General features: G+C 38.0%; 55 protein-coding genes. 16 read left to right on the forward strand and 39 right to left on the reverse strand.

Going from position 1 to position 55,627, the window contains the following annotated elements; all coding sequences use genetic code 11:
• Window positions 1–36 precede the first annotated feature (36 nt).
• The 5 genes from ACH8JV_RS14340 to ACH8JV_RS14360 form a co-directional block, all read right to left on the reverse strand.
• Entirely contained in the window at window positions 37–738 is a 702-nt protein-coding gene (locus ACH8JV_RS14340; RefSeq protein ID WP_033852380.1) for a hypothetical protein, read from the reverse strand.
• Entirely contained in the window at window positions 735–1,211 is a 477-nt protein-coding gene (locus ACH8JV_RS14345) for a hypothetical protein (RefSeq protein WP_396522004.1), read from the reverse strand. The genes ACH8JV_RS14340 and ACH8JV_RS14345 overlap by 4 nt, the downstream gene beginning before the upstream one ends.
• Before the next feature lie 180 nt (window positions 1,212–1,391).
• Window positions 1,392–1,982, reverse strand: a complete 591-nt coding sequence (locus tag ACH8JV_RS14350; protein WP_396522006.1) for a hypothetical protein — start codon at window positions 1,980–1,982, stop codon at window positions 1,392–1,394.
• A 60-nt stretch (window positions 1,983–2,042) separates the two neighbouring features.
• On the reverse strand, window positions 2,043–2,237 hold the full coding sequence (locus tag ACH8JV_RS14355; protein ID WP_396522008.1) for a hypothetical protein: 195 nt from the start codon (window positions 2,235–2,237) through the stop codon (window positions 2,043–2,045).
• A gap of 37 nt (window positions 2,238–2,274) precedes the next feature.
• Entirely contained in the window at window positions 2,275–2,697 is a 423-nt protein-coding gene (locus tag ACH8JV_RS14360) for a hypothetical protein (protein WP_033852369.1), read from the reverse strand.
• Between the two features lie 152 nt (window positions 2,698–2,849).
• Between ACH8JV_RS14360 and ACH8JV_RS14365 the strand changes: the two genes are divergently transcribed.
• The 6 genes from ACH8JV_RS14365 to ACH8JV_RS14390 all read left to right on the forward strand — a co-directional run bounded on the left by ACH8JV_RS14365 (window position 2,850) and on the right by ACH8JV_RS14390 (window position 8,616).
• Window positions 2,850–3,236 (forward strand): hypothetical protein, encoded by a 387-nt coding sequence (locus ACH8JV_RS14365; protein WP_396522010.1) that lies wholly within the window; start codon window positions 2,850–2,852, stop codon window positions 3,234–3,236.
• Window positions 3,237–3,380: 144 nt separating this feature from the next.
• The gene (locus tag ACH8JV_RS14370) at window positions 3,381–4,262 is read left to right on the forward strand and encodes a LysR family transcriptional regulator (RefSeq protein ID WP_019459102.1); all 882 of its coding nucleotides are present in this window, start codon (window positions 3,381–3,383) and stop codon (window positions 4,260–4,262) included.
• A gap of 243 nt (window positions 4,263–4,505) precedes the next feature.
• Complete coding sequence (locus ACH8JV_RS14375) at window positions 4,506–5,210, forward strand: CoA transferase subunit A (RefSeq protein WP_396522012.1); 705 nt, start codon at window positions 4,506–4,508, stop codon at window positions 5,208–5,210.
• Between the two features lies 1 nt (window position 5,211).
• Window positions 5,212–5,853, forward strand: a complete 642-nt coding sequence (locus ACH8JV_RS14380; RefSeq protein ID WP_396522014.1) for a 3-oxoacid CoA-transferase subunit B — start codon at window positions 5,212–5,214, stop codon at window positions 5,851–5,853.
• A gap of 115 nt (window positions 5,854–5,968) precedes the next feature.
• Entirely contained in the window at window positions 5,969–7,378 is a 1,410-nt protein-coding gene (locus ACH8JV_RS14385) for a short-chain fatty acid transporter (RefSeq protein WP_396522016.1), read from the forward strand.
• A gap of 65 nt (window positions 7,379–7,443) precedes the next feature.
• Window positions 7,444–8,616, forward strand: a complete 1,173-nt coding sequence (locus tag ACH8JV_RS14390; RefSeq protein ID WP_396522018.1) for a thiolase family protein — start codon at window positions 7,444–7,446, stop codon at window positions 8,614–8,616.
• A 60-nt stretch (window positions 8,617–8,676) separates the two neighbouring features.
• Here the strand turns inward: ACH8JV_RS14390 and ACH8JV_RS14395 are convergent, their stop codons facing one another.
• From ACH8JV_RS14395 to ACH8JV_RS14410, 4 genes are all read right to left on the reverse strand, one after another.
• Window positions 8,677–9,573, reverse strand: coding sequence for a LysR family transcriptional regulator (locus ACH8JV_RS14395; protein WP_004887299.1), 897 nt, complete (start codon window positions 9,571–9,573; stop codon window positions 8,677–8,679).
• A gap of 237 nt (window positions 9,574–9,810) precedes the next feature.
• Window positions 9,811–10,707, reverse strand: coding sequence for a LysR substrate-binding domain-containing protein (locus ACH8JV_RS14400; RefSeq protein WP_019459097.1), 897 nt, complete (start codon window positions 10,705–10,707; stop codon window positions 9,811–9,813).
• Window positions 10,708–11,484: 777 nt separating this feature from the next.
• The gene (locus ACH8JV_RS14405) at window positions 11,485–11,706 is read right to left on the reverse strand and encodes a hypothetical protein (RefSeq protein ID WP_000668585.1); all 222 of its coding nucleotides are present in this window, start codon (window positions 11,704–11,706) and stop codon (window positions 11,485–11,487) included.
• Between the two features lie 90 nt (window positions 11,707–11,796).
• Window positions 11,797–11,982: a hypothetical protein gene (locus ACH8JV_RS14410; RefSeq protein WP_396522020.1), complete on the reverse strand. Its 186-nt coding sequence runs from the start codon at window positions 11,980–11,982 to the stop codon at window positions 11,797–11,799.
• A 415-nt stretch (window positions 11,983–12,397) separates the two neighbouring features.
• Here ACH8JV_RS14410 and ACH8JV_RS14415 point away from each other — a divergent pair, with 415 nt between their 5' ends.
• Entirely contained in the window at window positions 12,398–13,816 is a 1,419-nt protein-coding gene (locus tag ACH8JV_RS14415; RefSeq protein ID WP_396522022.1) for an aspartate ammonia-lyase, read from the forward strand.
• A 55-nt stretch (window positions 13,817–13,871) separates the two neighbouring features.
• On the opposite strand, the gene ACH8JV_RS14420 is transcribed toward ACH8JV_RS14415, so the two are convergent.
• On the reverse strand, window positions 13,872–16,100 hold the full coding sequence (locus ACH8JV_RS14420; RefSeq protein WP_396522024.1) for a TonB-dependent siderophore receptor: 2,229 nt from the start codon (window positions 16,098–16,100) through the stop codon (window positions 13,872–13,874).
• 519 nt (window positions 16,101–16,619) lie between these two features.
• Here ACH8JV_RS14420 and ACH8JV_RS14425 point away from each other — a divergent pair.
• Window positions 16,620–17,906 carry an MFS transporter gene (locus ACH8JV_RS14425; protein WP_000222732.1) on the forward strand — a complete coding sequence of 429 codons (1,287 nt, stop codon included), beginning with the start codon at window positions 16,620–16,622 and terminating at the stop codon, window positions 17,904–17,906.
• 39 nt (window positions 17,907–17,945) lie between these two features.
• On the opposite strand, the gene ACH8JV_RS14430 is transcribed toward ACH8JV_RS14425, so the two are convergent.
• Genes ACH8JV_RS14430 through ACH8JV_RS14465 form a run of 8 tightly spaced genes read right to left on the reverse strand, consistent with a single transcriptional unit; the run spans window position 17,946 to window position 25,157 of the window.
• A complete protein-coding gene (locus tag ACH8JV_RS14430; RefSeq protein ID WP_396522026.1) occupies window positions 17,946–18,227 on the reverse strand; it encodes a gamma-butyrobetaine hydroxylase-like domain-containing protein in 282 nt (93 codons plus the stop codon).
• A complete protein-coding gene (locus ACH8JV_RS14435) occupies window positions 18,211–19,209 on the reverse strand; it encodes a HEAT repeat domain-containing protein (protein ID WP_271651659.1) in 999 nt (332 codons plus the stop codon). The genes ACH8JV_RS14430 and ACH8JV_RS14435 overlap by 17 nt, the downstream gene beginning before the upstream one ends.
• Window positions 19,206–20,045: an ABC transporter ATP-binding protein gene (locus tag ACH8JV_RS14440; RefSeq protein ID WP_000028991.1), complete on the reverse strand. Its 840-nt coding sequence runs from the start codon at window positions 20,043–20,045 to the stop codon at window positions 19,206–19,208. Before ACH8JV_RS14440 ends, ACH8JV_RS14435 begins: the two co-directional genes overlap by 4 nt.
• 1 nt (window position 20,046) lies before the next feature.
• The gene (locus ACH8JV_RS14445; RefSeq protein ID WP_396522029.1) at window positions 20,047–20,901 is read right to left on the reverse strand and encodes an ABC transporter permease; all 855 of its coding nucleotides are present in this window, start codon (window positions 20,899–20,901) and stop codon (window positions 20,047–20,049) included.
• Window positions 20,902–20,935: 34 nt separating this feature from the next.
• Complete coding sequence (locus ACH8JV_RS14450; RefSeq protein ID WP_396522031.1) at window positions 20,936–22,366, reverse strand: ABC transporter substrate-binding protein; 1,431 nt, start codon at window positions 22,364–22,366, stop codon at window positions 20,936–20,938.
• 19 nt (window positions 22,367–22,385) lie between these two features.
• Entirely contained in the window at window positions 22,386–22,631 is a 246-nt protein-coding gene (locus tag ACH8JV_RS14455; protein WP_000864073.1) for a ferredoxin family protein, read from the reverse strand.
• A 20-nt stretch (window positions 22,632–22,651) separates the two neighbouring features.
• Window positions 22,652–24,385, reverse strand: coding sequence for a fumarate reductase/succinate dehydrogenase flavoprotein subunit (locus ACH8JV_RS14460; RefSeq protein ID WP_396522033.1), 1,734 nt, complete (start codon window positions 24,383–24,385; stop codon window positions 22,652–22,654).
• Between the two features lie 28 nt (window positions 24,386–24,413).
• Window positions 24,414–25,157: a GntR family transcriptional regulator gene (locus ACH8JV_RS14465; RefSeq protein ID WP_005132004.1), complete on the reverse strand. Its 744-nt coding sequence runs from the start codon at window positions 25,155–25,157 to the stop codon at window positions 24,414–24,416.
• Window positions 25,158–25,398: 241 nt separating this feature from the next.
• Here ACH8JV_RS14465 and chrA point away from each other — a divergent pair, with 241 nt between their 5' ends.
• Window positions 25,399–26,748, forward strand: a complete 1,350-nt coding sequence (gene chrA / locus ACH8JV_RS14470; protein WP_396522036.1) for a chromate efflux transporter — start codon at window positions 25,399–25,401, stop codon at window positions 26,746–26,748.
• On the opposite strand, the gene ACH8JV_RS14475 is transcribed toward chrA, so the two are convergent.
• Window positions 26,743–27,621 carry a helix-turn-helix domain-containing protein gene (locus ACH8JV_RS14475; RefSeq protein ID WP_396522038.1) on the reverse strand — a complete coding sequence of 293 codons (879 nt, stop codon included), beginning with the start codon at window positions 27,619–27,621 and terminating at the stop codon, window positions 26,743–26,745. The two genes, chrA and ACH8JV_RS14475, sit on opposite strands and share 6 nt — an antisense overlap.
• A 166-nt stretch (window positions 27,622–27,787) precedes the next feature.
• Between ACH8JV_RS14475 and ACH8JV_RS14480 the strand changes: the two genes are divergently transcribed.
• Window positions 27,788–28,705 carry a DMT family transporter gene (locus ACH8JV_RS14480; protein WP_396522040.1) on the forward strand — a complete coding sequence of 306 codons (918 nt, stop codon included), beginning with the start codon at window positions 27,788–27,790 and terminating at the stop codon, window positions 28,703–28,705.
• Between the two features lie 32 nt (window positions 28,706–28,737).
• Here the strand turns inward: ACH8JV_RS14480 and ACH8JV_RS14485 are convergent, their stop codons facing one another.
• The 4 genes from ACH8JV_RS14485 to ACH8JV_RS14500 all read right to left on the reverse strand — a co-directional run bounded on the left by ACH8JV_RS14485 (window position 28,738) and on the right by ACH8JV_RS14500 (window position 33,179).
• Window positions 28,738–29,742, reverse strand: a complete 1,005-nt coding sequence (locus ACH8JV_RS14485; RefSeq protein WP_396522042.1) for a homoserine dehydrogenase — start codon at window positions 29,740–29,742, stop codon at window positions 28,738–28,740.
• Window positions 29,743–29,851: 109 nt separating this feature from the next.
• Window positions 29,852–30,643 (reverse strand): sulfite exporter TauE/SafE family protein, encoded by a 792-nt coding sequence (locus ACH8JV_RS14490; RefSeq protein ID WP_396522044.1) that lies wholly within the window; start codon window positions 30,641–30,643, stop codon window positions 29,852–29,854.
• 175 nt (window positions 30,644–30,818) lie between these two features.
• Entirely contained in the window at window positions 30,819–32,474 is a 1,656-nt protein-coding gene (locus tag ACH8JV_RS14495; RefSeq protein WP_341767728.1) for a TIGR01244 family sulfur transferase, read from the reverse strand.
• A gap of 9 nt (window positions 32,475–32,483) precedes the next feature.
• A complete protein-coding gene (locus tag ACH8JV_RS14500; protein ID WP_272337886.1) occupies window positions 32,484–33,179 on the reverse strand; it encodes an MBL fold metallo-hydrolase in 696 nt (231 codons plus the stop codon).
• A 191-nt stretch (window positions 33,180–33,370) separates the two neighbouring features.
• Here ACH8JV_RS14500 and ACH8JV_RS14505 point away from each other — a divergent pair, with 191 nt between their 5' ends.
• Together ACH8JV_RS14505 and ACH8JV_RS14510 are read left to right on the forward strand one after the other, a co-directional pair.
• Window positions 33,371–34,642, forward strand: coding sequence for a sigma-54 interaction domain-containing protein (locus tag ACH8JV_RS14505; RefSeq protein ID WP_396522047.1), 1,272 nt, complete (start codon window positions 33,371–33,373; stop codon window positions 34,640–34,642).
• Window positions 34,643–34,711: 69 nt separating this feature from the next.
• On the forward strand, window positions 34,712–35,623 hold the full coding sequence (locus ACH8JV_RS14510; protein ID WP_031998179.1) for a bestrophin family protein: 912 nt from the start codon (window positions 34,712–34,714) through the stop codon (window positions 35,621–35,623).
• Between the two features lie 47 nt (window positions 35,624–35,670).
• On the opposite strand, the gene ACH8JV_RS14515 is transcribed toward ACH8JV_RS14510, so the two are convergent.
• Genes ACH8JV_RS14515 through ACH8JV_RS14540 form a run of 6 tightly spaced genes read right to left on the reverse strand, consistent with a single transcriptional unit; the run spans window position 35,671 to window position 42,508 of the window.
• Window positions 35,671–36,729, reverse strand: a complete 1,059-nt coding sequence (locus tag ACH8JV_RS14515; RefSeq protein ID WP_031998180.1) for a 2,3-butanediol dehydrogenase — start codon at window positions 36,727–36,729, stop codon at window positions 35,671–35,673.
• Between the two features lie 29 nt (window positions 36,730–36,758).
• A complete protein-coding gene (locus ACH8JV_RS14520) occupies window positions 36,759–37,544 on the reverse strand; it encodes an acetoin reductase (RefSeq protein WP_162281646.1) in 786 nt (261 codons plus the stop codon).
• A gap of 26 nt (window positions 37,545–37,570) precedes the next feature.
• On the reverse strand, window positions 37,571–38,974 hold the full coding sequence (gene lpdA / locus ACH8JV_RS14525; RefSeq protein WP_396522050.1) for a dihydrolipoyl dehydrogenase: 1,404 nt from the start codon (window positions 38,972–38,974) through the stop codon (window positions 37,571–37,573).
• A 10-nt stretch (window positions 38,975–38,984) separates the two neighbouring features.
• Window positions 38,985–40,511: a 2-oxo acid dehydrogenase subunit E2 gene (locus ACH8JV_RS14530; protein ID WP_001289739.1), complete on the reverse strand. Its 1,527-nt coding sequence runs from the start codon at window positions 40,509–40,511 to the stop codon at window positions 38,985–38,987.
• Between the two features lies 1 nt (window position 40,512).
• Window positions 40,513–41,532: an alpha-ketoacid dehydrogenase subunit beta gene (locus ACH8JV_RS14535; RefSeq protein WP_001133053.1), complete on the reverse strand. Its 1,020-nt coding sequence runs from the start codon at window positions 41,530–41,532 to the stop codon at window positions 40,513–40,515.
• Between the two features lie 13 nt (window positions 41,533–41,545).
• Complete coding sequence (locus tag ACH8JV_RS14540) at window positions 41,546–42,508, reverse strand: thiamine pyrophosphate-dependent dehydrogenase E1 component subunit alpha (RefSeq protein WP_001177517.1); 963 nt, start codon at window positions 42,506–42,508, stop codon at window positions 41,546–41,548.
• A 364-nt stretch (window positions 42,509–42,872) separates the two neighbouring features.
• Between ACH8JV_RS14540 and lipA the strand changes: the two genes are divergently transcribed.
• A complete protein-coding gene (lipA, locus tag ACH8JV_RS14545; RefSeq protein ID WP_396522053.1) occupies window positions 42,873–43,859 on the forward strand; it encodes a lipoyl synthase in 987 nt (328 codons plus the stop codon).
• A 157-nt stretch (window positions 43,860–44,016) separates the two neighbouring features.
• On the forward strand, window positions 44,017–45,156 hold the full coding sequence (locus ACH8JV_RS14550) for a transcriptional regulator (protein WP_069119330.1): 1,140 nt from the start codon (window positions 44,017–44,019) through the stop codon (window positions 45,154–45,156).
• 48 nt (window positions 45,157–45,204) lie between these two features.
• Here the strand turns inward: ACH8JV_RS14550 and ACH8JV_RS14555 are convergent, their stop codons facing one another.
• The gene (locus ACH8JV_RS14555; RefSeq protein ID WP_396522055.1) at window positions 45,205–45,957 is read right to left on the reverse strand and encodes a TenA family transcriptional regulator; all 753 of its coding nucleotides are present in this window, start codon (window positions 45,955–45,957) and stop codon (window positions 45,205–45,207) included.
• A 320-nt stretch (window positions 45,958–46,277) separates the two neighbouring features.
• Here ACH8JV_RS14555 and ACH8JV_RS14560 point away from each other — a divergent pair, with 320 nt between their 5' ends.
• Entirely contained in the window at window positions 46,278–47,507 is a 1,230-nt protein-coding gene (locus tag ACH8JV_RS14560) for a GGDEF domain-containing protein (protein WP_396522057.1), read from the forward strand.
• Between the two features lie 95 nt (window positions 47,508–47,602).
• Here ACH8JV_RS14560 and aroC read toward each other — a convergent pair whose 3' ends face one another.
• From aroC to ACH8JV_RS14595, 7 genes are all read right to left on the reverse strand, one after another.
• Window positions 47,603–48,694, reverse strand: coding sequence for a chorismate synthase (gene aroC, locus ACH8JV_RS14565; RefSeq protein WP_396522059.1), 1,092 nt, complete (start codon window positions 48,692–48,694; stop codon window positions 47,603–47,605).
• 12 nt (window positions 48,695–48,706) lie between these two features.
• Complete coding sequence (gene prmB, locus ACH8JV_RS14570; RefSeq protein WP_396522061.1) at window positions 48,707–49,711, reverse strand: 50S ribosomal protein L3 N(5)-glutamine methyltransferase; 1,005 nt, start codon at window positions 49,709–49,711, stop codon at window positions 48,707–48,709.
• 237 nt (window positions 49,712–49,948) lie between these two features.
• Window positions 49,949–51,154: a tryptophan synthase subunit beta gene (gene trpB / locus ACH8JV_RS14575; RefSeq protein ID WP_396522063.1), complete on the reverse strand. Its 1,206-nt coding sequence runs from the start codon at window positions 51,152–51,154 to the stop codon at window positions 49,949–49,951.
• A 36-nt stretch (window positions 51,155–51,190) separates the two neighbouring features.
• Complete coding sequence (locus ACH8JV_RS14580; RefSeq protein WP_396522065.1) at window positions 51,191–52,378, reverse strand: VWA domain-containing protein; 1,188 nt, start codon at window positions 52,376–52,378, stop codon at window positions 51,191–51,193.
• A 15-nt stretch (window positions 52,379–52,393) separates the two neighbouring features.
• A complete protein-coding gene (locus tag ACH8JV_RS14585) occupies window positions 52,394–53,245 on the reverse strand; it encodes a MoxR family ATPase (protein WP_001271636.1) in 852 nt (283 codons plus the stop codon).
• Window positions 53,246–53,274: 29 nt separating this feature from the next.
• On the reverse strand, window positions 53,275–53,661 hold the full coding sequence (locus ACH8JV_RS14590; RefSeq protein ID WP_249668227.1) for a hypothetical protein: 387 nt from the start codon (window positions 53,659–53,661) through the stop codon (window positions 53,275–53,277).
• The gene (locus ACH8JV_RS14595) at window positions 53,654–53,959 is read right to left on the reverse strand and encodes a YcgL domain-containing protein (RefSeq protein ID WP_396522067.1); all 306 of its coding nucleotides are present in this window, start codon (window positions 53,957–53,959) and stop codon (window positions 53,654–53,656) included. The genes ACH8JV_RS14590 and ACH8JV_RS14595 overlap by 8 nt, the downstream gene beginning before the upstream one ends.
• Before the next feature lie 442 nt (window positions 53,960–54,401).
• On the opposite strand from ACH8JV_RS14595, the gene ACH8JV_RS14600 reads away from it, so the two are divergent.
• Window positions 54,402–54,566: a hypothetical protein gene (locus ACH8JV_RS14600; RefSeq protein WP_000086293.1), complete on the forward strand. Its 165-nt coding sequence runs from the start codon at window positions 54,402–54,404 to the stop codon at window positions 54,564–54,566.
• 73 nt (window positions 54,567–54,639) lie between these two features.
• Here the strand turns inward: ACH8JV_RS14600 and ACH8JV_RS14605 are convergent, their stop codons facing one another.
• Together ACH8JV_RS14605 and ACH8JV_RS14610 are read right to left on the reverse strand one after the other, a co-directional pair.
• Window positions 54,640–54,975, reverse strand: coding sequence for a hypothetical protein (locus ACH8JV_RS14605; RefSeq protein WP_396522069.1), 336 nt, complete (start codon window positions 54,973–54,975; stop codon window positions 54,640–54,642).
• Between the two features lie 135 nt (window positions 54,976–55,110).
• Window positions 55,111–55,377 carry a hypothetical protein gene (locus ACH8JV_RS14610; protein WP_263613656.1) on the reverse strand — a complete coding sequence of 89 codons (267 nt, stop codon included), beginning with the start codon at window positions 55,375–55,377 and terminating at the stop codon, window positions 55,111–55,113.
• Window positions 55,378–55,627 lie beyond the last annotated feature (250 nt).

The following is a 55,627-nucleotide window of genomic DNA, read 5'->3' on the forward strand; positions in this document are numbered from 1 at the left end:
GCTCTGATGAGGGCTTTTATCAAAATACTAGTTCTATTAATTGTAAAGCATTTCACTTAAGGGCTTTACAGTAGCAAAGTCAGCTAGCACTGAACGTTCAGATTTATACTTATCACTCTCTAAATCATCAAGAATAACTAAAAAATCTAATTTATTATTCAAATTCTGTGTATCCACATATTTTCTTAATAAATCATTTGTTTTCCTTTTATCTACTCGTGAAAAATCAATCATGTGATTGTCAGATCCAAAACTAAACTTATATTTCCCACCTGAGCGTCCTTGAACTTCTGGATTAATTTCAAGATGATCAAATCTTTTTTCCAATATGATACGAAGCTGGTCTAAAATTTTATCTATTTGATCAGATTTTTGTTTAGGCTGAAACTCAATCATCATTTTGATCACATCATTATAATCCATTAAATCAAAAGCAAGATTTGTCTCATTCGTAATACTAACAAGAGCATTATCTCGAATATGAATGTTTTCAAAGTTTGAAGCAAACTCACGTGCTTTATTGATTACATCAAAATCTGTTAAGGCAATCGATTGCGAAAAAGACTGTATATTAATACCGTTATCTGTCAGCTCAATCGAACCGTTAGGATGTCGAAATGCATTAAGAATAGCAGGAGAACCATTTTTAAAAATAAATGGTAAAGAGAAGGCACAAAAGTTCTCTTGTTCAGAAAATTTTTGTATAAATGAATCTACTATTAAATTGGATAATTTCATAGCAATTCTCCTTCAAAGGGTCCAATTACTTTACTTGATGAGAATTCTACATTAGCTTTCTCTCTAAACAATGAAAAACAGTCTGACCAAGTAATTTTATTGTAATCAACATCTACTTTATGGACATCATTTAAGATATGTATATGAGAACCATAAATTGTAATACGTCTAGCTCTATCCATGTGTGATCGTGCCCCATTAGGATAAATACATAAATCCAAAATTAAATTAGTAGATGCCCCTTCTCTTAACATCAAACCTAAAGAATGTTTCATAAAGCCTTGTGTACGATTTGTTTCAAAGCGAAGACTTAAGCCTTTGACATTATTTCCTTCTAAATTGTAAAGGGGAGCAGAAAATCTAGAGTATTGATGCTGTGTTCCAAATGTTTCCATAATCACATCATCTGTAAAAACTTTTCTCATTGAGATCAATTCTTCAGCTAATGCGATATCAATTATTGTATTCCTCATAGATGCCCAACTTGTTATAAAACAGTGTAGATTTGATTCCAGTTCTTAAATCTATTAATTTTTAATAAGTATGAAACTGATGTTCTAACCAAATATATCCTTCTTCTCTATATAGTGAAAATAGAATATTGATTGAAATTTATTCAAAATAGAACTATATACAGCTAAACAATACAAAAGTTAAGGCACTTTTATTAACCTTTTTAAATCAAAAATTGTTAAACAACCATAAAAAATTAACAAGGCTAAAACAATTAAAAGAACGAAAATAGCTATAAAGATATAGTCAGCAATCATTACATTAACATGCAAATAATTCATAAATATTAAAGTAGTAAAAGCATGAAGTCGAACATGACAAATAATCAAAATAATAGTACATAGTAATATACTAAATATATTACGCTTTTCCCTTTTATAACTCTTGGTATCTATACTAATGAGTGCTAACCTCCCATCTTTATCATACTCCTTAATAAGTGCATCCTCCCAAAAAGCCACTAAAGGAGAAATTATTTCAAAATTTCTAAAATTTTTGTTTCGCAGGTAATAATCAACCAAATCGTAATTTACAGCACGACTTCCACAGAGTACTTGTGCTAATGCATTCTTTAAAGCCCTCTTTTCATGCTCATCTAAGTTTTCATCTTCATCAATTCTTGCAACTTCTCGAAAGAACTCTTGTTTACGCTCCAGAACATCTTTTACTTTCTGGAACTTATTTTTCCTGTTTATAAATAACTCTATGACCTTCCATAAAAAATCTAACAATTTATTCCCCCCAATAAAAAATCATTACTAAATACTTATCTGTAAAAAATATTAATGAAATTATAAATTTATATCGATGCCATCAAAAATAGTTGATGCGAAATCAACTACATTCTTCCCTATCTCTGCAATTAAATCTGTTACTTCAACTAGATCAGGATTGGCAGAATTAAGCAAAGAGTTTTCTTGCTTTTGCTTAATCTTTGAGTCTAATTGCTCTATATTATTAACAATTGAGTTATTTTGATTCTGCATAAATTTAATCCAATAAAATTCAATACTTATATCTGATTTATAATGGTAACAATCTAGGTCTACGATATGGACCAGAACTTATGCGAAAAATATTTTTAACATTTGGTTTGATATTTTGTTTCTCAAAAGCAGGGTTAAAGCTTGATCCAGCACACAGTCCTTTTCCTTCAGGATCAGGTGCCACTGCCATACTCCATTGCCCTACTGGTAAATAAAATGTTGCTTTCTCACCTGTATCAAAACGTCCAATAGTTTCATTACGAAAGAGAACACTCAAGTAACAAGCGCTACCTAGAAAGCCAGTATCTCTAGTGATTTCAACTTCAGCATAACCATCTTTATTTTCTTGATAAGCTAATAAACGTTCTTTTGGTGATTGCTTTGCCATAGTCGTTGAAATAGGTGTTGTGGCACACCCAACCAAAGAAACGACAAAACCCAATAAAAGTATTTTTTTCATGACATTATCCACTTTAATAATGAGTTAAATTTAACAGTTAAGGATAATAAAAGCCACTCGTCGTTTCTTTAAATTTTTGAAAAATAGTATTTATTTTATTTTTATAATTCAATAAAATGCCGACATAAATTTTTATAAGAAAATGAAAAACTATGTGGCTTAAATTTGTCTTGTATCCTCTTGGTATGTTTGTACTGTGGCAAACTATTTTCCTAATCGAACAGGTTTCCTTAGAAAGCTTAAATGCACCAAAATTACTTTTGACTATAATTACACTCATTATAAATTGGGGAATGCAAATTTTGATTGGATATAAAATTCCTCAATTAGCCCCAAAACATAAATTTATAGCGAGTACTACGTATATTCTTCTTTTCACATTCATGATCACTATCTATTCTATAACTATACTATTAGAAGGTTTTAAGGTTGCTCCCCAAAAAATATGGATGGGCTGCTTATTTTTTCATTTAATTGGCATGTTCATATATTTTGCAAATCATAGGGATGACTTTTGTTGGGACAACTTACTAAAGTAGTTCAATATTTTTACACTCATTGCTTGTACTTTATTAAGTAAGGTAATGATCGTTCTTTTTCATAATTTTTCAAAAAACATCATATTAGGCAAATTTTCGTATAAATTACTCTTCAAGGTAAGTTGAGTAATCTAAAGGTAAGAAATGACGCTGAAACAATTAAAAGCTTTTTTAGCTCTTGCACGTACCCTCAACTATGCTAATGCTTCTTTAGAGCTACATCTAAGCCAATCTGCCTTAAGTCTTACCATCAAAAGTTTAGAAGAAGAATTAGGCGGCAAACTTTTTAACCGTAATACTCGCCGTGTTGAGCTTACCCAAGAAGGCAAATCCCTCATTCCGTATGCTAAAAAATTACTCGCAAATTGGGATGAAATGGAAAATGATGTCAAACAACGCTTTAAGCTTAATCGGGGAACTTTAAGTATTGCATCTATGCCCTTTGTGACTCACGCAATTTTGCCTGAAGTCATTCATCAATTTTTAGCTGTCCATCCCAATCTTAATTTTTCAATTCACGATATTCCAAATGAGACCATTATAGAAAAAGTACAAGATGGTATTTTTGAGCTTGGTATCTGCTTTGAACCAGATCTTACCGAAGGCTTAGAGTTTAAGCCTCTATTTGAAGAAGATTTCTTGGCTCTATTGCCAAAGACTCACCCACTTGCTCAATCATCTTCTATTACATGGCATGAGCTTTGTTCAAATCCATTCGTAACTTTGCAAAAACCTTCAATTGTTCGTTATTTAGTTGAGCAAAATTGTTTGCGAAATAATATAACGCTCGATTTAAAAGTGGAATGTCACCAAATTTCATCACTTTCAAGTTTTGTGGCTTATGGAATTGGGGTAAGTGCAATTCCACGGCACTTTGCTAAACACATTGATAAAGAACATAACGTGTTGATTGAGTTAAAGGATGAATCTATTCATAAGACTGTGGGAATTGTTTATAAGAAGAACTTTGAAATTTCAAATATTTCTACTCAATTTATTGAGGCTTTGGTTCAATATAAATTTTAAAAATTAAAGACTGTCTTTTAAGATGAATTAAGCATACATTTAAGATAAATTTATTAATTGTTATAATTTTCAGTAGATTATGATAATTTTTCAACATTTTTTGCTCAGTGCAAAACTATTGTTTTGTTGAGAATTTGATATCATTCATTGATTATACTTATTAATCCTTTAAAAAAATTAACTTCTATAACGCAAAATGTGATGCTAAAACTAAATTACTAAGGGATATAGGAAAAGAACAGAATGAATAAAGTTTATGCCAATGCAGAGGCAGCACTGAAAGATGTTATTGCAGACAATCAAACACTCGCTGTAGGCGGTTTTGGTTTATGCGGAATTCCTGAAAAATTGATTATTGCAGTTAAACAAAGCGGTGTAACTGGTCTCACATGTATTTCTAATAACGCAGGTGTAGATGATTTTGGTTTAGGTATTTTGCTTCAAACCAAACAAATCAAAAAAATGATTTCTTCTTATGTAGGTGAAAACAAAGAGTTTGAACGCCAGTATTTAAATGGCGAACTTGATGTAGAACTTACGCCACAAGGTACTTTAGCTGAAAAGTTACGTGCTGGCGGTGCTGGGATTCCTGCATTTTATACTCAAACTGGCGTGGGTACACTCATTGCGGAAGGTAAAGAAGAACGTACCTTTCATGGCAAAAACTACATTTTAGAAGAATCGTTAATAGCAGATGTGGCTCTTGTTAAAGCATATAAAGCTGACAAAGCAGGTAATTTAGTATTCCGTAAAACTGCTCAAAATTTTAACCCTGAATGTGCGATGGCTGGAAAAATTACTATCGCAGAAGTTGAACAGGTTGTTGAAATTGGTGAATTGGATCCGGATGAAATCCATTTGCCGGGTATTTATGTAAACCGCATTGTGCTTAATGCATCTCCAGAGAAACGTATTGAGCATAAAACTTTAAGCACGGAGGCAGTATAAAATGGCTTGGTCACGCAATGAAATGGCACAACGTGCTGCAAAAGAACTTGAAGATGGTTTTTATGTCAATTTAGGTATTGGTTTACCTACCCTTGTTGCCAATTATATTCCTGAAAATATTAATGTTTGGCTTCAATCTGAAAACGGTTTATTAGGTATTGGCGAGTTTCCAACTGAAGAAACTGTGGATGCCGATTTAATTAATGCCGGGAAACAAACGGTTACTGCTCGCCCTGGTGCAGCCTTTTTCTCAAGCTCAGAATCTTTTGCCATGATTCGTGGTGGCCATGTCAACATTGCCATTTTAGGTGCAATGGAAGTTTCTGAAAACGGTGACTTAGCGAACTGGATGATTCCAGGTAAGAAAGTCAAAGGTATGGGCGGCGCAATGGACTTGGTTGTTGGTGTCCAAAAAGTTGTTGTTCTAATGGAACACTGCGCAAAAGATGGTACGCCAAAAATTGTGAAAAACTGTAGTTTACCTTTAACAGGTAAAAGTGTGGTTCACCGCATAATTACTGACTTAGGTGTAATGGATATTACTCCGCAAGGCGTAGAGCTGATTGAACTTGCTAAAGATGTCATGCTTGAACAGATTCAAGCTGCTACAGGTGTCGAATTTTATAAAACCTTAGTCGCGTAAATTCTAAGATTTAGTTAGCTGTACAAGACTCAAGTTAGAAAGTGAGCTTGAGTCTTAGCCCTTTTAAGCACCGGATGTGCTGTTTATAAATAAGAACGAGAAGGATTTTTCAGCTATGGAAAAACAGCAAGGAATTTTTGAAAGATTTGCTCTTCGGATTAGTGACTGGTCTGAAAAATGGTTTCCTGATTCATATATTTTTGCATTACTCGGCGTCATTATTGTGTCTATTGCCGCTTTGGGTATTGGCGCCCCAATTCACGATGTGGCAACTTCTTTCGGTAATGGTTTCTGGAGTCTTATTCCATTTACCCTGCAAATGACTATGCTCATTATTGTAGGTTATGTCGTTTCTGTTTCTAAGCCCGTAAAATTTCTGATTCAAAAAATGGCACGTATTCCAAATTCTGGTCGTGGTGCTATTGTTTTGGTAGCAACCGTTAGTTTACTAATTTCATTGGTCAATTGGGCTGTTAGCACAATCCTTACAGCGCTTTTAGTAATTGCTTTAGCAAAACGTAAAGAGCTGAATATGGATTACCGCGCAGCAGCTGCGGCAGCAATCATTGGTATGGGTGCAACTTGGGCACTAGGAATCAGTTCTTCAGCAGCACAGCTTCAGGCAAATAAAACCAGTTTACCTGAGTCAATTTATAACCTGACTGGTGTTATTCCATTTACCGAAACGATTTTCCTTTGGCAATCAATTGCAATGACCATTATTTTAGTGATTGTTTCAATCGCTATTGCATATTGGTCTGCCCCAAAAGGCAATAGCGTTAAAACCATTGATAGTTTTGATGTGCAATTTGAAGAAGAAAAAACAAATGAAGCAAAATCTACTCGTCCGGGCGATTGGTTAGAAAATTCGCCTATCTTAACGATTATTGTAGTGGCATTAGGCTTAATCTGGATGTTTTTTGAATTTTCAAAAAGTAATCCAATCATTGCTATTTCAAGCTTAAACACATACAACTTTGTATTTTTAATGCTTGGTCTAGCGTTACATGGCACACCTCGAAACTTCTTAAATGCTGTTGCAAAAGCAGTTCCAGCCGTATCAGGAATTTTAATTCAGTTCCCTTTGTACGGAAGTATCGCTTTTATTATGACCCAAGCTTTAAATAGTCAGGATTTATCGCTTTCTCATTATGTTGCCGATTTTTTCGTTTCAATTGCGTCAAAAGAAACCTTTGCGATTGTGATGGGAGTTTACTCTGCGGTACTTGGATTCTTTGTTCCTTCAGGTGGTGGAAAATGGATTATTGAAGCCCCATATGTTATGCAAGCGGCAAATGATTTAAAGGTTCATTTGGGCTGGTCTGTACAAATTTATAATGCAGCCGAAGCTTTACCAAATTTAATTAACCCATTCTTTATGCTTCCAATGTTAGGTATTTTAAAACTAAAAGCAAAAGATGTGATTGGGTTTACAGTCACTCAGCTCGTTGTGCATTTTCCATTAGTTTTATTCTTGCTGTGGTTCTTTGGTAGAACGCTCAGTTACACCCCTCCAACTTTTTAATTTAGTGGCGCCTTTGGTTTAGGCTAAAGGCAAATTTAGCAAAAACACCAATAAGAGATATTAAGATGAGTTCAATTGTTATAGTTTCAGGTAGCCGTACTGCAATGGGTGGTTTTCAGGGCAGTTTATCTTCTCTAACCGCTCCAGATCTTGGCGCTGCTGTCATCCGTGAATCGATCCAACGTGCAGGCGTTAAACCTGAACAAGTAGATGAAGTTATTTTTGGTTGTGTACTCAGTGCCGGTATTGGCCAAGGCCCTGCTCGTCAAGCAATGCGTAAAGCTGGTGTACCTGATCATGTTGGTGCAGTTACCATTAATAAACTGTGCGGCTCTGCTATGAAAGCAGTATTAATGGCATCGGATACTTTAAAAGCAGGCAGTGCAAATATTATTGTGGCTGGCGGCATGGAATCTATGACCAATGCACCTTATATTTTGCCGAAAGCTCGTGGTGGTTACCGTATGGGCCACGGCGAAATTAAAGATCATATGTTTTTAGATGGCCTTGAAGATGCTGAAACAGGTCGTTTAATGGGTTCTTTTGCTCAAGACATGGCAAACACCAAAGGCTTTACCCGTGAGCAAATGGATAACTTTGCGATTTCTTCACTTAAAAAAGCACAAACCGCGATTGCAGAAGGTTACTTCAAAGAAGAGATCGTTCCTGTTGAAGTAAAAACACGTAAAGGTGTCGAAGTTGTTGATCAAGACGAGCAACCATTAAAAGCTAATCTTGAGAAGATCCCAACATTGCGCCCTGCTTTTAGTAAGGATGGTACAATTACAGCAGCGAACTCAAGCTCGATTTCTGATGGTGCTGCTGCATTAGTACTTACTACTGAAGAATATGCTCAAAGCCATGGTTTAAATACGTTAGCAAAAATTGTTGCAACTTCTACTCACTCGCAGCATCCAAGCGAATTTACAATTGCTCCAATTAGTGCAATTCAAAAAGTGCTTGAGCGTGCTGGTTGGTCAGTTGATGAAGTAGATGCTTGGGAAATTAATGAAGCTTTTGCAATGGTAGCAATGGCACCAATTCATGAGCTAGGAATTGATGAAGCTAAAGTGAACGTACATGGTGGCGCTTGTGCTTTAGGCCATCCAATTGGCGCTACGGGTTCAAGAATTATCCTTTCTCTCATTTATGCATTAAAACGCTTAGGTAAAAAGAAAGGTGTTGCTGCCCTATGTATTGGTGGCGGTGAAGCAACTGCTGTTGCAATTGAAATCTAATTAAAAAATAAAAGAAGATGTAAGGACTTTCCTTGCATCTTCTTTTTATAAATAAAATTCTTAAGCTGTTTTAAATAGCTCATAGCAAGTTTGACGGAACCATTTATGGCTACTCTTATGGTGACAAGACATATGCCAATGTTGCTTAACGTCATAAGTTGGAAAATCAAGCGGTGCTGGTAAAATCTGTAAATTCTCTCTAACCAATAAAACTTGGCTTAAATAATATGGAACAGTGGCAATCGCATCTGTTTCCTGAACGACTAAACCTACCCCTAAGTAACTTGGTAATCGAATCAAAATGTTTCGATCCAACCCTTTATTTTGCAGCTCGTTTTTAATGTGATAGTGCCCAATCCCTGCATCAATATCGATATGATATTCACGCATATAATCTTCTAAAGTAAAGTTATTCGGGTCTAAACGCGGGTGGCTTTTTGAGCTAATCACGACATAGTGTTGACGGAAAAACTTCTGTTGATAAAAACCTTCTTCTAATTGGGGCAAGAAACCTATCGCCAAATCAATTTCACCATTTGCCATTTGATAGCTGGTTTCTGGCGTAATCGGTCTAATATTTAAACGAATGAGAGGTGCTTTTTCTTTTAAATAGTTAGTTAACTGAGGTAATAAAACCAAATGTGATACATCAGTCATTGCAATGGTAAACAGCTGATCTGAGGTCAATGGATCAAAATTAACATTAAAGTTATTAATACTTTCAACTTTATCAATAACTTCACTAATAAGAGGGAAAATCTGCTTTGCAAGTTCGGTCGGAATCATTTCATTTCCAACTCGAATAAACAAAGGATCATTAAAATGTTGGCGAATTTTGTTTAGACCGTTACTTACACTCGGCTGTGTTAAACCAATAGCATCTGCAGCCATTGAAACACTTTTGAACCGATAAATATGATAAAAAATATTTAATAATCTACTGTCTAGATCAAACAAAATTGTCTCCGCTTGGACTCAATAATCCAGTGAAATAAGTTCAAAAGCAGGCAGAAATAATAGAAAGATTTCTATACCCTACTTTTGACTTATTGAAATTTACTCTAAATTAGCAAAGAACTTAGACGAGGGGCAATGCTTTATAATGCCTTTCATCGTAAAGACCCAAGCATAATCTACTTATTTGATTAATTTATATATAAATATCGTGTACTTCATCTTGCGAATGAGTATGCGTTATTGTTCTTGCTGGGCTTTAAAACCATTCCATATTTGTTGTACCGATTTATTATCACTCAAATTATTTTTGAAGATATAAATATCTTGGGCAAGGCAATATTCTTGCTGATCTAAAATAACCAATTTTCCAGCTGCAAGGTCTTCTTCAACGTTAATTTTCGGAATCCATGCTACTCCTAAACCCTGTAAAACCAGTTCTTTTAAGTTAGTCGCATTGTCCGTTTCATATAACGTTTTATAAACAAGTTTACCTTCTATCAGTTGGTCTACCAGTTTTCTTAAGTAAGCGTGTTTGCTATAGGCAAGCAAAGCAAAATTACTTTGTATTGTATGTTTAGGACTATGGTCAGGCTCAGTGGCAGAAACTGGAACAATAACTGTTTCAGCAATTTTAATACCACTTAAAATATCATCTCCAACTTTTCTAATATTGCTTTTATCTGCATAGCAAATCATGAAATCACAGGCACCTTCTTTTAACAAAGACAGGCCTTCTCCACTATTCGTTGCGACAATTTCAATTTTTAAATCACGAATAAGAGTAGGAAATTTCTTTAAAAATGTTGTTAAAAAACCTGAAGCTAATGAATGAACAACACAGAAACGAATGGTAGATTCAGTTTCATTTTTAATATTTTTGATGAGTTTTGCGGTCTCCTCTACCTGCTTTTCAATGTTTTTAGACATGACTAACAAAATTCGTCCAATGTCGGTAAATTCGATATTGTTCTTGTTGTTTCTAATGATGACTTCCGCGCCAATCATTTCTTCAATTTGCTGAATTCTTCGAGTAAATGCAGACTGACTAATAAATCTTTTCTCTGCTGCTTTTGAGATTGAACGTTCACGTTCTAATGTGAGGAGATCCTCTACCCAACGCACTTCTAAATTCATCTTATCTATTCCCTTTTAGATTTATAATTTTATTAATTGATATTTTTGGGAAATAGCATGAATAAATGTAGTGATGAATAAAAATGGTAAAACATAGGGAGTACCTGCAAAAATGCGAGAAGAGAATGGACAAAGCCAAACTATGAAAATGAAGTATTTAATAATTCTGACATAGAAAAGAAAATAAGAAAATAATAGGTTTTGTTTTAACACGTTAAGAGATGAACATAAGTTCGACTCAACTAAAAAAATATTTGAAATCAATAAATAAAAAAATCATCATAAAAATAAATAAAGTATTTGAATAAGATAAGTTTTAGAAATAAGTATAGGTCTTTATTTAATCATTTCATGGATAAAAAAAGTCCGCACCTTGGGGAAGAATGCGGACTGTGAACTGTTTCAATAACCAATCCTTAGGTTATTGATTAAATTTTTTAGACTCTTAAATTAATATACTATTCCACTATAAAAAGTATTTAAAAAATCTAGTCTTATATCTCGTCTACTCTGCTTAATCACAAAAACAAGAGAATTATTATTTACTCTTGCAATAGATCGGTAAGGTAATAATTGATGAGTAAATGATTACCTTACCTCATTTCAGGATTTAAGCAGTAATAATAATTAATTGTATTTCATACAATATTTAAGAAGAGTATAAGATAAAAAGACAATTCCGACTATTATACTAAAGTATCTATAGACGGGCACATAGTACATTAAATCTTCACTAAGAACGATGACTTATAGTCGTGCTGATCTATAAAAGATGAACTAATATTCACCAATTAAGTAGTATAACTTTCTTGAAATTTCAACCATCATGTTTGAAGTATATTGACTGATTTCAAATATCTGTTTTTTCTGCGGGTTAAATACCATGTTGTCTTTTTCATCACTAAAAAAAACGTAAGTTGTGTATTTATCCATGTGATGAATATGCTCTTTCAAGCTTAGTTTTTCACCAGAGTTAGGGTCATATGCAATAAACTTCATTCTCATGCATTTGTCTCTTTACAGCGCTTACATCTTAATAAAATTTCAGTCAAAAGATTATTTAATAAACAATAATCTTTATTGCCTCAGTTATTGATACGATGCAGTGGGAGTATTTCGTTTTGCTTTTTGAATAGATAGTTCAGCATTCTTAATCGATTGCTGAGCTTCTTTAAGCATGTGTGAACTTTTGGTCTCAGTTTTTTCTTCATTTCCTAACAGGATATAGCAAGCAAAACTTCCCAATATTAATAAAGCAGCAGTTACTTTTAACATAAACTTAATAAATCAAAATTTTCTGTATTATATGTATTTTTATGTGAAATGCATCACAATTTTATTAAAATTTATTAAACATAGCTCATTATTTGTTTATTAAAATTAATATTCACATGAAACTTCAATTAATTTAATGGTCTTTGTGAATAGAAATCATTGTTTAGCTGGCTGCAGAATTTTTTAATTTGTCTGCTCTTTAGTGACTTATCCTTCATTAAAAAAACAATATAAATTATTGAATATATTTAATTTTATTAAAATTTTATTTTCTAGAAATTCTCAACTATTCCCTATTCATTTTAGTAGAGCTCAATTGTTATTATGCAAAAAATGCATAATTGCTTTAATAAATGCATTAGAAGTGAAGCATTTCGAATTCTAAGATGAATCATCTTAACTAATTCGAAGTTTAATGATGAACGCTGATATTACTACCCGTATTGAGAAGGATCTTATTGGTCATCGAGAAATCAACAATGACCATTATTACGGAGTTCAAACATTACGTGCTTTAGAAAATTTCAACTTAACAAATAGCAAAGTTGGAAATTTCCCTAATTTAATTAAAGCATTAGCTATGGTTAAACTAGCTTGTGCTGAAGCAAACTATAATCTTAAAAGCTTAGATCAAACTAAATTTGAAGCGATTGAATACAGCTGTAATCAGCTTATTCGTGGTAATTTCCATGACCAGTTCCCGATAGACATGATGCAAGGCGGTGCTGGTACTTCGACTAATATGAATGCAAATGAAGTATTGGCAAACGTTGCTCTAGAATATATGGGACATGCAAAAGGTCAATATCAATACTTGCATCCAAATAACGACATTAATATGTCGCAGTCAACAAATGACGTATACCCTACTGCAATTCGTTTAGGTTTATTACTTAGCTTAGATGAATTAAATCTTCCATTTAACAATTTGATTCTTAGCTTCTTGAACAAGTCTCAAGAGTTTGCGCACATTTTAAAAATGGGCCGTACTCAGTTACAAGATGCTGTGCCTATGACATTAGGTCAAGAGTTTGGTGCTTTTGCGGTAACCTTACAAAAAGACCTTGAGCAAATTAATACGCTTATTCCAAATGTTTTAGCTTATATGAACCTTGGTGGTACGGCGATTGGTACGGGAATTACTACTGAATATAGTTACCGTGAACTTGCGATTCAAGCACTTGGAAAAATCTCTGGTAAGAAAATTAAGTCTGCTCCTGATCTAATCGAAGCAACTTCAGATATGGGTGACTTTGTTCTTTTATCTGGTTTATTAAAGCGTACTGCAACTAAACTTTCAAAAATTGCCAATGACTTGCGTTTACTTTCAAGTGGTCCACGTACTGGCATTAATGAAATTAACTTAGAAGCGCGTCAACCGGGTAGTTCGATTATGCCGGGTAAAGTAAACCCAGTTATTCCCGAAGCGATGAACCTTGCTTGCTTCCAAATTATTGCAAATGATTTGGCTGTAACTTTAGCTGCTGAAGCGGGCCAATTACAGTTAAATGCAATGGAACCACTTATTGCATTCAAACTGTTTGAATCGATGGACTTGCTTGGTAAAGCAATGGCGATGTTCCAAAGTAAATGTATTGATACGATTACGGCGAACCCTGAACACTGTAAAGCTTTAGTTGAAAACTCAATTGGTATTGTGACTGCACTTAACCCATACCTAGGTTATGAAACTACAACTCGTATTGCTAAAACTGCAAACGAAACTGGGCAAAGCGTATTGGCTTTAGTTCAAAATGAAGGTTTATTATCAGCACAAGTGCTTGATGAGATCTTGTCGATTAATAATATGGTTAAACCAAAAATGTCGGCTTAATTCCTGAAAGTAAAAAAGGAGCTTTTATAAGCTCCTTTTTTATTTGTTCTATATTTTAAAAACTGAAAGTTGTAGAGAACTGGGCTGTACGTGGATTACCCAAGAATAGATAGTCATCACCCATAAATGCACCCACATCACGCCAATATGTCTTATTAAATAAGTTATCAATATTGAATCTGAAGGTCGTGTCATGCCCAGCAAAATTTGTTTTATAGGCAGCACCAATATTAAAGACGCTATAGCCACCTACTTTTGCAGTTCCCTCTTTGTTTGCATATTTACTGCTACTGTATTGCATACCACTGAGTAATCTTAACCCTTCAACAGAAGGTACTTTATAAGATAACTGCACAGTTGCGCGGACTTTCGGAACATTTTGAGTTTGATAACCTTTGTAGCTGTCATTATCAATATCAACAAGACGAGATTTGGTATAGGTAACGCCAGAGCTTAAGTCGAGTGTATCGGTTAAGGCACCTGTTAAACCTAATTCGACACCTTGATTGTGTTGTTCACCTTGCTCAATAAAATCTGGAGGACTATCAATATTAATCTTGCTGTATTGATTGTCTTGTTTTAAATCAAAAATAGCTGCTGTTAACAAGAAGTTGCGTATTTGTTGCTTAATACCAAGTTCATATTGTTTAGAACTTCTAGGTGATAGTACTGAAGGGCCTATATTATTTTTAATATTATTTGTATACCACGGAGCTTCGCCACCGTCTGATAAACCTTTAGCATATGAAGCATATAGATTAGTCGTAGCAGTTGGGCTATACATAAGTGCTAATTGTGGCAAGAATTTGTTTAAATCCGTATCACGGCTTTGCTGCCCACCTGAATTATAAGCTTGCTCATCAAGGTGAATAAGTTTCCCACCCAATAAAGATGACCATTGATCGTTAAATTGAACTCGGTCAGATATAGTAAATGCAGTCTGATCGCTTTCTAAAGCTTTATAATAGTTTCTCAAATCAACCTGAGCAGGTACATAATCCTTTGTTTCTTCATAAATGTTACCTGTTCCGATAGGATCAAGCTCCATCGAGTTGGAATTGTAGCGCTTCAATGTTTTATAAGTATGTTGTATTTCAAAAGCTACTTGATGCTGAATGTTGCCAGTATTGAACTGACCATTTAACCCAGCAGCAAACTGATTAGTTATACGTGTGTCATCTGGACTACGAAAATCGTAAATACCATAATTACCCTGTTTATCAAAAGTATTGCCCAAGCCGGTAACTTCACAAATGCTGCTATAACATCCCCATGGGAAAGCACTATTATCATCAATCACAACACGGCTTTGAGACGCACTTAAGCTACCATTCCATTGATCGTTAAATGCATATTGATATTTTAAACTCGCATTTACACTGTTATTTACAACAGGCTTACTCCAAGACTGGTAACCCAATAAACGGTCTTGATCTACATTTGTTGGTACTTCTTGCCCATCAAGCAGTTGATAGCCCGGTACAGAGCGTTGACTTTGACGTTGAGCTTCAATATCAAACAGTAAGTTAGAGCGATCATTAATTTTCCAGTCTAAAGCAACTGAACCAAACTCACGTTTACCATTTGCGTGATCAACGTTTGGGTGGATACTTTCATGCGCTAAATTAACGCGATAACCAAAATTGTCATTAACAAAGCCGCCTACATCCGTTGCCAGTGTATAGCCGCCTTCTGAATTTGCCTCGACCGTAATAGTTTTAATATCGGCAGGTCTTTTGGTCACGTAGTTAACCACACCACCGGGTGTAGACATTCCACTTTGAATCGCAGAAATACCTTTTAAGATTTCAACTTGCTCTTTATTTTCTAAAGCTACATTTTGCTCGCCACGTATACTATGACCATTAATGAGATAACTTGAACCTAAATCGAGTGCGAAACCACGAGCGACAAAGTTTGGATAATAGCCAATAGCAGCGTAGCCATCGCCTAGCGATGAATCATTTTTAATAACATCGGTCAGTGTTTTTGCGTGTTGGTCTGCTATGCGCTCAGAGGTAATGGTGGTAATAGATGCAGGGACTTTCTTTACATCACCAGTTTGAAAACCAGATAAACTCACTTTTTTAGACGTATATAGTGCATCATTATTTTGTGTAGCGTTCACTGTAATGGTTGGGAGCTGCGAAACCTCCGCTTCATTTGCATAGACGACAGATGTTATGAGTGCAATAGATGAAGCCAATGCTGTTTTAGAGCATGTCATGAAGTGAAGATTTAACGAACGTCTTTCCATTGAATAACTACCTGCCATACCGTGCATAATTTAAAGCGCTAGAAATAAGTGCTGAGCCGATTTTTAGCCACGCAAGAATACAGCTACATATATTGAGAAACAACATATTCTGTATTTTTTCGATTAAGTGAATTTAGTTCGACTTTTTTCAACTTATCATTCTATGAATTTCATTTATTTTCTTAGGAATTGATACTATAACTTTTTAAGTATTATCAAATATTCAAAATACACTTAAGCTCAAAATGGCACTTAAAAGGAGAAACAGAATAGAAAAATACTGGTATTAAATTAGCTTACTGATTTTAAAAACAATTAATTATTCAGTTAAATAAAAGGAAGTGTTCGATCATTGGTAAAAATCTCTTTAAATCGAACAAAAGGACGTAATCTCACTAGAATCGAATTTTAAAATTAGAAAAAATGAATGGTTAGGAATTCTAAGGACGTGCTCAGGGTTGAGTGATTTTTAAAAAGTTCATTCTATTTTCTGTTTAGCCCACCTAAAAAGTTCCTAGTTTTTGTCTACAAAGTGATGGAAGTGATATGACATATACTCAGGAAGAAAAACGTAGCAGGATACGTGGGATTGTAGGCGCAGCCTCTGGTAATTTAGTCGAATGGTTTGATTTTTATATTTATGCAGTATTTGCTGCTTACTTTACTCAAGCTTTAACCGCGCCAGATATGGATAGCACAACCAAGTCTATTTATGTTTGGGGGGTGTTTGCCGCAAGCTTCTTTATGCGTCCGATTGGAAGCTGGTTATTTGGTCGTATTGCAGATCGACATGGCCGAAAGAAGTCGATGATCATATCAATTTGTCTGATGGCTTTAAGCTCCTTTTTATTTGCAGCTTTGCCTACTTATGATCAAGTCGGTTTATTTGCCCCTTTTCTGTTACTCCTTGTTCGTTTACTTCAAGGCTTATCAGTGGGTGGTGAATATGGCGCCGTTGCCACTTATATGAGTGAATTAGGCTTAAAAGGTCAGCGTGGTTTTTACTCATCTTTCCAATATGTCACCCTCTCTGGTGGTCAATTGCTTGCAAGCTTACTGGGCGTTATTTTGTTGACGTTCTTAAGTGAACAACAATTACATGATGGCGGCTGGCGTATTCCATTTGTTATTGGTGGTATCGCAGCAATCTTATCTTTGCTTGCACGTAGTCGTTTAGAAGAAACGCTTTCTCATCAAGACAGCGAACGAAAAGAGTCTGGTAGCTTAAGAGAACTCTTTAAAAAGCACTGGAAAACCTTTTTATTGGTGGTTGGATACACTTCTGCTGGTTCATTAACATTTTATGTAGAGACTGTTTATTCAAAAACCTATTTAACCAATTTAGGGATGGACGGAAAAACCGTTGGTTATATCATGACCTTTGCCCTATTTGTCTATATGTGTGCTCAACCTGTATTTGGTGCAATTTCAGACCGTATTGGGCGACGCTCTTCAATGTTAGCATTTAGCTTATTGTCCGCCATTTTTATTTATCCCGTCATGGTGATCGGGATGCGTGCCTATATAGATTCTCCAATCATCATTACATTGCTACTCATCTTTATGATGATGTTACTCAGCTTCTATACTTCTATTAGTGGTTTGGTAAAAGCTGAAATGTTCCCACCTCACGTACGCGCACTCGGGGTAGGATTTTCATATGCAGTAGGTAATGCGCTGTTTGGTGGTTCTGCACCTTCGGTTGCTTTGCAATTCAAAGCTGCCGGAATCGAAAACACCTTCTTTATATATGTCATTGTCATGCTGATTATCTGTTTCTTGTGTAGCCTTGCGCTTCCGAAAAAACCAGATTATTTAGAACATGATCATTAATTAAATAAGATGCCTTCTGCCCCAAGCAGAAGGCATCTTTTAGCTCTTAGCAAATTCTTTTAAAAAAGCCCACGGAAAAATCCCTTTATCATGCCCATCGCTAAAGCAAATTTGGGCACCATAACCTTGATCAAACATAGCTGTCACTTCAACATTTTGATGTTCTATTTTAATTTGTTTAATCCGCTTCGCTCGGCAAAAGCCACATGGGCAAATTTCCCTTAAACTTTGATGACTCAGACATACGCTTGAGCCATCGGTCCATATAAAGTGAACCTGCTTATTTATAATGTCGACACGGATATCAGGTCTGGTTTGCATACTTCACCTCACCAATTTGATTTAATCCAATACGAATCGCTTTTCGTACTTCAGGATCCGGATCATTTTGATGTTGTTCCAATAACTTCTGAGCTTCTGATGTGCCGATTTCGCCGAGTGCTAAAGCGACTTCTTTACGCAAGTTACTAATTTCATGCTTAAAGTTATCAGACAAATGAGCTACTGCCAGATGCGATTTGAGTAGTCCCAAGCTCCGTACTGCTGCAATTCGTACTTGCCAATACAGGTCTGATATAGCATGAATTAAAGGAGCTTCGAGCTGAACAATACCTAATTTTCCAATCGTGAGCGCAGCTTCCACTCTTAGTTGCCAACTTTCCGAAGTTAAAGAATGTTGAAGTGCTTGGATGACTTCAGTTGATATACTCTGACTATAAGCCAAACCACCTGTTGCAATACGGCGGACCTCATCATCTGTATCTGTTTCTGCAATTTTTGCCAATATCGTAATCGCTTGGTCTTGTTGTAACCAACTTAATGCACTGACTGCCTCACGGCGCACAAATGCATTTTTATGGTGTACTAAAGCAGATATCTCATCAAATAATTGCTGTGGTCGTAAAGGTTTTAAAGCACGTAAAATTGCACTAAGAGCAAAAGTATCCGTATGCTTTAAATAAGGCGCAAGGATTGGGGCTGATGCCGGATTTTTCACTTCACTTAAACTTTGACTGGCAGTTTGTTTCACATTCAGATCAACATCAAATAAGGCTTGCGCCAATACTTGCAAACTGGTTGGATCTTCCCAACTTTCTAACTTTTTTGCTGCCTCTTGACGAACTAAAGCTGAAGAATCGTGTTGTAGTGCTGCATGCAGCCACGGAAGTAAATCCGGATTTTCTTCATCACCAATATTCATTAAAGCGACAAAGCGGATCTTTTCATCTACATGATTGAGCTGCGCAAGAAATTCCTGATTATATTCATCGATATCATCTAAAGCTTGATAATAAAAACTCATTCGTATTCCTTAATTTGTGATTTCTTTCCAAGCCCTAATGGATTTAAACGGCTTAACTCTTCTTGTTGAGTGGCTTCTTTTAACGTTTGGATGCAATGTTTTTTAATGGCTGTAAATTCACTACTTGTTACAAGCTCAACATCTCGTGGACGTTCAAACTTAAGCGGAATTTCTTCAATAATTCGCCCTGGTCGATGGCTCATAATCAACACTCGATCGGCTAAAAAAAGTGCCTCATCAATATCGTGGGTAATAAATAAAACCGACGTTTGAATTTCTTGCCAAATTTCGAGTAATAGCATTTGCATTTTTAGACGAGTTTGAGCATCTAACGCACCAAAAGGCTCATCCATTAATAAAATGCGAGGTTGATTAATCAGTACTCTCGCAATTTCAACTCGTTGCTGCATGCCACCAGAAAGTTCAGCTGGAAATTTATGTTCAAAACCTTTAAGTCCGACCAGATCAATCATTTTCTGAGCTTGTTCAATACGCTTTTGTTTAGCGATGCCTTTCATTTTTAAACCAAAGGCAATATTTTCGAGCACGCTTTTCCACGGAAATAAGGTATGTTGCTGAAACACCAAACCTCTATCTGGATGAGGTTCAAATATCGATTCATCATCGACCGTTAAAGACCCAGAACTAATCGGTAAATGCCCTGCCAAAGCACCTAATAATGTTGATTTACCGCAACCCGACGGGCCAAGTAGACATATAAACTCGCCCGGTTGTATTTCGAAATTAACCCGATCTAATGCCTGAAAACGATTTTTAGCTTGTCCTAAATGTAGAGATAGATTTTGAATACGTACATGGCCTTGTGTAATTGACATTTTAAGACTTCCTTAGTTGATACCATGGAGTAAATTGGTTTCCAATCACACGCACCAATGTACTGCTAAACATACCTAACGCTCCTATTAGCACCATGCCAACCACGATATTGCTATAGTTTTGCAAGGTGAAAGACTCCCATGTGAAGTATCCAATTCCGTGTTGTCCAGAAATCATTTCCGCAGTCACTAAACAGAACCAACAAGTGCCCATTCCAATAGATAAACCCGTAATAATGTTCGGTAATGCGCCCGGAATAATGACTTCATGAATAATGGCAAGATCAGAAGCACCCAGACTTTTCGCTGACGCAACGAGCCTTGGGTCAACTGCACCAACGCCATGTACGGTGTTTAATAAAATTGGAAATAAAGCCCCAATAAAGGTAATAAAAATCATAGACGCTTCTGAGGATGGAAAAATCAGAATTGCTAAAGGAATCCATGCAACTGCTGGTATTGGACGTAATACTTCTAATGGTGGCATTAGAAAGGCAGCCAGTTTTTGGTAACGTCCTGCCAACAAACCAATACCTACACCAATTAGAGCCGCAAGCACAAAACCAATCACTACACGAAACACGCTGGATTCAACATGTTCAAACGCAGTGCTAAGTTGAAAGAAAGCCCATAATGCATGAATGACATCTAAAGGTGTTGGTACATTGCTAAAGTTCACAAAGCCTAAATTTATTTTAAACTGAGCAAGTCCTTGCCAAATTGCTATCCAAAAAGCTATAGATGTAAAAGCAATGGCATAGTGTTTTAAATGCGCCGGATATGACCTTAATTGCTGGAAAAATTTAATCAAAAATGTACTTTGGTTTTTAGGTTTTGTTTGGACTAAACTACTCATTCGTCACCTCCTGCTCATTAGGTAAGACAACACATCAGCTCTGTGTTACAAGCTGAATAGTTTTAAAGTCATATACTTTTCCACCCTGTTGTTTAGCCCATTTTTCAGCATCATCTTTTAATAAAAAGGCTTGAATTTGTCCTGCTTTGTCTGTGGCATACCATGCCAGATTGGCAAGTAACTTAATGTCGGACTGATGATCTTGGCTATAAACCACACGCACCGTTTTTCCAGCTGCTTGAACTTTCTTTAAATCAGAAAAAGCATGCTCAGGTGTTTCATAGCTACGCACTTTTTCTTCACCCTGTACCCAAATTTGAGTTACCCGATCAAATGTTTTGATGGGTTGGCCCGTTAAAGCGTCATTGGCAACCAAAGGTGATTTTGCATAGTCGGCCAGTTGCTGGCTGTAATTAAGTCCAGATGCTTGAAATGCGTCCTTAATATATTGGTCATCAATAAATTTATTTACATCAAGCGTACCGTCGTTTTTGCCTAAAACTTTTAAGGTGTCTATCGCAATTTGAGTCGCTTTTCGATATTCAGGTTTCCAAGTTAAGTCACGAGTCTGCAGACCTAAAGGGCCATGAAATAGATAAACAACTTCGGCAGGAATACCTGTTTTTTCAGCAATAAGTTCACTATATTTTTCTGGTTGTTCCCGAATCAAACGATTCGCTTCAATAGTTGCTTGTAAATAAGCTTTTATGACTTCGGGATGCTGCTGTGCATAATCCTTGCTGGCAAGCGAACCATGAAATGTCGGTGATTTTGCTTGTGAACCATCATAGATTTTTTTGGCAAAACCTTGGTAAGCAAATAACTCTCCAAATGGTACGAAGTCAGCATGTGCAGCAATTTTATGACTTTTTAATGCAGGCCCTGCCACTTCTGGCGCCTGAGCAATCACTTTAATATCTTTATCAAGTTGCCAGCCTTCAGCTTGAATTGCTCGTAGCAACAGTCCATGAGCAGTTGAGGCAAAAGGTACGGAAATGGTTTGTCCTTTTAGTTCTTTGAGTGATGTTACTTTTGAATCAATTGGAACAACAATCGCATTACCGCTACCATTAATACTGCCTGACAATGGGGCTAAAAATATGCTTTCTTTCCCAGCTTTTTTAAATGCCGCTAAATTATTAACCGCGGGAAAGTCCGCCATTGCTCCCAAGTCTAAACGCCCAGCCACCATTTCACTGGTAAGTGGTGCACCAGAGGTAAAGTTTTTCCATTGAATGTCATATTTAACGTGTTTGTATTTACCATCTTTAGGCAAATATTTTGGTAATAAATTCAATTCACGAATGAGCAGCCCACCTGTTGCACAGTTAATGGTCGTGTCTTGTGTACCAATGGCGACCCGCACAGTTTCTGTTTTACTGCCGCACCCCAAAGTGCCGAGTACCATGGCACCAATTAAGCTACTGAGTAATAGTTTTTTATTGATCAATTTATTTTGTCTCATGTTGAGTATTCCAAATTAATTATTTGAGTAGGTATGGGATATTTACTTTGACTGCATCTGTTGGGCAGTCCTTTTCACAAGGCATGCAGTACCAACATTCATCAAACTGCATGAAAGCTTTTTGAGTTGTTGGATCGATTGCCAATAAGTCCATTGGACAAACATCTACACAGACAGTGCATCCTTTATCAGCAATACATTTATCTTCATCGATAATGACGGGTGCGACAGTACGGTGCTGTACTTCTTTAAAAATAAAAGCCATGATTTGAATTCCTGATTTATTTAGTCTGCTAGAGCAACATTTTTTTGAATGCGTAAACGGTCATACGACACAGCTTCATCTTGATTAATCGGAACCACATAAGGCTCGATTGGCTTTTTGAAACTGACCATGTTGCCGTGTTCATCTTTTTTCAAATGCGCGTGACAGAACCAATCCGAGTTATTTTTTTGAGGGAAATCTGCTCTATAGTGGTACAGTCCCCAGCGGCTTTCTTCTCTAAACAGTGAAGCTCTTGCTGCCATTTCAGCACAGTCTCGAATAAAAGAAACTTCAGTGGCACGCATCAGCTCATGTGGGTTTCTTGCAGAAATTCGCTTAATATCCTGTTTAATTTCTTCAAAACGCTTGAGCCCAATTTCCATTTTTTGGCGAGTTTTAGGCGGTTGCAAATAGTCATTTACAAAACGGCGCAGCTTATATTCCACTTGTTCTGGAGGTAAACCTTCTGAGCAATCCAGTGGCGCAAATATTCGAGCTTTTTCTGCTTCTATTTCACTTTGGTTTAATTCGCTATCTTCAATTGCATTCACATATTGCGCGGCATTTACACCCGCAAACCATCCGTAGGTAAATGCACCAAGCATATAGTTATGAGGTACAGCCGCCATATCGCCAGCACTGTATAATCCTTTAACTGAAGTCTCAGCTTTTTCATTGACCCATACGCCAGAAGCGCTGTGCCCGCTACAGAAACCAATTTCTGAAATATGCATTTCCACCATATCTTGACGGTAATTGGTTCCTCGGCCCTCATGAAAACGTCCACGGCTTGGGCGCTCATTGGTATGCAAGATTTCTTCGATGGTTTGAATGGTTTCTTCGGCCAGATGATCTACTTTTAAATAAACAGGACCATTACCACTTTCCAGTTCTTGGTAAAACTCCCACATCATTTGACCACTCCAGTAGTCACATTCAATGAAACGTTCACCTTTACTGTTAGCGGTATAACCTCCTAAAGGACCAGTCACATAGGCACAAGCCGGACCGTTATAGTCTTTAATCAATGGATTAATCTGGAAGCATTCTAAGTTAGCAAGCTCAGCACCTGCATGGTATGCCATTGCATAGCCGTCACCTGCATTGGTTGGGTTTTCATAAGTGCCCATTAAATAGCCGGAAGCTGGCAAACCTAAACGCCCTGCGGCACCACAACATAAAATGGCAGCTTTCGTTTTAATGACATAAAAGTCACCACTACGACAGTCAAAACCAAGTACACCATTGATTGCACCTTGCTCATTTTTTAAAAGCTTCGTGGTGACAATCCGATTATTAATTTTGACTTGAGCACGCTTTAATTGACGGTATAAAACTTTTTTAACGTCATGACCTTCAGGCATAGGTAAAACATATGCCCCCATGTGGTGTACTTTTTTTACTGCAAATTCGCCGGTCTCATCTTTTTCAAACTTAATGCCCCATTGATCGAGCTGTTGAATGGTTTTGAAACTATGCTTCGCATATGCATATACAGTGGTTTGGTTAACTACCCCATCATTGGCAATCGTAATTTCTTTGGTGTACTGCTCAGGTGTTGCGTAGCCCGGAATGACAGCATTATTCAGTCCATCCATTCCCATTGAAATCGCCCCACTACGTTTTACATTCGCTTTTTCAATGAGCAAGACTTTTAAATTCGGGTTTTCTTGTTTGGCTTTAATCGCAGCCATTGGCCCTGCAGTTCCACCACCAATCACCACAATATCGAACTCAAGATATTTAGTTTCCATTGAATATTCCTTATTTTTATTTGAGTTATTAACGATGAATACGTAAACGGTACTGGAAGGTATCGCCCGAGAAATAGAGATATTCATAGTCAATAGGTTGGCCATTTGCGTTATGAGTCAAACGTTCGACCCGTAATACCGGAGTTCCGATTTCGACTTGTAACAAAGCCGCTAATTCTTCATCCGCTACCGTGGCATCAATACTTAAATCCGCATGTCCCAAAGGAATATCGCACTCTTGCTCTAATGCCTTGAAAATATCGGTTGTACGTAAATCAATCGCTTTCTCTTTAAGTTTCGAACCAATATGTTCTGGCAAATAAGTCAACTCATACGACACTGGCTGACGGTTGAGTAAACGAACACGTTGAATTTCATAAACATTGGCTTTAACGGGTAACTTTAATTTGGGTACAACATGCATCGGGACTTGCTTAAGCTCGGCGGAGATGACACGGTTTAAAATTTCGTGACCAGCAGATGACATTGCTTCTGCAAAACCTTGCAAACTTGAAATGTTCTGGAACGTTTTTGGCTTACTTACAAAGGTCCCTTTACCTGGCACCTTAAAAATATAGCCTTCCAACTGTAATTGGTTAAGTGCTTGGCGAACTGTGATTCGGCTTACACCGAACTGTTCAGCAAACTCGTTTTCAGATGGAATTTGACTCAACACGGCATATTCACCATTTACAATTTTGTTAAGGATGAGTTCCCTTAACTGATCGTAAAGAGGCTTGTGATTTTTGGGATCTTGGGGTAGCTGGCTCACGGCTCACAACCTGTTATAACAACTTGAGCAAATAATGTTTAAAATGTTTCAGCTTTGGAAATAATTTAAAGCGATAACTTTAGTTAAAAAAATAATTTCATTGATTATCAATAAATTAATAAATAGTTATCTATAAAAGTTGAATGGTTATCATAAAAAATACATTTGTGTTTGTTATGCTATAAAACATACTCCGTTATGCCATAAACGTAAAAATTAATATTATTTTTTAGGGGATAATATGCAACAAAAACAATTAAATACCCCTGATGATTCAGTGGAACAAGTCACCTTCTGGCAAGCCTTCTTATTTTGGCTCAAGCTTGGTTTTATTAGCTTTGGGGGGCCAGCTGGACAAATCGCTGTGATGCATCAAGAACTGGTTGAACAAAAGCGCTGGATATCAGAAAAAAGATTTTTACATGCACTGAACTACTGCATGTTGTTACCCGGTCCTGAAGCACAGCAGTTAGCAACCTACATTGGTTGGCTTATGCATAGAACTGCGGGAGGATTGGTTGCAGGTATTCTATTTGTATTGCCCTCTTTATTTATTTTAATTGGGCTATCTTGGGTTTATATAAAATTTGGAGATGTGCCTGTTATTGCAGGTATTTTTTACGGGATAAAGCCTGCCGTCACTGCAATTGTCTTTCATGCAACTTACCGTATAGGTAGTCGTTCGCTTAAAAATAAGTTTTTATGGGCCGTCGCGATTGCAGCGTTTTTTGCCATTTTTGTCTTAAAGCTTCCTTTCCCGCTTATCGTTTTATCAGCAGGTATTGCTGGCTATTTAGCGAGTAAAAAGTACCCAGAACTATTTTCCTCCGCGGGTGGGCATAAAGCTAGTCAAAAAGATTATGGTCCGGCATATATTGATGATGATACCCCAACACCAGAGCACGCTAAATTCCATTGGTCACGGTTAGCCAGACTTATTTTTGTGGCAATCGCTTTATGGTTATTGCCAATTTTAGCTTTAGGCGCATATTTTGGATGGCATCATTCCTATACCCAAATGGCGTGGTTTTTCACTAAAGCTGCTTTGCTCACTTTTGGGGGCGCTTACGCAGTTTTACCTTACGTCTATCAAGGGGCAGTCAATCATTTTGGCTGGCTTTCACCTACGCAAATGATTGATGGTTTAGCTTTAGGTGAAACTACACCCGGTCCACTGATTATGGTGGTTGCCTTTGTTGGTTTTTTAGGAGGTGTTAATCATTCATTACTTGGGCCTGAACATCTATTTTTTGCTGGAGCGCTCGGTGCTGTCATTGTGACTTGGTTTACCTTTCTCTTTTCATTTGTATTTATTTTTGCAGGTGGTCCTTTTATTGAATCTACACACAATGAAATTAAGTTTACAGCACCACTCACTGCGATTACCGCGGCTGTGGTCGGTGTCATTTTAAATCTAGCATTATTTTTTAGTTATCACGTGCTATGGCCGCACGGTTTTTCCGGTCACTTTGATGTTATCTCGGCGATCATTACTGTGGCTGCATTTATTGCCTTATTCCGCTTTAACATTAATGTACTCTATGTCATTTTTGCATCAGCACTAATTGGTTTAGGTATTTATCTTTTATAAAAATGAGCCATGAGTCCTTTGACGTAACTGCGAAGGACTCATGCCATAAAACTGTTTAAAGCGATGGCTTAAATGGCTTGCTGAACTAAAACCACATACCAAAGCAATATCTTGTAAAGAAAGCTGAGATGACTGAATTAACCCTTTTGCCTTAGTTAAGCGTCTTTGCATGACATATTGATGAGGCGCCATATTCATGGATTGCTTAAACATATGAGCAAAATGGTATTCGCTTAAATTCACAACATTTGCCAAGTCTGACAAAGTGAGTGCTTGGTCTAAATGCCCTTCAATCCATTCCTGAATATATTTAAGTTTATGAGGAGCAAGGCCTCCTTTAATGGCAGGCTGTTGCCATTGAACACTACTGTATCTTCGAATTAAATGATTCAACAATAAACTGGCTGTAGTACTCATTTGTAAGTGGTTTGCTGAATCGCTCCAGTCACAATCTAATAGGAAAAACTGATATAACGCTCGAATCTTTTCGTCATCGTTAAAAACAACTTCGTTTAGTTCAATTTGATTGGGTTCTTTGTCCCATATTTTTTCGGCGACATCACGCAAATGTTGGTCGGTATAATACAAATGGACAAATTTAAGCCCACCACGTATATCCCAAGTCGACTCCTGATGCTCAGGCAATAAGCAAAAACGCCCCGGCCCACCGCCGTTTTTCCAACCCGCAGGTGTTTTTTGATAGCTTTCATAGCCATCTTGAATATATAGGCTTAGAGTGTGGTGATCGCTACAGACACTTACACGATCTTGCTGATTAGACCAAAATGCAAGTTGCATATTCTCATCAAGCACCACAGTTTCGTGAAGCTTGGCTTTAGATTGCTGTAGCTGTTCTAAAGTTTGATAGGCCATGCAAAATTAAAACGAATATCATTGAGCTTAAGTTAACCATATTCAGCAAAATTCAGCTAGTTCAGTCATATAAAAAACGCAAGATCTTGCATGTACAACACAAGAATATATACGTGAAAAATGAAGCATTCCTAGATACTTAAGCTTGGTAATCGAGGATGAACTTATGAATATTTTACTCTATGTTGCGGTGGTGTTGATTTGGGGGACAACATGGATTGGAATTGCCGTTCAAAGCCACTATGCAACACCCGTCGTCGCAATTTTATGGCGTTTTGCCATTTCAGCCTTATTACTGTGGGTTGTTTTACTATTTTCAGGAAAATTACAGCGAATTGCTTTAAAAGATCACTTGTTTTGTATGCTGCAAGGCCTTTGTGTTTTCGGCCTAAACTTTATTTGTTTTTATACTGCAGTTAAATATGTAAATAGCGGTTTAGAGTCTGTCATTTTTTCAATGGCTGTTTTCTTTAATGCCATTAATGCACTTATCTTTTTTAAGCAGAAACCTTCCCCAAACTTTGCACCAGCTGCACTTTTGGGCCTAAGCGGTATTGTTTTGCTGTTTTGGCATGACCTGATTAATAGCCAATTTAATGCACAGTTATTAATGGGTATCGGTCTGTGTGCAATAGGAACTTACGGTTTTTCTTTAGGGAACATGATTAGTGTTAGACACCAAAAACGTGGCTTAAATATTTTTTCAACAAATTGCTATGCCATGACTTATGGAGCATTGGTGATGTTAAGTCTAGCTTTATTTACTGGACAAGATTTAATGCCGCCGATGAATTTCCCATTTTTAAGTTCGGTACTTTACTTGGCTGTATTTGGTACGGTTATTGGGTTTTCAGCTTATTTTTCTCTGGTTGGGCGAATTGGTGCAGCCAAAGCAGCATATAGCACGTTACTCTTCCCTTTAGTTGCTTTAACAGTTTCTACTTTCTTTGAAGGATATGTATGGACTTTAAATGCTGTATTTGGAATTTTACTCATCTTACTTGGTAACTATCTAATGTTCAGTAAGTTTGAAATTGGAAAGAAGTTATTTAGCAGTCAAAAAAATTGTGAGAAGCAGGCATAAAAGCCTGCTTTTTTTATAAATCATAATTAATTTTAGCAGCTCGTTTTTAGCATCAACTCAAAATCTTTTAAAGCCGCGGCTGCCGTAGCTAAAGGCGCAGATGCTCCTCCACTGACCACAAATTCCCCCATTTCTTGCGTTAACACCCGAATGCATTTATTAGAACCTTGCAGATGAGCAAACGGATGATTTGCTGGGACTAACCTTAATTCAACACCTGCTTGAATTTGCTGATTCTTAATATGAATAAAACCGACCAGACGAGGAATTACATTTTCTTTTTTCCAACCACGAATATGTTCAGCCGTAACGTGACTGATTCCTTGTCTGGGAATATCTTGAATTTTTACATCAGCTCCCAAAACAGTATTTGCCAGTATGGTAATTTTAGCAGCGGTATCCCATCCATCTACATCGAAAGAACTATTCGGTTCAGCAATACCTTTTGCTTGAGCTTTTTCAAGAGATTCTGTAAATGCGCATTTGTGTTGCAACATATCATTCAAAATAAAATTCGTGGTACCTGTAAACACACCTTCTATTTCTAAAATTTGGCAACCAGCCAAGTTATATTCAAACAAATCAACAGTCGGTAAAGCTGCAGCAGTGGCACCGCTAAAAAATAGTTTTTTATTGTGCTGATGCGCCAAGTTAATTAGTTTTTTACCTTCTACGACTAAGGCACCTTTAGATACCGCAATCGCATGCATGCTATGTGTTAAAGCATAATTTAAATAAAATAAGCCTTTCCCACCTGTCACATAGTCACTTAGCCCTGTCTCAATAATGACATCAGCTTGAACCTGTTCTAAAAAATTTTGCTCAGTTAGACCTGCTTGATATTGTGTTTTATCTAGCCATTTTGCAGCTTGTAAACCTTCTTGATCAATTAAACCTGATGATGAGTTGCATACTCCTACTAAGCGAGCATCAATTTGATATTTTTGTTGATAGTATGCCGATCGATTTAAAAGAAGCTCTGCAATTTGTTGCCCAATCCGTCCAAAACCACAAATTGCCACGTTAACTCGCTTCATTTCGCTTTCTCAAAAATTTAAATGGTTTAAATCAATTTTCCCAAGATAATTTTAACATCTCATCTTTGAAAAATTGCTAACTACAGAGATAGTTAAAATACTATATTACTTAGATATTTGTTAGATTAACTATCTTAATGACCATATAAATTGCGACAGCAAAAACCATTAAAGCAAAGACTTTTTGCACAATGGCAGCCGGAATAAAACGAATAGCTCTGCGCCCTAATAACATACCAACTGCACATGCGAGCGCAAACGCACTAGTAATGCCTACTGGATAGTGAAAACCCTCTGCAATATGCATCACAATACTCATTCCACTAATAAGGAAAATAATCATAAGTGAGGTTGCAACAATGCTATGCATATCCAAATTTGTGACTTTTCTAAGCGCGGGCACAATTACAAAGCCGCCTCCAACCCCTAACATACCAGTTAAAAGCCCAGCAATAATCCCGATGCTTGCAAGCACACCACCAGTTTTAAAATTCCAGATAAAGCGTCCCGTACTTGGGTTGATCTGACATGGCGGGTTATGAAAATCCGAAATTCGGTTACTAATAAGTCGATAGCCGACTGTAAACATGACCAAGCTAAACATTAACATGAGCCAAATAGGTGAAATTGTGTTAGCTATTAAAATGCCGATATGTGCCATAGGAGTACCAATTAAGGCAATCCAAATCGCAGCACGATAACGAACAATCTTTTTAAATAAGCCTTCAATGGTTCCTATGAGAGTAGATAGCGCAACCGCCAACAACCCAATCGGCGCAGCTTGCGCCACGCTCCAGCCTTGACTGGTCATAAGCGCGGGTACAGCAAGAATGCCACCACCCGCACCGGTAAGACCAAGTAAAAAGCCAATCACAATGCCTTCAACGACAAGTAATAACATATTAAAAGCCTAAAATTGCATATACATCGTTTGCAGTAGACTGCTGGTTAATGAGTGAGTAGATATTGTCTTCTTGCGAAGCTTTAGTCGCTTCTCAGGACAAAGCGTTGCTTTGTTTATCCTCTTCCACTCGAGCACAGCTCTCGTCTTGCGCTCGGACAAAGCATTGCTGTGTTTATCCTCGCTCAGGTTTGACCATCCACTCGCGGCCTTTAAGCATGCCTTGCCAATAAATCGGTGGTAAAATCTGCTCTTTAAGTAGCCATGCCAAACGAGATGGTTTTTGCCCATCAATTACCCATTTTGGAAAACTTGGAAGTAATTTGCCGCCGTAGCCAAACTCAGCCAGAACAATTTTTCCACGCTCGACAGTGAGTGGACATGAGCCATAGCCGTTGTACTCGCAGAAGTTTTGTTCACCTTTGAGCTGAGCTATAACATTAACCGCAACGATCGGAGCTTGTGCCCGTGCCGCAGCAGCAGTTTTGGCATTAGGCGCATTCATCACATCACCTAAAGCAAAAATATTGGCGTGCTGTGTGTGTTGTAGGGTTTGAGGATTCACACTCACCCAGCCGGCTTCATCAGTAAGAGTACTTGCACGAATAAAATCAGGCGCTTGTTGCGGTGGAACAACATGCAACATATCAAAATCTGTTTCGACCAATGCTGCATTTTCATCATTCACCACTTTGAACCATGCTTTCTTTGCAGGCCCGTCTACTTTGACAAGTTGATGGTTAAAATGAAGTTCAGTGCCATATTTTTCAACGTATTGCATTAGTGCAGGTACATATTCCTTCACACCAAATAAAACAGCACCAGTGTTATAAAAATGGATAGAGATATCTTTAAGTTTGCCTTGCTTTAACCAGTAGTCGGCTGAAAGGTACATCGCTTTTTGAGGAGCACCGGCACATTTAATCGGCATAGGCGGCTGGGTAAAGATTGCTTTCCCACCCTTTAGCCGTTGCACCAATTCCCATGTATACGGCGCTAAATCATAACGATAGTTAGACGTCACCCCATTTTTTCCTAAGGTTTCGACTAAACCTTCAATTCCATGCCAATTCAGTTTTAAACCGGGACAGACGACCAAAGCTTTATATTGAATGGGTTGGCATCCTTCCAAAATAATCTGATTATGCTCAGGGTCAAATCCAGCAACAGCAGCTTTCATCCATTTCACTTTTGAAGGAATCACACTTGTCATTGAGCGTGCGGTTACTTGTGGTTTGAAAATACCGCCACCAACCATGGTCCAGCCCGGTTGATAATAATGTGTATCTGCGGGATCAATAATGACAATATCTAAATGAGGTTCACGACATAAAAGACTAGACGCTACAGAAATTCCTGCTGCTCCAGCGCCCACAATCACAACGCTATAACAAGGAATTGTCGCTGGTTCATGATCACGTTTTAAAATACGTGGCACTAAGCCTTTTAAGTTAAAACCAAGTTTGTTACCCGATTCAACTAACAGTGCTACATCTTGTGGGGCAACTTCGGCTAAAGCCCATAAACTGATTGCACGCATACCAGAACGGCAATACGCTAAAACAGGTTTTTGGGCATTCTTATAAAGCTGTTTAAACTCGGCAACTTGTTGATCGGTAATTTTGCCACTGGTCACAGGCTGATAAATTACCTTTAGACCATATTGTTGAGCTGCTTCTTCAATTTCAATCACATTGGGTTGGTCTACACCTTCTCCATCCGGGCGGTTACATATCAGAGTTTTTATTCCTTGGTCTGCAATTTTTACAATATCGTTGGCAGTAATCTGGCCAGCAACATAAAAATCTTGATTAACTCGTTTAAGTTCCATATTGCCACCTTATAATTGTGAAATTGAGCCGCAAGCCTGATTAGCAGGAAGTGCTTTATCGATTTGTTTTGGATATGGCAGATTTAAGTTATTCATTAATTCAATAAAATCTTCACGCGAGCGATTCTGACCTAGACGTGAATTATTTAAGCGTTCATAACCAATTGTTGAAGACAGACGACCTTTATAATCGTGTCCCGGATACACAATAGTCTCGTCAGGCAGGCTAAAAAGTTGTTTATGAATACTGTCATAAAGTGTACCTGCATTACCTTGCTGGAAGTCAGTTCGACCACAGCCGTCAATTAATAATGCATCACCAGTGAAAACCATGTTTTCAACCAAGTAACTCGTACAAGCATTGGTATGGCCTGGTGTATAGCGTGCTTCAATACTGAGATTGCCGACTTTAAGCATGCAACCATCTGTAATTAAAATATCTCCGCAACTTACATCTGAGTTTCGATGTAAAACTGATTTGCAATGAAACCGTTCACGAAGTAAATCTGCAGCGGTAATATGGTCTGCATGAACATGAGTATCTAAGGTATAGATGAGTGTAAATTGATGTTGCTCTAATTCTTTTGCATAAATCTCTATATCTGATGCAACAGGGTCAATTAAAACAGCCCCTCGTGTTTCTTCACACCCAAGCATATATGTATAAGTCGAACTTTCTTTTTCAAAAAACTGCTTAAAGAACATGATTTATATCCTAATAGTTTATTTCTTTCCTATATTTTGCAAATAAGATGCCAATTATTTAAAATTAAATAATAAATATAAAAATCAAATATTTAAAACAACAAGTAAAATTAAAGTTAGAAAACAAACGCAGCTTGATGTTCCTTTGAAACTCAAGTATGTTTCAATGAAACGATTGTGAAACAAAGATAATGGCAAAGTTAAATTTTGAGTTAGAACAGGATTTTTATATTTTATTTGAGCAGCTTAAAGCTCTATTCCCAAATGCGAGTCTGTTTTTAGCAGACACAACGACTCAAGCAATTCACTCTAAATTTAATACAGACGATATTTCTGTAGAGAACATAGCAGCGCTTACTCAAGACCATCACAATCAATATCTTGAGATCAATACTCCTAAAATGAGAAAGCGATTTATCTATCAAGAACATGATATTTACATCGCAGAGCATCGAATTATCGGGAAATTGCATATTCTACAGCCCGTTAGCATAGAGAATGATATTGTTGATGAAGTAGAGCTAACAGAACAATTGCAAGACTTGGCTAAAGTTTTCAATAGTTGTTCACCAGAAATGACTCGTATGTTTTCAATTATTCAAAGAGTGGCAATTACTGAGTTTCCAGTGCTCGTACGCGGTGAATCTGGTAGCGGTAAAGAACTTGTGGCAAAAGCAATTCATGATTATAGCCAGCGTAAAAATAAGATCTTTGTTGCCATTAACTGTGCAGCTTTAAATTCTAATATTTTAGAAAGTGAACTCTTTGGGCATGTGAAAGGTGCTTTTACGGGAGCAATTCGTGACCATAAAGGTGTGTTTGAACGTGCCGCTGGTGGAACGCTGTTTCTGGATGAAATTGCCGAGATTCCTTTAGAGCTTCAAGCTAAATTATTACGGGTGTTAGAAACAGGTGAATTTACTCCTGTAGGTGGTGAAAAACCAATTCAGGCTAATGTCCGCATTATTACAGCAACACATAAAGCTTTACGCGAAGAGGCTAAGGCTGGGCGTTTCCGTCATGATCTACTCTACCGTCTACGCGTAATTCCAATTTTCATACCACCACTCAGAGAGAGAAAAGTCGATATTCCTCTTATTGTCGATCAGATTTTAAAAGAGAGCTCAACCCAACTCGATACAATGCCTCGACATGTCAATCAAAAAGCCATGCAAGTTTTATTGAACTATGACTGGCCAGGAAATGTTCGTGAGCTTAAAAACACTCTGCTTTATGCTTTAACCATGGCAAATGGTAAAGATGAAATTGAAATCGAAGACTTACCAAATGAACTCTTAAATGCAGATGATTACGTTAAATTACCCGAGACAAATGCAGAGCTTAGTCCAGAAAATGTGCAAGCCGCTTTAGAAAAATATAATCATAACCTAAATATGGTCGCGAATATTTTTGGAATTAGCCGCACTACTCTTTGGCGATACAGACAAAAACATAAGCTTTAGCTAGGTATTTAGCTCGTCTAAGGCGTATCATATTGCACTTGGTTAGGTTCGTTAGTTCAAAGGCTTTATATGATTGTTCGTGATAAAAGCAATGTATTTAAATTATTATTTGCTTGGAAAGGAACAATTTTGCCGAAGGTTTTGCCTGCACTGAGTTTTGTTGTCTTTATTTCAGCATGTGTGGTCTGGCTCTCTTATTATCATTGGATTCAAATTCCTACTGTACCCGCGATCGGATTTACCATCTTTGGTGTGATTCTGTCCATTTGTACAGGCTTTAGAAATAACGCATGTTATGACCGTTGGTGGGAAGGCCGCAAGCTCTGGGGTGCTTTAATTGCCAATGCCAGACATATTGTTAGAGATAGCCATGTTTTATCTAATGAACAACGTGAACATTTAATTCATCAGGTCTTAATTTTTAGTAACTTGTTGCGTGATCGTTTACGTCAACAAACAGTCGAACCCACCAAATTTCTTGAGCATGCCTATTTAAATAACTCTTCACTTAATTATTTAAATGAGCATATTAATGCACCGCAGTTTGTACTCGAAAATATTCAAAAAGATTTAGTTAAAATACTAAAGGACGGCGAAATTAGTGACATTATCTATGGCACTCTGACACGCCATATTGTTGAGCTAGGTAATATTCAAGCGGGTTGTGACCGAATTGCTGGTACACCTTTACCCTACTCTTATTCTGTACTTTTACATCGTGCTGTTTACTGTTTCTGTTTTATATTACCGTTTAGCCTTGAAGCAGCTTTAGGTATTTGGACACCGCTTATTGTGGGTTTAATCGCTTATATGTTTTTAGGACTAGATGCATTAAGCGCTCAAATTGAAGAACCTTTCGGTTTGCAAGAAAATGATTTACCGCTCGATTCAATTGTGCGTTTGATTGAGCGAGAGTCTCTAAGCTCTTTAGGACAGCCATTACCACCCATTATTGAAGCCCAAGACAACAATTTACTTTAATAAAAAAGAGCGAATCATCGCTCTTTTTTATAGGCTTAAGTGTCTATTTATGGATGTACGATAATCTTAACGGCTGATTCATTGTTATGAATTAAGGTTTCAAAACCTTGTGAAATCAAATCATCAAGTTGAATACGCTGGGTAATAAAAGGTTCCAGATTTATTTTACCTTCTTCGACCAGTTTAATAGTCTCCTGATGGTCATTTACATAGGCAATTGTGCCTCGTACATCAAGCTCTTTCATTACCACACTATGCACATTAATTGATGCTGGATGGCTCCAAATCGAAACGATAACTATGACGCCTGTTGGTTTCACTGCCGCAACCAAAGTATCTAATACCTTGTTAACGCTACTACATTCAAACGCGACATCGACACCCTCTCCATTAGTAATTTTCATGACCTCAGAAACAACATCAACTTCTGACGGGTCTAAAATATAATCTGCAACACCCGACTCTTTGGCTTTTTCTTTACGTTTGGCACTTAGTTCGGTAATGATGACCTTAAGCCCTTTCGCTTTTAAAATTGCCGAAAGCAATAAACCAATTGGGCCGGCTCCGCCAACCAGTGCAATGTCACCAGCCTTTGCACCACTGCGCACATAGGCATGATGACCAACCGATAACGGTTCAATTAAGGCTGCCTGATCCAGTGGAATTTTATTAGAAATTGGATGCACCCAACGGCGTTTAACCGCAATTTTCTCCGATAAACCACCGCCACGACCGCCTAAACCAATAAAGTTCATATTTTTGGAAAGATGATAATTATCGCCCGGTCCAGTCGGTACATCATCCGCCACAATATAAGGCTCTACGACTACATGTTGGCCAATTTCAATATCATCAACACCTTCACCAACGGCATAAACCACACCTGAAAATTCATGTCCCATGGTAATCGGCGCAGATTCACCTGAAATAGGATGCGGATGTCCACAAGGTGGAATAAAAATTGGCCCTTCCATAAATTCGTGCAAATCTGTACCACAGATTCCACACCAAGCTACCTTAATGCCTACAGTGCCGGGAGTGACTTCTGGTTCAGGGATATCTTCAATACGAATATCGCCTCTGTCATAAAAACGCGCTGCTTTCATTATTATCTCCCTCAAATCAGGATGTTGTTTTAGCGATAGACAATTCCGCCGTCCGTTAAAATGGATTGACCCGTAATATAGTCCGAATCTTCACTTGCCAGAAAAGCAACTAATGCGGCTACATCGTCTGGTGTTTGGGCTCTACCTAAAGCAATACCTTCCACATATTTTTTATAAGTTTCACCTATAGCGGCATCCGTAATTTCAGCAAAACGCTTATCAATTTCAACCCACATGTCCGTTCCGACAATTCCGGGGCAATATCCATTTACCGTAATACCGTGACTGGCATATTCTTTTGCCGCGGCTTGGGTAAGTGCTCGTACCGCAAATTTAGTTGCCGAGTAAATACCGAGTAAAGCAAATCCATCGTGGCCTGCAATTGAGCAAGCATTAATGATTTTTCCTTTATGTTGCCGCTGCTTAAATTTTGCGGCAGCAGCCTGTATTCCCCACAGCACTCCACCAATATTAATATCAACAATTTTTTGGAATTCATCTGGTGTGATATCAGCAATCGCTTGAACTTGTGCAATTCCAGCGTTATTAATCATGACATCAAACCCACCAAGTGTCTGCTCAGCATGATTTATAGCAGCATACACTTGCTCGCAGTCACTTACATCAGCAATAAATGTGCTCGCATTTACACCTAAAGCTTGAATTTCCTGCTGCACATCGTTGAGTCGATCTTGTTTCATGTCAACTAATGCAATATGTGCCCCTTCTTGCGCCAAGCGCAGGGCAATCCCACGGCCAATGCCTTGGGCTGCCCCAGTCACTAAAGCGACTTTATTTTTTAATCCCTTAACCATGTTCAACTCCTGTAAATGTAGAATTTCTACATATGAATCGCTCGTTGCATTGAAGCCAAAATGGATTCATGCATGGCTTCTGATAATGTTGGATGCGGGAAAATCACTTGAGCTAAACTTTCATCAGTTGCTTCTAGATATTTCGCAATGGCAAATCCTTGGATATGTTCGGTCACTTCATGACCCACCATATGTGCACCAAGCAGCTCGCCCGTTTCTGCATGTACCACCGTTTTAACGAAACCTGACGCATCTCCAATTGCCAAAGCTTTACCATTTGCAGTTAAAGAAAACTTACCAATACGTATAGGTAGATTCTTAGCTTTTGCTGCATTTTCCGTTAAACCAATACTCGCCACTTGTGGATGTGTAAAAATACAACCCGGTATCTGGCTACGGTCGAGTGAATGGACGTTTGCCACACCAGCGATTTTCTCGACACATATTATGGCTTCATGGCTTGCTTTATGAGCGAGACAAGGTGCTCCAGCAACATCACCAATGGCATAAAGCCCTGCTACGTTGGTTTTACAATAGTCATCAATTGCCACAAAACCTTGTGGATTGAGTTCTACACCTAAACGTTCTAGTCCTAGCCCTGTGGTATTCGGCTGTACACCAATTGCCGAAAGCACGCGATCAAAAACAAGCGTTTGAACATCATTTGCCGTTTCAACCACACAGTGGACTTGCTCATTTTCAATCTGAATACTTTGAACGACAGCATCGGTTAAGACTTTCATACCTTTTTGTTCAAATTGTTTTCTAACAAATTGAGCAACTTCTGCATCTTCGGTCGGTAAAATTTGTTTAGCCAAATCAATAAGGGTCACCTGACATCCCAAATCTTGATAAAGACTGGCAAACTCACTACCAATTGCACCTGAACCTACAACCAGTAAACTTTTTGGTAACTGCTCTGGAACAAGCGCTTCTTTATAGCTCCAGACATATGTTCCATCGACAGGAAGTTGAGGAACATGTCGGGCTTTAGCTCCAGTTGCCAAAATGATATGTGGTGCACTCAAAGCCTGACTATTACCTTGAGCATCGGTCACTTCAATTTTTTCTTTCGCTGCAAGTTGAGCGCGACCACTAAAAACAGTGACCTGATTCTTTTTCAACAAGTAATCGATGCCTTGTACTAATTGAGCTGACACTTGTCGGCTATGTTGCACAAGCTTTTGAATATCAAAATCGAGTTGGGATACCTGAAAACCAAACTGTCCGGCATGTTTAAACTGGGTTGCGAGCTCTGCCCCTGCAAGCAAAGCTTTGGTTGGAATACAGCCCCAATTTAGACAAATTCCGCCTAAATGTCGCTCTTCTACAATTGCGGTTTTTAACCCGAGCTGGGCTGCACGAATTGCAGCCACATACCCACCCGGTCCCGCGCCAATCACAATTAAATCAAATTGAGCTGCTGACATGCGGGTTCTCCTACACCAAAATTAAAGCAGGGTTTTCAACAAACTGCTTAAAGCTGGCCAAGAATTTCGCCCCAACTGCGCCATCAATAACTCGGTGATCGCATGACAACGTCGCTGTGACAATCTCACGAACCACTACATTGCCATTTTCGACAACAGCGCGAGATTCCGAAGCACCTAATGCCATAATTGCACCTTGCGGTGGGTTAATAATGGCATCGAACTGTTTAATGCCTAACATTCCTAAATTTGAAATGCTAAAGCTACCACCCTGAAACTCGTCAGGTTGTAACTTGCCAGTCTTAGCACGAGTTGCCAAATCACGCATGTCATCGGAAATTTGTGCCAACGATTTTTGATTTGCAGCTTTCACAATGGGTGTAATTAAACCGTTTGGAATCGCTACGGCCACCGAAATATCCGCTTGAGAGAACTGTAAAATTGATTGAGTCGCCTCATCAAATTGAACATTCACCTCTGGTACTTTAATCAGCGCGGCGGCAGCTGCCTTAATTAGCATGTCATTAATAGAAAGTTTGACTTGTGGAACAGTCTCATTAATCTGCTTACGTAGTTTTTGCAAAGCTTCTACGTTGAGATCGACCACTAAACGGAAATGCGGTGCGTTACGTTTTGCAGCCTGTAACCGTGAAGCAATCGCTTTACGCATCCCATTCATCGCCACCGTCGTAACGGTTGATTGTGGTTGGGCTGCACATTGTACAGGTTGTTCACTTACCGACACTGGGTTATTACGATAGTAAACTGCCTCAACATCTTCTTTACAGACACGGCCACGAGTACCTGAAACACGGCAGTCATTTAGGTTAATGCCCCATTGTTTTGCTAAACGGCGTGCTACAGGCGTCGCTAAAATTTGGCTATCATCAGCTGTAGATTTAACCACTTTAGTTTGAGTTTGCTGCTTAACATCAGGCCACTGACCACCAGCAGCCTGTACAGTCTTCTGGATGTCTTGAACACTAATACGTCCTTCACGACCAGAACCTGTGACTTTTGCCAAGTTTACATTGTGCTTTTCTGCAAGCTTCAAGGCATGCGGTGTTGCAAACAAATCATCAGATGTTTGATAACCTTGTAATGACTCGGGTACAGCATAGTCACCTTTAGCGACCTTTGCAGGAGCTGAAGCACTAGCTGCTACAGTCTGTGGCTGTTCTGCTTTCTCAGCAATAGGTGCAGATGTTTCCGCTTTACTTTGTTCCGAAGGTGCTTGAGCTGCTGAACCACCTAATGATGCGATAAACTTTTCAATTTCTGCATCAGAAACTTCACTATCAGCACATACGGCAATAAGACCACCAACAGGTAAAGTATCACCATCTTTCGCTAAAATTTTACGGAGCGTTCCAGCAAAAGGCGCTTCTAACACATTGACGATTTTTGTGGTTTCAATTTCACAAATTTCATCGCCCTTATTAAAGCTATCACCCTCTTTAATCAACCATTGGGCGATCGTGCCTTCTTCCATGGATAATCCCCATTTCGGGATCTCCAGCGTTTTAATTTCGCTCATCCTAAGCCTCCAATGTTTTTCGCACAGCTTGCTCAATACGCTCTACACTTGGAATCCATTCTTTTTCTAAAACTGGAGAGAATGGAACAGGCGTATGTGGTGGTGTTACGAGTTCAACAGGTGCTTTCAAATAGTGGAAACCTTTTTGCGCGATCAGTGCAGCCACATCATGACCAAAGCCACAGCGTGCTGCTGATTCATCCACAATAACCACACGCCCAGTCGATGCAACAGACTCTAAAATTCCTTCTTCATCAAGAGGTGAAATTGTTCGAGGGTCGACCACTTCAACTGAAATACCATCTTTTGCAAGTTTGTCTGCCACTTCATTAGCGCGATGTACCATCAAACCTAAAGCAATAATGGTCACGTCTGTCCCTTCACGGGTGTAATTTGCTACACCAAAAGGAATGGTATATGCATCATCTGGAACTTCGCCTTTAATGTCATAAAGCATTTTATGTTCACAGAACACTACAGGGTCATCATCTCTAATAGCCTGAATTAACAGCCCTTTCACATCATATGGGCTAGATGGAACTACAACTTTTAAGCCCGGAACCGCAGCAAATACGTTATATGGTGACTGAGAATGCTGAGCTGCCGCAGAGAAACCTGCGCCAATCATGCCACGTACAACCATTGGTGCTTTTGCTTTTCCGCCAAACATATAACGGAATTTAGCGGCTTGGTTATAGAGCATGTCATGACACACCCCATAGAAATCCATAAACATTAAATCGGCAACAGGACGTAAACCTGTTGCTGCAGCACCAGCAGCCATACCGATAATTGCAGACTCGGTAATTGGCGTATCAATAACACGTTCCGAACCAAATTCTGTCCATAAACCTTTGGTTACGCCCAATACACCACCGAAACCTTCTAACTGGTTTTCTTCAGTGTTTTTACCGCCGTGCCCACCGCGAACATCTTCACCAACAACAAATACGGTTGGATCACGGCGCATTTCTGATTCAATGGCTTCTTTAATTGCATTACGAAAACTTTTATTTGGCATCTTTACTATTCCTTTAGTAAGAGACATAGACGTCAGTAAGGAGTTGTTCTGGTTTCGGATATGCCGCAGCACGGGCTTTAGCAACGGCATCATCAACATTTGCCTTTGAAGCTGCATCAATCTCGTCTAGTTTGGCTTCATCAATTTTGCCTTTGACTTTCTCACGGAAAATTTTCAAAGGATCTTTATTTTCTTTGATGAACTCGACTTCTTCTTTAGAACGAATCAAGCCAGGATCACCTTCGAAGTGGCCATAAAAACGGTTTGTGATGGTTTCAATCACGCTTGGACCTTCACCACGGCGCGCGCGTTCAATGGCAGTTTGAGCGGCTTCATAGACGGCAAAGAAGTCTGTACCATCAACTTTAACTGCCGGTAAACCAAAGCCTGCTGCACGACCAGCAATGTCTTTGCTTCCTACAGCGTAATCATGACCAGTTCCCTCACCAAAACCGTTATTTTCAAAAACGAAAATCACAGGAAGTTTAAGAACAACAGCCATGTTCATCGCTTCAAAAGTAAGGCCTTGGTTTGAACCACCATCACCTGTAAAAGACAGTCCGACGCCACCAGTCTTTAAAGTTTTCGCTGTCAACGCTGCACCAATTGCTAAAGGAGGCCCACCACCCACAATCCCGTTGGCACCGAGCATACCTTTATCTAAATCGGCAATATGCATAGAACCGCCTTTTCCACGGCATAGCCCGTCATCTTTACCGAAAATTTCCAGCATCATGGCGTGAATATCACAGCCTTTTGCAATACAGTGTCCATGTCCACGGTGTGTTGAAGTGATATAGTCTTTGTCGGTTAAGTTTTCGCAAATCCCGACTGCTACAGCTTCTTCTCCGCTATATAAGTGAATAAAGCCTGGAATATCACCATTGGTATTTTCTTCATGAAGTCGATCTTCAAATTCACGAATATCACGCATGCGTTTATACGCTGCGAGTAATTGCTCTTCCGTTAATTGCATATCCTTTTCCTTTATTATCTTGATTATTAAAAATCAACCAAGTTTCAGCGAGTGTTATATATTTCGCTATAAATAATAAAGCTCAATTTAATTTAATATGCTATTAGACTAAAAAGTTTTAAATAAGTTTTTTAGCTATTAATTTTTATTTATCACAAGCTTACACCGCAAAAATAAAATTAAAAAATTTTAATTCATTTCATATACTTGTAAAACAAACCTTTAACCAACCTTTATTAATTTATAATATTTGCTGTGCACTATACGCATTAATAAATTCTTTATTTCTTATTTATAGAAATAAGGTTTTTTATTATAACCAGTCTAGTTGAAAATTTATTTAATATAAAATGGAATTTTATATATGGACTTAAAAAGGCAAATAGAGACAGGTATTAAGTTAAGAGGAATAGATAAAGTTTCTCGTATTCCTATTAAAATTTTACCTACCGAAGAACTACCTAAAAAACCTGAATGGATTCGAGCAAAAATAACTGATTTCGAAGAAATTAAACGTATCAAAAATTTATTACGCCAACAAAAGCTACATAGTGTTTGTGAAGAAGCCGCATGTCCAAATCTACCTGAATGTTTTGGTGGTGGTACGGCAACATTTATGATTATGGGAGATATTTGTACAAGACGTTGCCCTTTCTGCGATGTAGCACATGGTCGTCCAATGCCTTTAGATGAAAATGAACCTAAACATCTAGCTGAGACGGTCGCTAACCTAAACTTAAAATATGTAGTCATTACCTCTGTAGACCGTGATGATCTACACGATGGTGGTGCAGCACATTTTGTGAAGTGTATTGAAGAAATCAGAAACCGTTGTCCAGATACGCTGATTGAAATTTTAGTTCCGGACTTTCGTGGCCGTTTAGAAACAGCACTCTCTACCTTAAGCTTATCACCACCCGATGTGTTTAATCATAATATTGAGACAGTGCCGCGTTTATATAAAGCGATGCGCCCCGGTTCGGACTATGAGCATTCGTTAAATTTATTAAAACGTTTTAAAAAATACTGTCCTGATATCAAAACTAAATGCGGCCTAATGGTAGGGTTAGGAGAAATTGAAGCTGAGGTTATTGCTCTACTCAACGATTTAAAAGATCATGATGTAGATTTAGTGACTATTGGACAATATTTACAGCCCTCTAAATCACATGCCCCTATTCACCGTTTTGTGAATTTACAAGAATTTGAAAGATACACTCAGCATGGCCAGCGTTTAGGCTTTAAAAATATCTGGAGTGCGCCAATGGTCCGTTCTAGCTATTTTGCCGATCGGCAATATTTCGGTGAATCTGCACCAAAGCCATTTTCAAGAGAGGATGTTTTGTCATAGGGCGAGGCGAAATAACAAAACTTACCCAATAGGATAATAGTCAAACCGTTTAAAATTATTTAAGGTAAATGAAATAACGAGGAAATAGTCACAATAAGAAAGCTAAACCTGTTGAGCGGCCACGGATACGCCATTTCAACGATAAAGGAACTTCGATATGGATATGTCAGAACAATTATCATCGCCTTTAATAGACACTAGTCCGTCCTTATTTCGGTCGGAATCCTCATCTCATTCTAAACAATTAGGAAAAAAACCATCACTTGACCTTGAAGCAGCACCTTTGTTTGATCTGGGTGAGGAATGGGAACACTCATTATTTGGTCGTTCGATTCACGAGTGCCATCGCAACTTAATGCATATTGCCGAAGATGCCGATATGGCCATTGGTGTGACCGATCCTCATGGTACTCTACTTTGGACATGGAGTAGTCACCCTATGCGCTCATCGGCTGAGCAAGTCCACTTTGTTGAAGGTGGTCAGTGGTCTACTCAGGCAGTAGGTCAAAACGCCATTGGTCTAGCATTAAATACACATTCTGCAAGCTGTGTTTACTCACATGAAAACCAAATGAATAGTGTCAGAGACTGGGTCTGTTATGCAGCCCCAATAACTGATGCAAATACAGGTCAGTTTTATGGAATTATGAATTTATCGACTAAATATCAAAAACATAATTCACTTGGAGTTTTAGCAGTAGAGCGTTGTGCTGACATTGTTAAACAAGCAATTCAACTTCATCAGAAAAATATCCTATATATTAAAGCTTTCGGCACTCCTAAAGTTCAATATAACCAACACAGCCTTACATTGACTCAACGTCAAATTGAGATTCTGTGCATCCTAACCCTTTGTCCCGAAGGAATTAATCTTGAAGAACTTCACTATGCTTTATATGGTGATCGGCCTGTAAGTACCACCACTTTAAAAGCAGAACTTTCTCAACTCAGAAACCTAATACCTGACGTTATCGAGTCGCGACCATATAGACTTAACTGCGAAATTCAATGTGATTTTTTAATGGCCGAACAAGCCTTAAACCTTGGTTTTACATCAACTACGCTTACACTCTATAGAGGAAGTTTCTTAGCTAAATCAGAAAGTCCTTTTTTATGCGCATGGAGAGATTGTTTTGATGCTCGTTTGAGTCATGTGATTTATCAAATTGAAGATATTGATCAATTATTGCGAGTAGTCAGTCGTGTACCAGACCGTGTAGATGCTGTTGAGCGTTTACTTGAATTATTACCCGAAGAAACACCTTATCGAACTAAACTCTTAAAGTTGCTCGAATAAAATAAAAGGGAGAATATCCATACGATATTCTCCCTTTTTAAGGCTAGATCAAGCAGAGGCTTGAAGCTGTACCCTATAGCAGTCGTCCAAAGCTAATTCATAATATCGCAGCCCTTCTTCAGCAGCATGAAATGCTTTTTGCTGCCAGTCAGGACGGTCATTACATAAGCGTTTAATCAACTCCATAGCTTCATATGGATGAAGATCATCGTAATGTGCATGAGCGCGCAACCAAGCTAAAGAACGCTTATCAATCGTGACGTCAGGGTGGTCTGTATAAGCATGAATACCTTTATAGACCTGAATAGACCAGTCGCCTGTCGCCCATTCAATTGCTAAATTGGTCGCAGCTAAACATTCAGCTAAATTACCACGATGACTCATATTCCATAAAAAGTGATTCACCGCATTCATTGCAGCTGGGGGCCGCACGCTATCAAGCTGGTCTACAGTTAACCCAAAACCTTTCGCCCAATCACGATACCACTGTAAATGGCGTTCTTCGACTTTAATATTTTGAATTAACCAATCTCGTGTTTCTGTTACACCCGGTTCAGCAAAAGCAGTCGCCTTAGCTAATGCACCAGCCATATATGACGGGAAATGTGCAACCAGTGGATAGAAATTAAGTAAAGCATAACGGAAACTTTCTAGGCTCAATCCCCCATTGGCCATTTCAGTAAAAAACGGATGTTTACTCACCCGCTCCTTAACCGGTAAAAGATCATCCCAAAACCGCTGAGACCATTCATTATGCGCTGTAATTTCTAAACTCATTCCATATTGATTTAAAGCAGTCATTGCTAATTTTCCTATTTATATGACAGCAATCATCTGTACTTCACGGCTATAAGTCTATCCGAAAATGATAAAGATACAATCTTTAATCGACCATTAGTAATTTTTTCTCAAAGGTTTTGAATCTTTAGATAATTGTGACGCTAATCATTGAAATGTCGTGATTTTTATCACAATAAGGACCTATAAAAATCATTACTTTTTTAAAAAATCTGTATTATTATTTTGAATAAACCACACAATATATAACCAATATTTTTAGATGGAACTTTAATAAAACAAGTCGCATTTTATGCCAACTTCCAATATAGAGAGCATTAATTATGAAGTTGCAAGGTTCCAATATATTGGGACAGGAACAAATAGATTTATTAACCACACGCGGATTAAATTTCGTATGGTTTCCAAAGCAACTTGAAACGATCTACCGTTTTCAATATCAAAATGGTGCGGCCTATGAGTTCCGCTATAGAGCACCTATTATTTTAATATTATATTTATTTTTAAGCTTTGGTATATACCAAGTCTTACCAACCGACCAAGTTTTATCCTGGTTAAGCTATTATTCTTGGGTAGGTATAATTGTTTTAATTGCATGGATTTTATCGTTTATTAAAAAATTAAATCAGTGGTTTGATTATTATGTCGGAATTGGCTCTGCTTCTGCTGTTGCTATCACCTTTATTTTAATTAACGTTTTAGAAAATGGCCAAGATAATGTACTTTTTCATGCAGCAATGATGTATGCGATTGTGATTATCTACGGTGCGGTAGGTATGCGTTTTTATACTGCGATCATTGCAGGATGGGTCGGCGGTTTGGTTGGTATTTTAGTCAGTACTTATGTGAAAGGTGACATAGATTGGACCTTTTTGAACCGCACATATACGTTTAGTAGTTTCTTAGGAATGACACTTGCCTATGCTACAGACCGTCAGCACCGAGAAAACTATTTACAAAACTGTATGATTGAGCTCAACCGTATTGAACTCATGCAACAAGCGCAGCAGTTGTCTTTACTTTCACAGCAAGATGCTTTAACTGGACTTGCTAACCGACGTTATCTTGATGAAACACTAGATAATGAATGGCGCCGTGCACTACGCCATGAAACACCACTGACTATTATGATGGTGGATATCGACTTCTTTAAACCCTATAACGATACCTTAGGACACCTTAAAGGCGATCAGTGCTTAAAAGATATTGCTACAGCAATTTCTTCAATTGCTGCTCGTAGTGGAGATTTAGTTGCCCGTTATGGTGGTGAAGAATTTTTACTTCTCTTCCCTATGACCAATGCTCAGCAAGCTCAAATTCAAGTCGAAAGATTAATGAACGCAATTAAAAAAATTGCCATTGTTCATCCATGTAGTAGCGTTTCACCAAACGTAACCATTAGTGTGGGTGTGGCAACCACAATTCCACGTTTAAATGATTCAATTTCTGCCTTTGTTAGCCGTGCAGATCATGCACTCTATCAAGCAAAAACAAATGGTCGCAATCAGTATCAAGTTGCTGTAAATCAAGAACAAATTGTAGATTTAACTTAATTATTCATAGGTCTTCTAATTAAAAAATTGCGCTCAATAACAATAAAAAAGCCACATACTTTGAGTTATGTGGCTTTTTTACGTCAACCAAGTCTCTATGGTTCAATTGGTGCAAATGGAGGAACAACATCTGCATTTTGAGCACGATTTCGCAAGAAATGGTCCATTAAAACTATTGCTAACATTGCTTCAGCAATTGGAGTTGCTCGAACGCCCACGCACGGGTCATGACGGCCTTTAGTTAACACATCAGTATCTTCACGATTTAAATTAATCGTTTTACCTGGAGTTGTAATACTTGCAGTCGGTTTTAGTGCAATCGCCACACGAATAATCTGGCCACTTGAGATACCACCCAAAATACCACCAGCATGATTCGCCAAGAAGCCATGACTCGTCAATTCATCACGTGTTTCATGGCCAAACTGACCTGCTACAGCAAAACCATCACCAATTTCAACACCTTTAACCGCATTAATACTCATCATGGCATGTGCAATATCAGCATCTAAACGGTCAAAAACAGGCTCACCCCAACCAACAGGAACTTTCTCAGCTAAGATTTCTAGCTTAGCACCACAGCTTGTACCTTGTTCACGTAAAGACGTCACCAATGCTTCAAAACGAGGAACAGCATCTACGTCGCCACAGAAAAACGGATTATTTGGAACTTCATTCCAATCGAGTTTTTCAGCAACTTCGTTACCAATTTGAGTAACATGACCACGAATCAAGACACCAAATTTTTCTGCTAAATATTTCTTCGCAATAGCACCAGCTGCAACACGCATAGCAGTTTCACGAGCACTTGAACGGCCACCACCACGATAATCACGGAAACCATACTTTTGTGTATAAGTATAATCCGCGTGACCCGGTCTAAAGGTTTGCGCAATATTCCCATAATCTTTCGATTTTTGGTCAGTATTACGAATGAGTAAACCAATTGGTGTACCTGTGGTTTTACCTTCAAATACCCCTGAAATGATTTCAACTTGATCAGGTTCTTTACGCTGGGTAGCAAATTTCGATGTACCAGGCTTACGGCGATCCAAATCTATTTGCAGATCTTGTTCAGTTAATGCAAGGCCTGGTGGCACTCCATCAACAATTGCCATTAAACCAACACCATGCGATTCACCGCATGTGGTTACACGAAAGAGTTGTCCAATAGTGTTCCCTGCCATACGTACAACTCCTTAAGCTTGTTCTGCAAATAATTTTCTATAACGACGACATTGTTCAGCAGTCAAAGCAAAAATACCTGAACCACCTTTTTGGAAAGTAAGCCAGTTAAACTCAACAGTATTGAAGTTCTGACGCATAGCCCATTCAGAGTTACCGACTTCAATTACAATTAAACCATCTTCTGTTAAATAATCTGCCGCTTGAGCTAACATTTTACGAACTAAGTCTAAACCATCTTGTCCTGCTGCTAATGCAAGTTCAGGCTCATGCAAAAACTCTTCCGGTAAGTCAGCCATATCTTCGGCATCAACGTACGGCGGATTACTTACAATTAAATCGTACTGATTTTCAGCTGGAATTTTGGCAAATAAATCAGATTCAAGTAATGCAACTTGATATTGCTTATTGTGATGTTCAACATTAATCGAAGCCACTTCTAAAGCTTCTTTAGAAATGTCTGTTGCATCTACTTCAGCATCTGGATAAGCATAAGCTAAAGCCACTGCAATACAGCCAGAACCTGTACACATATCTAAAATACGTTGTGGTGTCTTAGGCTTGGTATTTTCTGGTAAGTTGTTGAGTGCTTCACGCATTTGACCATTTTCATCTAAACAATACGGCGCAAAACGTTGCTCAATTAACTCTGCGATTGGTGAGCGAGGAATAAGTACACGCTCATCGACATAAAATGGCTTATTGAAGAAGTAAGCTAAATTTAATAAATAAGATGTCGGAATACGGTCGTTAATACGACGCTCCAACAAACTTAAAAATTCTGCTTTTTCACTTGGTAAAAGCTTAGCATCTAAAATTTCTGCGTCTGCTGACCATTCAAGAGATAAGGTTTGTAAAACTAATGCAGAGCTTTCTGCAAAATAATCTTCAGTACCTTGTCCTAAATGTGCATCATGTTGACGTAATGCTGTTACCCCAAAACGAATAAAATCTCGAATTGTTGATAAATTTTCAGCAGCTTCCTGTAAATGTTCAGGGCTAATCGTCGGTCGCTCCACTTAGGCGTCTCCAAAGGCAAATTTTGCAAAGTGACTATTCTACTGAGTGAGACAAAGCAACGCAACGCTTTGCCTTATGAACCAGTGTTTTACATATCAATCTATAACAATCACACGTTAAAATCAGAATACTTTGTTTTAATTAAGAAATAATGAACTTTATAAGTAGCGCAATATGTAGTCTCTGAAACAAAAAAGCGGCCTTTAAATACTGACCGCTTATCAACTCTAGTTGACTTAAAGCTTAAGCTTTTCTGCAACATAGTCAGAATCTTTATCACCACGACCCGACAGATTCACCACAATCATGGTTTCTTTCGGTAGCTTTGGTGCTTCGCGAATTGCCCAAGCCACAGCGTGTGAGCTTTCAAGCGCAGGAACAATCCCTTCAACACGCGATAATGTCATAAAAGCATCTAAACATTCTTGATCAGTTGCAGTGCTATATTCCACACGTCCTAAATCTTTTAAGAAACTATGCTGCGGTCCAACACCTGGATAGTCCAATCCTGAAGCAATAGAATGCACTGGTAAAGGTTCACCAACCTCATTTTCAAGTACATAACACGCCATGCCATGAATTTGGCTTGGTTTACCTAATGTTAGGGTTGCTGAGTGCATATTGGTATCTAACCCATGTCCAGCGGGTTCCACCCCAACCAGTTTTACATCTGAATCATTTAAAAATGCCGTAAAGGCACCAATCGCATTTGAACCACCACCAACACATGCCACCACATAATCTGGATTTTTTCCAAAGCGCTGATGTGTCTGATCTTTAATTTCATTGCCAATAATTGATTGAAAATCTCGAACCATTTTAGGAAATGGATGAGGACCAACCACAGAACCAATTGCATAAATAAAGTTTTTAGGGTCTTTTAAATATTCTTCAAACGCACTATCTACAGCATCTTTTAAGGTTGCTGTACCACGAGTGACTGAAACTAAATGAGCACCCAAAATTTTCATTTTGACCACGTTTGGATGTTCTTTTTCAATATCAACTTGCCCCATATGAATTTCACATGGAATACCCACTAGAGCACAAGCCGTTGCTAAAGCCACCCCATGTTGACCCGCACCCGTCTCGGCAATGACTTTCTTTTTGCCCATATACTTAGCAAGTAGAGCCTCACCTAAACAGTGATTGATTTTATGGGCACCGGTATGATTTAAGTCTTCACGCTTTAAATAAATTTGCGCGCCACCTAACTGCTCAGAAAGACGTTTTGCATGAAATAAAGGACTTGGACGTCCTACATAATTTGCAAAGAGGTCTGATAATTCATTTTGAAATTCTGATGTATGGCGAATTTCTTCATAAGCAACATTAATTTCATCCATTGCTTCTTTTAAATGCGGAGGAATAAATTGACCTCCATACTCACCAAAAAATCCTTGTTCATTCGGCAAAGCAATACCATTAATTTGATGTTGCATATCATCCCTCTTTTTAAATTATTAAAGTTATCAAGTTTATCGAGAAAGGTAACGCGTCAGATCCTCAATGCCTTTTAGGGTCATTGGGTACATATGGTTTTCAAAAATCTCTTTAATCCAACCAATCGTTTGAGTGTAATGCCAATACCCTTCTGTTTCAGGATTTAACCATGCTGTTTTATCAAAATGTTGACGTAGGCGACGTAACCAAACCTCACCTGTTTCATCATTCATATATTCAACCGAGCCACCTACCGATTTCAGCTCATACGGTGCCATACTGGCATCTCCCACCACAATTACACGATAGTCGCGTCCATAAGTATGGAACAAGTCCCACGTATTCATGCGGGTTGCTGTTCTTCGGTAGTTATCTTTCCAAACATAGTCATAAAGACAGTTATGAAAATAAAAGTATTCAAGCGTTTTAAATTCTGTTTTAGCCGCGCTAAATAACTTTTCACATTGGGCAATGTGTGCATCCATCGAACCGCCCACATCGAACAACATGAGTACTTTGATACGATTTCGACGCTCTGGCACCATTTGAACGTCAAGAATACCCTGCTTAGCCGTTTCCCGAATTGTTCCGTCAACATCTAGCTCTTCAGCTGCACCTTGGCGAGCAAATTTGCGTAACCGTCGCAAAGCAATTTGCATCTGACGAGTACCAAGGACTTGGTCATCATCTAGGTTTTGGTATTTACGCTGCTCCCAGACTTTAACCGCCGAACGCTTACGACCCGGCCCACCAATTCTGATGCCTTCTGGATGGTCACCAAAAGCGCCAAAGGGTGAAGTTCCACCTGTGCCAACCATACGGTTACCACCTTGGTGTTTTTTATGCTGCTCGCGTAGACGTTCCTCTAGCATTTTCATCAGTTCTTCTAAAGAACCTGCTTTTTGAAGTTCAGCTCTTTGCTCTGGTGTTAAATGCTTTTCGAGAAGTTCTAAATCAAACCAGTCTTTTGGTAGTTTATGGACTTGCTTGAGTAACTCATCGATATCAAAGGTTTCTATGCCATCAAAGTAATCTTTCATGGCACGATCGAACTTATCAAAAAAGCGTTCATCTTTAACTAAAATTGTTTTAGCAAGTTGATAGAACTCTTCCTGATCGGCAAAAACTAAGCCTTCACTCACCGCACGATTTAAGTCAATGAGTTCACGAGTTGTAACTGGAACACCATATTTTCGTAAGGTGTAAAATAACCGCACAAACATGGGTTATTCCCTCCTTTAACGTCGTGACATGAAAGCCAAACGCTCAAGCAGTTGCACATCTTGTTCGTTTTTAATGAGTGCGCCATACAAAGGTGGAATCGCTTTTGATGTATCTCGATTACGTAGTACATCTTCTGGCATATCATCTGCCATAAGCAGACTTAACCAATCGATCAGTTCAGATGTAGATGGGGGTTTCTTCAAATTAGGAATTTCACGGAGTTTGAAGAAAACTTGAAGCGCTTCATTTACCAAAGTTGCAGAGATATTTGGGAAATGTACCGAGATAATTTCACGCATAGTTGCTTCGTCTGGAAATTCGATGTAGTGGAAGAAGCAACGACGTAGGAACGCATCTGGTAATTCTTTTTCATTATTTGAAGTAATAATTACGATTGGACGTTGAGTAGCCGTAATCGTTTCGCCTGTTTCATAAACATAAAAAGACATCTTATCAAGTTCATGTAACAGGTCATTTGGAAACTCGATGTCCGCCTTATCAATTTCATCAATTAAAAGCACACAGCGCTCTTCACTGGTGAAGGCTTCCCACAGTTTACCGGGCTTAATATAGTTCTTAATATCGTAAACACGATCATCACCCAATTGACTATCACGCAAGCGAGACACAGCATCGTATTCATATAAGCCTTGCTGTGCCTTAGTTGTTGACTTGATGTGCCAAGTGATGAGTTTTAAACCAAGACTTTCTGCCACTTGCTCAGCAAGTAAAGTTTTACCTGTACCCGGCTCGCCTTTAACCAATAAAGGCTTTTGCAAGGCACGAGCTGCTTTTACAGCAAGTTTAAGACTATCAGTCGCGATATATTGATCTGTACCGGTAAAATGTTGGGTATCAGCAGACATGTAGAGACCTTATTTTTCTATTTCAATGGTTAGATGGAACGCATGCTTTTGTTTGTTGTATATTTTGACCAACAATAGCCAATAACCAAACCTAGACCGATTACAAATAGAATTAAGGATAAATTTGACCAGATTAAAGGACTGTCTTTAGTTAAAACACCAAACAGTAGTCCAAAAATAGCTGGTGCTACAGATGCATTCGGCCCTTCCGAAACGGTTGGCGTCACCAAAATAGCAAAAACAACTAACCAGCTTATTGCACCAAAAGTAGCAGGTAAGCGGCGCATTAAACGCCACCAACACCACAAGGCAATAATAGCGCCAACGCCATAAGCTGTTAAAGCAATGATCTCTTCAGGAATTGCATCGAGAGAAGAAAGTAATTGATTTAAAACTCCAGCTTGATCTTCACGCACCACGTAAGCCCTCTGGTTCAACTGCATTTGGGTTAATTAACCCTTCTGGCGGCATCTGAATAAAGAAACCTTTTGTTTGTAATGAGTCTAGAACATGTAAAACATTTACACGCGCTAATTTACGTGTTGGAGCCAATTCTAAATGCATGACAAGCGTTGCACGACCAAATGCTTGTAAAACAGCTTCTGGAACTTTTTCAAACGGATCGGTTTGCTCCGTATCATCAGGATAGTTTGGACGAGCAATATAAATGTACATTTCATCTTTTTTGCTCGATCTATAAATATCACAGTGCATTTCAAATCAACTCTTGAACTAAGGACAGCATACATGAAAAAAAACAACAGACACACGCAGGTTTGTTTACGCATCAGTCGTTTTTTCTTTTCTTGCGAAATATTAACCCACAACAATCATCAAGGTCGATAAATAACTTTTAATTTTCTAAAGTTTTAAATTTTTCAACCTTTATTAAGCTGTTAATTTTACATAAAAAATCTTTTTATTTACTTTTATAAAATGAAAAAATTACATTTTAAAAACAATAAAACTTGGCCTAAAATAGATTGTACTCAGCTTAATTTATTGAAAATAATAAATTTAATTTAACTAAAATTTAAAACAAGTTCTAAATAAGATTCAACTTATGCATACAGGATAAGACATTATTTAACCGATTTTAAATTCGGATGTGTTTCAATAATAGAAGATCTTAAAACAAAATATGGAGGTCTATGCTATGTCTCGTGGCGATAAATCATCTTATACAGCAAAGCAAAAGCGTCAGGCTAAACATATTGTTGAGAGTGAAGTAGATAGAGGTCATTCTCAAGAAGAAGCTGAACGTATTGCATGGTCTACCGTCAATAAACAAGATGGCGGTGGCAAGAAAAAATCACATTAAAATTACCACTGGATACTTCTTTGGTTAACTTGATGACTAAAGAAGTATCCTACTAATAAGCTAAACAAAGATTTTAAAAGACTCTTGAGCTCTGCATATAGTCATTACTCACCTGATTTAACGCATTCAAAATTATGCTGTCATCTTGAGTAAGTAAGGCTTTATTTAAATGACTCATGTAATTCATTAACGTTTCTTTAGAAGCTTGCGCAAACTCGGTAGCCACTGCTTCATCTTCATATAAGATTACATAACTACGAGCAAACCCATAAATGAGATAAGTTGCTGCTTTTTCATTTAAATCTGAAGATTGCTTGAGATACTGCTCACACGCATTTTTTAAGTTTTTAAATGCATCTGTACCAGTAGATTGATTTTTGAAAGATGAAAGTATTGCTTGGAAGTTCATATCCATATTCCACTCAAAAAGTAAAGCTACAGAAGAAGCACAAACCTGTCAAACAATATATTGATTTTTATAAATTTAGATTGTAAAAAATTATAAGAAACGCCCTAAAGTATGGGCGTTTGATTGCACAAAAGTTTAGAAACTAACTTCAATATTGACCGTTGTACCAGACTGTTCAATATTGGTTGAAACATTGAAACCTCGCGTCTTTAGCTCTTCCTCTACCTGTGTAATATGTTCAGGATGCAAAGCATCTATTGGAAATTGAAACACTGCTCGACGTTTACCTTCTTTCGAGATTTCCTCAGTTCCAGTTAAGATTTTTTCCAACAATATTGCTTGATCTATTTTGACATCTTTAGCATTTTTTCTTGCCTGTTCAGCATTAAAATTATTAGTCATGTTTATCTCTCTAGTTATTAGTAACTTTCATTTATAGCATAAAAAATTAATCTCAATATTAACTTATTATTGATTTTAAAAACTTTTTACGGCTGTACAAATAAAATTAGAGGCCTCCTCTCCCCGAGAAGGCCTCTATATTTCTGCACCGAAACAAACTTATAGTTATATATTGTTTATTTTGAAATTGTTTTTCTTGCTGCCAAGAATATACAGACCTGTATGTATACGCAATTGAATTTTTCTCACG

The organism is Acinetobacter sp. ABJ_C5_2, assembly GCF_044538485.1.
Classification (GTDB): Bacteria; Pseudomonadota; Gammaproteobacteria; order Pseudomonadales; family Moraxellaceae; genus Acinetobacter; species Acinetobacter nosocomialis_A.

What these genes read in the sequence shown, in the direction of transcription:
- ACH8JV_RS14340 (WP_033852380.1), bottom strand. Translation starts at nt 738, where the DNA reads ATGAAATTATCCAATTTAATAGTAGATTCATTTATACAAAAATTTTCT.
- ACH8JV_RS14345 (WP_396522004.1), bottom strand. Translation starts at nt 1,211, where the DNA reads ATGAGGAATACAATAATTGATATCGCATTAGCTGAAGAATTGATCTCA.
- ACH8JV_RS14355 (WP_396522008.1), bottom strand. Translation starts at nt 2,237, where the DNA reads ATGCAGAATCAAAATAACTCAATTGTTAATAATATAGAGCAATTAGAC.
- ACH8JV_RS14360 (WP_033852369.1), bottom strand. Translation starts at nt 2,697, where the DNA reads ATGAAAAAAATACTTTTATTGGGTTTTGTCGTTTCTTTGGTTGGGTGT.
- ACH8JV_RS14365 (WP_396522010.1), top strand. Translation starts at nt 2,850, where the DNA reads ATGTGGCTTAAATTTGTCTTGTATCCTCTTGGTATGTTTGTACTGTGG.
- ACH8JV_RS14370 (WP_019459102.1), top strand. Translation starts at nt 3,381, where the DNA reads ATGACGCTGAAACAATTAAAAGCTTTTTTAGCTCTTGCACGTACCCTC.
- ACH8JV_RS14375 (WP_396522012.1), top strand. Translation starts at nt 4,506, where the DNA reads ATGAATAAAGTTTATGCCAATGCAGAGGCAGCACTGAAAGATGTTATT.
- ACH8JV_RS14380 (WP_396522014.1), top strand. Translation starts at nt 5,212, where the DNA reads ATGGCTTGGTCACGCAATGAAATGGCACAACGTGCTGCAAAAGAACTT.
- ACH8JV_RS14385 (WP_396522016.1), top strand. Translation starts at nt 5,969, where the DNA reads ATGGAAAAACAGCAAGGAATTTTTGAAAGATTTGCTCTTCGGATTAGT.
- ACH8JV_RS14390 (WP_396522018.1), top strand. Translation starts at nt 7,444, where the DNA reads ATGAGTTCAATTGTTATAGTTTCAGGTAGCCGTACTGCAATGGGTGGT.
- ACH8JV_RS14400 (WP_019459097.1), bottom strand. Translation starts at nt 10,707, where the DNA reads ATGAATTTAGAAGTGCGTTGGGTAGAGGATCTCCTCACATTAGAACGT.
- ACH8JV_RS14405 (WP_000668585.1), bottom strand. Translation starts at nt 11,706, where the DNA reads ATGAAGTTTATTGCATATGACCCTAACTCTGGTGAAAAACTAAGCTTG.
- ACH8JV_RS14410 (WP_396522020.1), bottom strand. Translation starts at nt 11,982, where the DNA reads ATGTTAAAAGTAACTGCTGCTTTATTAATATTGGGAAGTTTTGCTTGC.
- ACH8JV_RS14415 (WP_396522022.1), top strand. Translation starts at nt 12,398, where the DNA reads ATGATGAACGCTGATATTACTACCCGTATTGAGAAGGATCTTATTGGT.
- ACH8JV_RS14420 (WP_396522024.1), bottom strand. Translation starts at nt 16,100, where the DNA reads ATGCACGGTATGGCAGGTAGTTATTCAATGGAAAGACGTTCGTTAAAT.
- ACH8JV_RS14425 (WP_000222732.1), top strand. Translation starts at nt 16,620, where the DNA reads ATGACATATACTCAGGAAGAAAAACGTAGCAGGATACGTGGGATTGTA.
- ACH8JV_RS14430 (WP_396522026.1), bottom strand. Translation starts at nt 18,227, where the DNA reads ATGCAAACCAGACCTGATATCCGTGTCGACATTATAAATAAGCAGGTT.
- ACH8JV_RS14435 (WP_271651659.1), bottom strand. Translation starts at nt 19,209, where the DNA reads ATGAGTTTTTATTATCAAGCTTTAGATGATATCGATGAATATAATCAG.
- ACH8JV_RS14440 (WP_000028991.1), bottom strand. Translation starts at nt 20,045, where the DNA reads ATGTCAATTACACAAGGCCATGTACGTATTCAAAATCTATCTCTACAT.
- ACH8JV_RS14445 (WP_396522029.1), bottom strand. Translation starts at nt 20,901, where the DNA reads ATGAGTAGTTTAGTCCAAACAAAACCTAAAAACCAAAGTACATTTTTG.
- ACH8JV_RS14450 (WP_396522031.1), bottom strand. Translation starts at nt 22,366, where the DNA reads ATGAGACAAAATAAATTGATCAATAAAAAACTATTACTCAGTAGCTTA.
- ACH8JV_RS14455 (WP_000864073.1), bottom strand. Translation starts at nt 22,631, where the DNA reads ATGGCTTTTATTTTTAAAGAAGTACAGCACCGTACTGTCGCACCCGTC.
- ACH8JV_RS14460 (WP_396522033.1), bottom strand. Translation starts at nt 24,385, where the DNA reads ATGGAAACTAAATATCTTGAGTTCGATATTGTGGTGATTGGTGGTGGA.
- chrA (WP_396522036.1), top strand. Translation starts at nt 25,399, where the DNA reads ATGCAACAAAAACAATTAAATACCCCTGATGATTCAGTGGAACAAGTC.
- ACH8JV_RS14475 (WP_396522038.1), bottom strand. Translation starts at nt 27,621, where the DNA reads ATGGCCTATCAAACTTTAGAACAGCTACAGCAATCTAAAGCCAAGCTT.
- ACH8JV_RS14480 (WP_396522040.1), top strand. Translation starts at nt 27,788, where the DNA reads ATGAATATTTTACTCTATGTTGCGGTGGTGTTGATTTGGGGGACAACA.
- ACH8JV_RS14485 (WP_396522042.1), bottom strand. Translation starts at nt 29,742, where the DNA reads ATGAAGCGAGTTAACGTGGCAATTTGTGGTTTTGGACGGATTGGGCAA.
- ACH8JV_RS14490 (WP_396522044.1), bottom strand. Translation starts at nt 30,643, where the DNA reads ATGTTATTACTTGTCGTTGAAGGCATTGTGATTGGCTTTTTACTTGGT.
- ACH8JV_RS14495 (WP_341767728.1), bottom strand. Translation starts at nt 32,474, where the DNA reads ATGGAACTTAAACGAGTTAATCAAGATTTTTATGTTGCTGGCCAGATT.
- ACH8JV_RS14500 (WP_272337886.1), bottom strand. Translation starts at nt 33,179, where the DNA reads ATGTTCTTTAAGCAGTTTTTTGAAAAAGAAAGTTCGACTTATACATAT.
- ACH8JV_RS14505 (WP_396522047.1), top strand. Translation starts at nt 33,371, where the DNA reads ATGGCAAAGTTAAATTTTGAGTTAGAACAGGATTTTTATATTTTATTT.
- ACH8JV_RS14510 (WP_031998179.1), top strand. Translation starts at nt 34,712, where the DNA reads ATGATTGTTCGTGATAAAAGCAATGTATTTAAATTATTATTTGCTTGG.
- ACH8JV_RS14515 (WP_031998180.1), bottom strand. Translation starts at nt 36,729, where the DNA reads ATGAAAGCAGCGCGTTTTTATGACAGAGGCGATATTCGTATTGAAGAT.
- ACH8JV_RS14520 (WP_162281646.1), bottom strand. Translation starts at nt 37,544, where the DNA reads ATGGTTAAGGGATTAAAAAATAAAGTCGCTTTAGTGACTGGGGCAGCC.
- lpdA (WP_396522050.1), bottom strand. Translation starts at nt 38,974, where the DNA reads ATGTCAGCAGCTCAATTTGATTTAATTGTGATTGGCGCGGGACCGGGT.
- ACH8JV_RS14530 (WP_001289739.1), bottom strand. Translation starts at nt 40,511, where the DNA reads ATGAGCGAAATTAAAACGCTGGAGATCCCGAAATGGGGATTATCCATG.
- ACH8JV_RS14535 (WP_001133053.1), bottom strand. Translation starts at nt 41,532, where the DNA reads ATGCCAAATAAAAGTTTTCGTAATGCAATTAAAGAAGCCATTGAATCA.
- ACH8JV_RS14540 (WP_001177517.1), bottom strand. Translation starts at nt 42,508, where the DNA reads ATGCAATTAACGGAAGAGCAATTACTCGCAGCGTATAAACGCATGCGT.
- lipA (WP_396522053.1), top strand. Translation starts at nt 42,873, where the DNA reads ATGGACTTAAAAAGGCAAATAGAGACAGGTATTAAGTTAAGAGGAATA.
- ACH8JV_RS14550 (WP_069119330.1), top strand. Translation starts at nt 44,017, where the DNA reads ATGGATATGTCAGAACAATTATCATCGCCTTTAATAGACACTAGTCCG.
- ACH8JV_RS14555 (WP_396522055.1), bottom strand. Translation starts at nt 45,957, where the DNA reads ATGACTGCTTTAAATCAATATGGAATGAGTTTAGAAATTACAGCGCAT.
- ACH8JV_RS14560 (WP_396522057.1), top strand. Translation starts at nt 46,278, where the DNA reads ATGAAGTTGCAAGGTTCCAATATATTGGGACAGGAACAAATAGATTTA.
- aroC (WP_396522059.1), bottom strand. Translation starts at nt 48,694, where the DNA reads ATGGCAGGGAACACTATTGGACAACTCTTTCGTGTAACCACATGCGGT.
- trpB (WP_396522063.1), bottom strand. Translation starts at nt 51,154, where the DNA reads ATGCAACATCAAATTAATGGTATTGCTTTGCCGAATGAACAAGGATTT.
- ACH8JV_RS14580 (WP_396522065.1), bottom strand. Translation starts at nt 52,378, where the DNA reads ATGTTTGTGCGGTTATTTTACACCTTACGAAAATATGGTGTTCCAGTT.
- ACH8JV_RS14585 (WP_001271636.1), bottom strand. Translation starts at nt 53,245, where the DNA reads ATGTCTGCTGATACCCAACATTTTACCGGTACAGATCAATATATCGCG.
- ACH8JV_RS14595 (WP_396522067.1), bottom strand. Translation starts at nt 53,959, where the DNA reads ATGCACTGTGATATTTATAGATCGAGCAAAAAAGATGAAATGTACATT.
- ACH8JV_RS14600 (WP_000086293.1), top strand. Translation starts at nt 54,402, where the DNA reads ATGTCTCGTGGCGATAAATCATCTTATACAGCAAAGCAAAAGCGTCAG.
- ACH8JV_RS14605 (WP_396522069.1), bottom strand. Translation starts at nt 54,975, where the DNA reads ATGAACTTCCAAGCAATACTTTCATCTTTCAAAAATCAATCTACTGGT.
- ACH8JV_RS14610 (WP_263613656.1), bottom strand. Translation starts at nt 55,377, where the DNA reads ATGACTAATAATTTTAATGCTGAACAGGCAAGAAAAAATGCTAAAGAT.